Below are 56,810 nucleotides of genomic sequence, written 5' to 3' on the forward strand. Positions count from 1 at the left end.
GCCCGGAATGGATGCCGCGCCACCCAGGTTTTAGCCTGGGTGGCGCGGCATCTTTCGTATGCCTGGCTGAAAGACACCTAGGAACGAGGCACTACATGACCGACCCCGTGACGCTGGACGGCGAGGGCCAGATCGGCGAGTTCGACGAGAAGCGCGCCGAGAACGCCGTGCGGGAGCTGCTGATCGCGGTCGGCGAGGACCCGGACCGCGAGGGCCTCAAGGAGACACCCGGGCGGGTGGCCAGGGCGTACCGGGAGATATTCGCGGGGCTGTGGCAGAAGCCGGAGGACGTCCTGACGACGACGTTCGACCTGGGGCACGACGAGATGGTGCTCGTGAAGGACATCGAGGTGTACTCGACCTGTGAACACCATCTGGTGCCGTTCAGGGGTGTGGCGCACGTCGGATACATTCCGGCCACCACCGGGAAGATCACCGGACTGTCCAAGCTGGCCCGCCTCGTCGACGTCTATGCCCGCCGACCGCAGGTGCAGGAACGACTCACCACGCAGATCGCGGACTCCCTGATGGACATCCTGGAGCCGCGGGGCGTGATCGTCGTCGTGGAGTGCGAGCACATGTGCATGTCGATGCGCGGCATCCGCAAGCCCGGCGCGAAGACCCTCACCTCGGCGGTGCGCGGACAGCTGCGGGACGCGGCCACGCGCAACGAGGCGATGAGCCTGATCATGGCGCGCTGACGCGGGGCCCCTTCATGCCGAGGGGGCCGTGCCCGCTTTTGCCGCTGGAGCCGTGCCCGCTCATGCCGCCGGAGCCGTCCCTGCTTATGCCGCCGGAGCCGTCCCCGCTTATGCCGCCGGAGCCGTGCCCGCGCCGTTGTGTTCGTCGTCCTCCGGGAGTCTGCAGACGCGCTCCAGGAAGATGGCCGCCGCTATGACGGCGATGCCCGCGAGGACCGAGAAGCCGGCGTAGATGGCCTGGTCGCGGCGGGCGGGGACGTCGAGGACTTCCAGCAGGAAGATGCCCGTACCGCCGTACATGCCGCAGACGAGGGCGGCGACCAGGGCGCTGGCCTGGCCGAAGACGACCGCGCGGGCAGCCATCAGGGGGTCGACGCCCTTGGCGCCGGGCCGGCGCTCGCGCTGCGCCTTGAGGCGGGAGCGGATCGAGAGCGCCGTGGCCAGCAGGACTGTGGCGATCAGGGCGAGGACGATGGGGGCGGCCAGGGGGACGCTCGGCAGGGTCCCGATCGAGTTCCAGAGGCGGGCGCCCGCCCAGGACAGGACGCCGGCGACGGCGAAGACGCCGGCCAGCATCCTGATACGCAGCTCTCTCACGGTGTCCCTTCGGCTCCCCCGGACTGTGGTGTGTCGTCGACCTTAACGATTACTCCGGCAGTCGGAGTTCCAGGTCCTCGCGCGGCGACACGCCCTCGCGGGGAACCGCGCCGAGCAGGTCGGCGACCGCGCCGCGGCCGGGCAGCTGCGCCGCGGGCTCCAGATCGTGCCAGGGGGCGAGGACGAAGGCCCGCTCGTGGGCGCGCGGGTGGGGGAGGGTGAGGACGGGGTCGTCGGAGACGACGTCGGCGTAGGCCACGATGTCGACGTCGAGGGTGCGCGGGCCCCAGCGCTCGTCCCGGACGCGGTGGAAGGCCTCCTCGACCGCGTGCGCCCGCTCCAGCAGGGAGGACGGGGGGAGCGTCGTCTTCAGCACGACGACCGCGTTGAAGTAGGAGGGCTGGCTGCCCGGCTCCACGCCCCAGGGCTCCGTCTCGTACACCGGGGAGACCGCCTTGATACGGACGCCGGGGGTGTCCTCCAGGGCGTCGATGGCGCCCTGGAGCGTCTCCAGGCGGTTGCCGAGGTTGGAGCCGAGGGAGATCACGGCCCGCTGCGGGTTGTGCAGGGTGGTGTCGGCGGCGTCGACCTTCTCGACGACGGAGGCGGGTACCGGCTGTACGGTCGGGTCGCTGTGACCCTCGGTGAAGGACGCGGTCATACTCGGCTCCGGGTGATGGTGACGGTCACGTCGTCGAAGGGGACCGTGATCGGCGCGTCCGGTTTGTGGACGCGGACCTCGACCTCCTGGACCCCTTCGTGCTTCAGACAGGCCTGGGCGATGCGCTCGGCGAGGGTCTCGATGAGGTTGACGGGCTCGCCCTCCACGACGGCCACGACCTCCTCGGCCACGATGCCGTAGTGCACGGTCTTGGTCAGGTCGTCGTCGGCGGCGGCCGGCCGGGTGTCCAGGCCGAGGACGAGGTCGACGACGAAGGTCTGGCCCTCCTCGCGCTCCTTGGGGAACACCCCGTGGTACCCGCGGGCCTTCAGGCCGCTCAGCGCGACACGATCCACGCGAATCACTCCTGCAATCGTCGGTAGCGGCCGGTCCGTGCCGCGTGCGGGCGGCACACCGGCCTCGGACGAATCTACCTGCGGGCACTGACAGGGCCGGGCCACGGGGGCGCGGGCCCGCGCCGGCCCATGAGGTTTCACCGAGCGTTTCCCCTGGGGAACCCGGCGGCTCACGGGCTGGTAGCCGCCCCTACCCACGGGTGCGTGAGTCCAACCACTTCCTGGTCCCTATGGGCGGTTCCCTCGGGCGCCCAGGCGTCTCATGGCGCGCCTACCCATTCAGGAGGGTGTCTCGCCGCCTTCCTCCTCATCGGTTTCGGCCAGAACGGGCGAGGCGTGGTGGGACCAGAGCTTCCAGCCGGCCGGAGTGCGGCGGAAGAGGTTCGTGGCCACGACCAGCTGCCCGACGAGCGGGCCCAGCTCGTCGCCGCCCTCGGGGGCCGGGCCGCCGCTGAGGATGTTCTCGGTGCAGCTCACCAGCGCGGTGTCGCCGGTGACGGAAACGTGCACGTCGGTGAGGAAGAACTGGATGTAGTCGGTGTTCGCCATGATCAGCGCGTACGACCGCAGGACCTCGCCGCGGCCGGTCAGCACCGGCCAGCCGGGGTGTACGCAGGAGATCACGCCCGCGTCGGCGGGGTCGTGGTAGCTCTCGTCGACGCCCAGGTCGGAGGGGGTGAGCCACAGGGAGGAGAGCTCCTCGAAGTCGCCGCGCTCCAGTGCCTCGTAGAAGGCGGTGTTGGCGGCTTCCACCTGCTCGACGTCGGTGTGGGGGGCGCTCACCGGGCTCCCTCGGGGGAGTGCGAGCCCGGCGCGGGGGCTTGCGCGCCCGGCGCTCGGTCGACTTCGCGCGCTCCCTCTACCGCGCGCGCGACCCGTACGGCGTCCGCGGTCGCGCGCACCTCGTGCACGCGCACCGCCCACGCGCCGGCGTGCGCCGCGAGCGCGGACACGGCGGCGGTCGCTGCGTCGCGCTCGCGCGCGGGCGGCGGCGCGCCCTGCGGGCCGGCCAGCACGCGGCCGAGGAACCGCTTGCGGGAGGCGGCGACGAGCAGCGGGTGACCGAGGCCGAGGAGACGGTCGAGGTGGGCGAGGAGCACGAGGTCGTGCTCGGCGTCCTTGGAGAAGCCGAGACCGGGGTCCACGACGATCCGGTCGGGGGCGATGCCACCCGCGAGGACGGCCTCCACGCGCGCGTGCAGTTCGTCGACGACTTCGGCGACGACGTCGTCGTAGACGCCCTTGACGTTGCCGCCCTCCAGGAAGCCGCGCCAGTGCATGACGACGAAGGGGGCGCCGGCGGCCGCGACGACGGGGATCATCGCGGGGTCGGCCAGGCCGCCGCTGACGTCGTTGACGAGGGCGGCGCCGGCCGCCAGGGACTGTTCGGCGACACTGGCGCGCATGGTGTCGACGGAGACCGTCACGCCCTCGGAGGCGAGGCCGCGGACGACCGGGATGACGCGCTTGAGTTCCTCGTCCTCGTCGACGCGGGTCGCGCCGGGGCGGGTGGACTCGCCGCCCACGTCCACCAGGTCCGCGCCCTCGGCGACCAGGGTGAGGCCGTGCTTGACGGCGGCCGTCGTGTCGAACCAGCGGCCGCCGTCGGAGAAGGAGTCCGGGGTCACGTTCACGACTCCCATGACCGCGCAGCGGTCCCACTCCGGAAGTCCTGCCACGCGCGCGCGTCCGCTCTGCTTGCTCATACGTTCAGCGTAGGCCCCGGGAGGGGCGGTCAGGTCGTGCGGCCCGGGCGGAAGCCCTCGGGGGCGTGGGGAGAGGGGAGGAGCTCCCGCCCGGGCCTGTCCGTGGTGTCCGTGCGCTCATGCCGCGCGGACGCTGTGCTCCGTCCTGGTGTGGACGCAGGGGCGCGCGGGGGCGGTACGACGGCGCAGGAAGCGGGGCATCGCCACGTCGACGAAACCCTCCGCCCGCATGGCGGCGAGGCCGATGCGCGGCAGGTCCGCGGAGGCCCGGTAGACGACGAAGCGCGGCTCCCAGCGCGGCTGGAACTTCGCGTTGAACTTGTACAGCGACTCGATCTGGAACCAGCGGGAGAGGAAGACCAGCAGTCCGCGCCAGGCGCGCAGCACCGGGCCCGCGCCGATCTTCTCGCCGCGTGCGAGCGCCGAGCGGAACATCGCGAAGTTGAGCGACACGCGCGTGATGCCGAACTTCGGGGCCGCCTGGAGCGCGGCCACGATGAGCAGTTCGTTCATGCCGGGGTCGGCCGAGCGGTCGCGGCGCATGAGGTCGAGGGAGGCGCCGTCCGTCCCCCAGGGCACGAAGTGGAGGATCGCCTTCAGGTCGCCGTAGGGGCCGGGGGTTTCGTCGGCGCGGTGGGCGGTGGCGATCAGGCAGTCGCCGTCGGCGGGGTCGCCGATGCGGCCCAGTGCCATGGAGAAGCCGCGTTCGGTGTCGGTGCCGCGCCAGGCGTCGGCGGCGCGGCGGATGCGGTCCAGTTCGGCCTCGCCGAGGTCACGGACGCGTCGTACCCGGGTTTCGTAACCGGCTCGTTCGATGCGCTTGACCATCTGGCGCACGTTGCGCATCGAGCGGCCGGCGAGCGAGAAATCCGCGACGTCCACCACCGCCTCGTCGCCGAGTTCGAGGGCGTCGAGACCGGTCTCGCGGGTCCACACCTCGCCGCCCGTCTCCGAGCAGCCCATGACGGCCGGGGTCCAGGAGTGGGCGCGGGCCTCGTCCATGAAGCGCTCGATGGCGCCCGGCCAGGCCTCCACGTCGCCGATGGGGTCGCCGCTGGCCAGCATCACGCCGGAGACGACCCGGTAGGTGACGGCCGCCTTGCCGCTGGGGGAGAAGACGACGGCCTTGTCCCGGCGCAGCGCGAAGTGGCCGAGGGAGTCGCGTCCGCCGTGCTTTTCCAGCAGGGCCCGCAGGCGGGACTCGTCCTCGCGCGTGAGGCGTGCGGCCGGGTGCTCCGGGCGGAAGGCGAGGTAGATCGTGGTGACGGCGGTGAGCAGGCCGAGGGCGCCCAGGGAGAAGGCGACGGTCCATGACGTCGTGCCCTGGTAGTCGACCGGGCCCTCGAAGCCGAACAGGCCGTACAGCACGTGCGTGATGCGCTCGGCCAGGCTCGGGTCGCCGATCAGGGTTCCCGGGTGGGCACTCACGATGACCAGGCCCAGGGCGAGGGAACCGGCGCCCATGAGGACGAAGTTGGCCAGCGCCCGCCACCTGCTGCGCGGGTCGGGCAGGGCCGCGAACTGGTCGCGGTGGCGCAGCAGGGCCGTCAGCAGGACGAGCGAGATGACCGTGCCCAGCACGGAGTGGCGGTAGCCGAACTGGGCGACGGCGCCGGCCGGCAGCAGCGCCACCGCGGCCCGCCATGCCCGGCGCTTGCCCCGCTTGAGGCCGTGGGCGAGCAGGAGCAGCAGCACGCCGGTGCTGAGCGAGAGCGCGGCCGCGAACGGGCCGAGCGCGCCCGGCAGTACCTCGGCGAGGGCGTGCATACGGCTGTGCCGGAAGCGCGGGAAGACGCCCGCCGCGATGTCCAGAAGGCCTACGAGGGCACAGGCCCTGCCGACGAGAAGGGGGACGGCCTCGGGGCGCGGGCCGCGCAGCAGCCGGCGTGCCCGGTCCGTCAGCTGCACAGCCGCGCCCGACATTTGCTCATCTGTCCTGACAGACATCGCATCCTGTAGTTCTGCGAGAGACCTTGGATCCGGTGCCGATTCGGGCATCCGGCGACATTGCGCCCTCTAGGACGGTGTCTCGGGGGGCGAGGTTCACTCACCTCGCCAAAGCCCGGTCAAAGCGCGGTCAAAGGCCGCGGAAAGTCCCGGGCAGGCGTCGGGGGGAGGTGTCAACAGCCGAAAATGATCTTGATCTTCTGCGAGTGCGGTCGCATTCGTGAGCCCTTCTGATTGCTGATGACTCGCGAAGGCTGCGGGATGGCTGTGTTTTTACGGGGCTGGCCTCCAAGATTCGCCTACGCGCGGTAAGTTTCTGGCCATGCCACGTGGACGTCACCGCCATTCACCGCCCCTGCACAGGCTGCTGCCCCCCTCGGCGATCGCCGGCGTCTCGCTCGTCTGCGCTCTCGGACCCTGGGTGTTCTCGGAGGCGATGGTGCTCCGCGGGCTGGCCGCGGCCGCCGCGGCCACGGCGGTCGTGGGCGCGGTCGTGATGCGCCGCTGGGACATCCAGGCGGGCAAGCAGGTCGCCGACCTCACGCGCGCGCGTGCGAGCGACGAATGGCGTCACGAGGAGCGGGTCGCCGAACTGGAGACCGACCTGGAGGAGTCGCGCGCCCTGCGCGGCAAGCTGGAGCAGCGGCTGCGGGCCAAGCGCTCGGAGCTCGCGGGGCTGCGCAACGAACACGCGGCGCTGCTGCGGCGGTACGCCACGGCGGAGACCGAGCGCGCGAGCGCCCTGGAGGGCCGCCGGCTGCTGGAGATAGAAACCACGGTGCCCTCGCGCGCGCTGCCGCCCGCGTCGGCACCGGTGCTGGAAGCCGAGCCGGAGAATGCCGGGGCCGTGGCAGCCCGGGCCGAGGCGCAGGCGGAGGCCGGGGACGACGTCGAGACCGGCCTCGCGGCCGACGACGCGTCCGGGACCGCCGGTGACAGCTCGGGCGACAGCGCGGGTGGTGAGGCCGGCGACGAGACGAACGCTCCGGCGATCTTCTCGCCGGAGGGCTCCCGGCTCTTCCTGCGCGCGCGGGCGGCACTTTCCCGGTTCGACGGCGAGCGTGCGGCCGAGGGGAAGGACGTTTCCGAGGCGGAGGACGAGCCGAAGGCTGAGGACGCACCGAAGGCGGAGGACGCTCCCAAGGCGGAGGGCACGCCCAGGGGGGAGGACGCTCCCAAGGGGGACGGCGAGGAGCGGGACGGCGACGCGGGGATGACCTCCGCGGCCGCACAGCACGACGCCTCCGCGCGGACGGGGACCTCCGAGCGGGCCGACGGCCCCGTGCAGACCGGGGAATCCGCGCAGACCGAGGGCTCCGCGCAGGCCGGGAGCTCCGTGCAGGCCGGGAGCTCCGCCCAGGCTGACGCTCCTGCGCGGACGGGAACCTCCGCGCAGGCCGACGGCCCCGCGCAGAGCAGTATCCCGGCGCAGGGCGGCCGCTCCCCGTACGACGAGGGGACGGCGGTCGGTTCAGCCGCGCAGGAGGACGAGGAGCAGGGGAAGCCCGAGGCGGTCGACGGGCAGGAGCACGTGCGCGCGGCCGCCGCCACCACGAGCAGGCCGGCTCTGCCCGCCCAGCAGCCCACCGGTCACTTCGTCGCCCCGACGGCGGTGGCCGTCGCCCCGTCGGCGCCCGTGCGGCGCCCGGCGGTCGAGGGCGGCTTCGACTTCTTCGGTACGAAGCAGGAGGCGACGCCCTCCGCCCTGGAGGCCGTGCAGAACGAGGACCTCGCCGACGTCGTCGGCCAGGAGGCGCTCGCGCTGCACAAGGCCGAGGCGGAGGCCGAGTTCAAGCCGGCGGACGAGGAGTCCCGCGGCATCGGCCAGGTGATCGACCTGACGGCTCACGACGAGACGGAGCAGATCGACATGCAGGGCCTGCGGAGCGCGGTTTCCTGAGAGGCGTGCCGAGGCCGGAGGGCCGGGGCCCGCGGCTCTATGCCATCCATCGGTCGGGCCGCGCGTCCCGCCGCCCCGTGCGGGACCGCTCCGCCTGACTCCGCAACAGCTCCGCGGCCTCCTCAGCGGCCCTGAGCCGGGCTGTCACCGTCTTGTTGGCCCCCGTGTCCACATGCACGTCGGCGAGGCCCAGGCGCCGCTGCCAGGGGCCTTGGGCCAGCCGTACGCTCTGCACCTTCGCGTGCGGCACCAACGCCAGGCTGCGCCGCAGCAGCCCCTCGTGCGCGGCGAACACCCCGTCGGTGACGGCAAGGCCGTAGCCGCGCCACCACACGGGCACACGCCACCGCGCGCGCCGCGGCGACCGGGACAGCGCCTCGGGCGGCGGCACCGTCACCCCCGGCAGCACGCGCGCGACGAGCGCCTCGGCGACCTCGCGCGGCGCGACCGGCACCAGTACGGAGTTCGACGACCCGGCGACATCCAGCTCGACCCGCACCCACCCGCGCCGCCGCCACAGCAGCGGCCGCACGAGCCGCACGGTCTGCACCCGCCCCGGCGGCACGGTCTCGTGGACGCGGTCCAGCAGTCCGCGGTCGATGCGCAGCCCGTCGGGGGAGTCGGCCACCGTCCAGTCGTACTCGGCGACGAACCGGCCCACGCTGCTCGCGCCCGCCGCGCCGAGCAGCGGCACGGCGGCGGCCAGGACCGTCCACACGCTGTGGGTGGCCAGCCACAGCACCGGCGGTACGACGAGTGCGGCGACCAGGGTCCCCCAGGTGGCGCCCGTCAGTACGAGTGAGACGGCGAGCACGCCCGGGGGCACGCGCAGCAGCTCGCGCGCCGGCGCCTCGCCCACTTCGTGCGCCGTCTCGGGCGCGAACCCGGCGGCGCGCGCGAGCAGCTCCGCGCGGAGCGCACGCGCCTCGTCCGCGCCCAGGAAGGCGAGCTCGTCCTTCTTGTCGGTGCCTATGACGTCGAGTTTGAGCTTGGCGACGCCCGCCACGCGCGCGAGGAGCGGCTGGGTGACGTCGATGGCCTGGATCCGTTCGAGCCGGATGTGCGCGGTGCGGCGGAACAGCAGCCCGGTGCGGATGCGCAGCTCGGTGGCGGTCACCGCGAAGTGCGTGAACCACCAGGTGAGGAAGCCGTAGAGGGCGGCTGCCGGGAGGACGACGGCCAGCACGATCAGCAGGGTGGTCGTCGTCAGCCGGGTCAGCTGGCGCTGCGCCTGGTCCGGGTCGTGCACCGCCCACCCGATGACCACGGCGACCGGCGCCCACGCCCGCCGGAGCGGTGTCACGGGGTGCAGCCGCCGCTCGGTGACGGACGGCTTCTCGCGTACGACGTCGTCGACGCCCGGCGCGGTCACAGCCCCGCCGATCGGGCCTCGCCCAGCTCGGTGAGCCGGTCGCGCAGCCGTTCCGCCTCGGCCGGGTCGAGGCCGGGGATCGTGGCGTCGGTCGCGGCGGCGGCCGTGTGCAGCTGCACGCTGGCCAGCCCGAAGTGCCGCTCGACGGGCCCGGAGGTGACCTCGACGAGCTGCATGCGCCCGTACGGCACGACGGTCTCCTCGCGCCACAGCACGCCGCGGCTGATCAGCAGGTCGTCGGCGCGCTCGGCGTAGCGCCAGGAGCGCCAGTTGCGGCCGAGCATCACCCAGCCCCAGACCGCCGTCGCGAGCGGCACCAGCGCGAAGGCGGCCCAGCCGGCGCCGGCGACGAGCCCGAGCAGCACCGCCAGGCCGACGGTCAGCAGCCCCAGCCACACCACCAGCAGCATCCGTCGCATACGCAGCAGCCCCGGAGGAAGTCCGGTCCATACCGGTTCGTCCGCCTTCATCTCATTGCTTCCCGTGTGCGCCGTGTTCTCCGGGCTCCCCGTCTCCATACGGCCAGCGTACGTAGGACAGACTGTGTTCATGACTCCTACGACGGAGACCATGGTCGGTATCGGCGGTGCCGCGGAGAGCACCGACATGGTGCTCAACATCGGGCCCCAGCACCCGTCGACGCACGGCGTGCTGCGGCTCCGGCTCGTCCTGGACGGTGAGCGCATCACCAACGCGGAGCCGGTGATCGGCTATATGCACCGCGGCGCGGAGAAGCTCTTCGAGGCCCGTGACTACCGCCAGATCATCATGCTCGCCAACCGCCACGACTGGCTGTCGGCGTTCTCCAACGAGCTGGGCGTCGTCCTCGCGGTGGAGCGCATGCTCGGCATGGAGGTCCCCCCGCGCGCGGTGTGGACGCGCACGCTGCTGGCGGAGCTGAACCGGGTGCTCAACCACCTGATGTTCCTCGGGTCCTACCCGTTGGAGCTGGGCGGGATCACCCCGGTCTTCCACGCCTTCCGGGAGCGCGAGACCCTCCAGAACGTCATGGAGGAGGTCTCCGGCGGCCGTATGCACTACATGTTCAACCGTGTCGGCGGCCTCAAGGAGGACCTGCCGGCCGGCTGGGCGGCACGCGCGCGTGCCGCCGTCGCCGCCGTGCGCTCGCGCATGGACGTCTACGACGACCTGGTCCTCGGCAACGAGATCTTCCGGGGGCGCACGCGGGGCGTGGGCGTTCTCACCCCCGAGGCTGTGCATGCGTACGGCGTGAGCGGGCCCGTCGGGCGCGCCTCGGGCGTCGACTTCGACCTGCGCCGCGACGAGCCCTACCTGGCGTACGGGGAGCTGCAGGACACCCTGAAGGTGGTGACCCGGCAGGACGGTGACTGCCTGGCCCGCTTCGAGGTGCTCCTGGAGCAGACGCACAACGCCCTCGACCTCGCCGACGCCTGCCTGGACCGGCTCGCCGCCCTGCCGCCGGGGCCGATCAACCAGCGGCTGCCCAAGGTCCTGAAGGCGCCCGAGGGGCACACGTACGCGTGGACCGAGAACCCGCTCGGCATCAACGGCTACTACCTGGTCAGCAAGGGCGAGAAGACCCCGTACCGGCTCAAGCTCCGCTCGGCCTCGTACAACAACATCCAGGCGCTGGTCGAGCTGCTGCCGGGGACGCTGGTGGCGGACATGGTGGCGATCCTGGGGTCACTGTTCTTCGTGGTCGGGGACATCGACAAGTAGCCCTCCGGGCAGCTCGCCCAGGGGTGCGTCCGGAAGGCCGACCGGCTGGAGCAGCCAGCCGAAGTCGCCGAGTCCGCCGGCCGCGGTGAGCTCGGCGGCCTCACCGGCGCGCGCGAGGGCGCGGACATATTCGGCGGGTTGTGCGGCGGCGAGCGCGAGCGGGGGGCGCGCGCCTGTGATGCCCAGGGCGCGCAGGGCATCGCGCTGGCGGAGTACGCGCGGGCTCGAAAGCGTGCGCGCCGTCGCGAACACTTCCGCACGCGCCCGCGCAAACCCCGCACCACCCGCCCGCGCGGCCCCCTCCGCGCCCGCCTGCGCAGACCCTTCCGCGCCTGCCTGCGCAGACCCTTCCGCGCCCGCCCGAGCGGACCCTTCCGCGCCCGCCCGCGCAGACCCCTCCCCGCACGCCGCCGCTCCCGCCTCCGCGCACGCGTCCAGCGCGACATGCGCCGTGATGTCGCACGAACCGTCCGGCACGGGTGCCGTCTCGCGCCCCTCCCGGAAGCCGGTCAGCGTCCCGAAGAGGGGGCGCGCGTCCGCCGTGTGCGCGTAGTCCACCGCGACCGCGAGCCCCCGGTCGACCGCCGCGACCGCCGAGGCCCAGGCCTCGTCCCGGGGCAGCCCGATCTCCGCCCGCAGCCCTTCCTCGGCGGGCAGCGGCCACCACCGCGCGAGCCACTGCGCGTCCGCACCGGCGACCGGCTCCCCGAGCCGCTCGGCCCCGTCCCGCCGCACGAGGACCTGCCGCGGCACGCCGGCGGCGTCCGTCTGCGCCACCTCCACCGGGACGTTGTCGAGCCACTCGTTGGCGAACAGCAGCCCGGTGATCGCGCGCGGCGGCTCGGGCAGCCACTCGATCCGGTGATCAAGGTCCGCGGGGCGGTCGGCGATCTCGACGGCACACCCGCGCGCGCGGGCGGCCACGTCGGCGGGCAGCGCGGCGAGGACGGCGGTGACCAGTTCGCCCCGGCCCGCGGCCATGTCGACGAAGTCGAGCGAAGAGGGCCTGCCCAGTGCCTCGTCGACCCGGCACAGCAGCCGGGCCACGGCCCGGGCGAAGAGCGGCGAGGCATGCACGGACGTACGGAAGTGCCCGGCCGGGCCCTCGGGCCTGCGGTAGAAGCCGTCCGGCCCGTACAGCGCCTCCCGAGCCGCCGTCCGCCACCCCAGCCATTCGCCCGTCGCCTCTCGCGTCACGCGCCCAGGCTAAGCGCACAGAGGAACGGGGCCTCCACCTTGCGGAGTACGCGCGCCCGCTGCGGATCGACCCATCGGTTGACCCCTGCACACGTCACGCTTCCCTACGCTGGGTTACGTGCAGCGCCTCTATGACTTCCTCCGCAGGCACCCGACATGGGTCGACAGCTTCTGGGCCGTCTTCCTGTTCGGGCTCTCGGTGGTGTCCGGAGCGGCGGGGCCGGAGGGGAGCGGCGTCGACCACCCGGTGGCCGTCGTCCCGATCGCCCTGCTGCTGGGCCTGGTCGTCGCGCTGCGCCGGCGCATGCCGGAGCGGATGCTGCTGCTGGCCATCGCGCTCGGCCTGGCGCAGCTCGTGCTGGACGTCGAGACCATGCCCGCCGACTTCGCCATGCTGGTGATCACCTACACCGTGGCCGCGACCGGCGCCCGCTGGGCGTCCCGGCTGGCGCTGGGCGTCGGTCTGTGCGCGGCGCCGCTGGCGCAGTTGCGCTGGCCGGAGAACCAGTCGAGCCCGCTCGGCACCCTCGCGATCATGGTCTTCACCACGGTGCCCTTCGCCCTGGCCTGGGTGCTCGGCGACTCGATACGCACCCGCCGCGCCTACTTCGCGCAGTTGGAGGAGCGCGCGACCCGGCTCGAAAAGGAGCGCGAGGCGCAGGCGAAGGTCGCGGTCGCCGCCGAACGCGCCCGCATCGCGCGCGAGCTGCACGACGTGGTCGCGCACAACGTGTCGGTGATGGTGGTGCAGGCCGACGGCGCCGCCTACGTCCTGGACGCAGCGCCCGACCAGGCGAAGAAAGCCCTGGAGACGATCTCCTCCACCGGCCGCCAGGCCCTCGCCGAGATGCGCCGCCTGCTCGGCGTCCTGCGCACCGGCGAGCACCAGGAGAGCGGCGAGTACGTTCCGCAGCCCGACGTCGAGCAGATCGACGAACTCGTCGAGCAGTGCCGCACCTCCGGCCTGCCGGTCGACTTCAAGGTCGAGGGCACCCCGCGCCCGCTGCCCAGCGGCGTCGAGCTCACCGCGTACCGCATCGTGCAGGAGGCGCTCACCAACACCCGCAAGCACGGCGGGCCGAACGCGGGCGCGAGCGTGCGCCTGGTCTACTTCGACGACGGCCTCGGCCTGCTCGTGGAGGACGACGGCAAGGGCGCCCCGCACGAGCTGTACGAGGACGGCGGCATCGACGGCCAGGGACACGGCCTGATCGGAATGCGCGAGCGGGTCGGCATGGTCGGCGGCACCCTGGACGCGGGCCCCCGTCCGGGCGGAGGATTCCGCATCAGCGCCCTGCTCCCGCTCAAACCCGCGCACTGACGCCTGCCCACGCCCTTTGTTGATACCGAAACAGCCTTGTAGACGGAGACGGAAGAGGACCCGATGACGATCCGCGTAATGCTCGTCGACGACCAGGTGCTGCTGCGCACCGGGTTCCGGATGGTGCTCGCCGCCCAGCCGGACATGGAGGTCGTCGCGGAGGCGGGCGACGGCGTGGAGGCACTTCAGGTGCTGCGGGAGACCGCCGTCGACGTGGTCCTGATGGACGTACGCATGCCGAAGCTCGACGGCGTGGAGACCACCCGTCGCATCTGCCAGGACGCCAATCCGCCGAAGGTGCTGATCCTGACCACCTTCGACCTCGACGAGTACGCCTTCTCCGGGCTGAAGGCGGGCGCCTCGGGCTTCATGCTCAAGGACGTGCCGCCCGGCGAGCTGCTCGCCGCCATCCGTGCCGTGCACAGCGGGGACGCGGTGGTGGCCCCGTCGACCACCCGGCGGCTCCTGGACCGGTTCGCGCCCATGCTGCCCTCCACCGGCAAGGAACCGCAGCACAAGGAGCTGGAGCGGCTCACCGACCGCGAGCGCGAGGTCATGGTGCTGGTCGCGCAGGGCCTGTCCAACGGCGAGATCGCGGCCCGGCTGGTCCTGTCCGAGGCGACCGTCAAGACGCACGTGGGCCGCATTCTGACCAAGCTCGGCCTGCGGGACCGGGTGCAGGTGGTGGTGCTGGCCTACGAGACGGGGCTGGTGCGGGCCGGCGGGCAGGCCTGAGCGCGGATCACCGCAGCAGCGCCTCCAGGAAGTCGCTGCCGAGCCGGGCCACGGCCGCCACGTCCAGCTGGTGCAGGACGTACCGCCCGCGGCGGCGGGTGGTGATCAGGCCCGCCTTCTTCAGCACGCCCAGGTGCCGGGATATCTCGGGCGCGGTCAGGTTGTGGATCCGCACCAGCTCGCTCGTCGTGTACGTGCTGCGGGCGAGGTTCCGGCACAGCTGCATGCGCACCGGGTGGGAGAGCGCGGTCATCCGCAGGATCAGCTGGTCGACCGAGGGCGGCGCGCCGAGCTCGGGGGAGCTGATCGGGTAGTGCAGGACCGGCTGCCAGCCGTGCCGGTGCAGCACCATCAGATGCGGCCGGCCCAGGCTGGTCGGCACGAGCAGCAGGCTGCTGTCGCGGAGGACGGTGCGGCCCTGGCGCAGCTTGTCGATGGTGATCCGGCCGCCGTCCTCGTCGAGCCTCACGGCGGCCGAAACGGCGGTGAGCGCCTCGCCCAGCCCTCGGTGGCGGATCAGGTCGGTCTTGTGGCGCGCATCGGCGGCCAGTTGGTGCCGCAGGCGCGACCAGACGTCCGCGAAGAACGCCTCGTCACAGTCCGCCAGGAACTGCCGCAGCCAGGCCCGTATCCGCGGCGGATCGTCGAGCAGCCGCTTGCTGAAACGCAGTTGCTGCGGTCCCCGCGCGGCGGCCAGTTCCAGGGCGCTGCGGCGCAGTTCGGCGTCGGCGAGCACCGAGGACCCCGGGGCGCTGTACGGCAGGGCGCAGGTGAACTCCAGGGCGGCGTCCGCGAACTGCTCGTCCGTCAGCTTGTCGAGCAGATCCAGTTCCTCGGCGAGGGTGGCGCCCGGGAGGGTGGGCCCGCCGGGGATGCCGGCGCAGGGCAGGAACAGGTCCGAGAAGGTCGTACGCCACAGGAAGTCGGCCTCGCACATACGGTCGGCCAAGTGCGGGTCGAGGCCCGCGGTCACGCCCGTCACCCAGCCCTGGAGGGCTGGATGGTGCGTCGGCTCGGACAGCGCGTGCAGCGCCATGCCGAGCTCGGCGAGAGGAGAGGGGACGGCGGCGACCCTCTCCGGCCGCAGCCCCGCGATGTCGATGCTCACGCTCATGCCCTCATGGTGCACCCCGCCACTGACAACGCCGTCCTCGTTTGACGCACGCCGTCAATCGACGCGACGTCGGCGCGTGAGCGGCGCAGGCTGGGATCGGCGGGCGGCCGCGAGCCCGACCACCGACCACGTCCCCCACGCCCGAGAAGGCGATCAGCCATGAGCAGCACACAGCAGTACCTCCTCGACGCCCTCCGCGCCCGGCAGCACGGCGAGGCACCCCCTGCGGCGCCCGGCACCCACGACGGGCGGCTGGTGCACGCGTTCCGCGACGACCGACGCTTCAGAGCCGTCGTCGCGGGACGCCCGGCCCGTGGGCGGACACGGCAGGCCCTCGCCCGGTGGCTGCAGGCGCGCCCACGCCCTACCCGCTGACCCCTTCGGGCAGCCGGGCCACGAACTCCGCGACGGCCGCCTTCACGTCCTCGGCCGTCCACTCCAGGGCCGCCGCCCGGACGTACACCTCCGTGAAGGCGAGGCCGGGCCCCTTGGGGTCCCAGGCGTTGCCGAACAGGAGCGTCCCCGTCTCCTCGGCCGTCCGGACGGCCGCTTCCGCGAGGACGTCGACGTCGTAGGGCAGCCAGACCTGGAAGTCGTAGGTGTGCGGCACCTCGGGGTGGACCCGGGCCCACGGCACCCCGGCCGCCGCGAAGCCCTCGCGCAGCGCGGCGGCCACCACGCGCGCGTGCCGCACGTACTCGGGCAGGCGGGGCAGCTCCCGCTCCAGGCCGGCGAGTGCGGACAGCGCGGTCGGGAACTGCTGGAAGACCTGACCGCCGTACCGGTGCCGCCAGGTCTTCGCCTCCTCCACCAGCGTGCCCGGGCCGGCGAGTGCGGCGCCGCCGAGGCCGTCGAAGGACTTGTAGAACGACACGTACACGCTGTCCGCCAGGCCCGCGATCTCCTCCAGGGGGCGGCCGAAGTGGACCGTGGACTCCCACAGGCGCGCGCCGTCGAAGTGCACCACCGCGTCACGCTCCCGCGCGGCCTCCACCACCTCGGTCAGCTCCTCCCAGGACGGCAGCAGGAAACCGGCGTCTCGGAGGGGCAGTTCGAGCAGCAGCGCCCCGAAGGGCTCCGGGAGGCCGCGCACGTCCTGCGCGGTGGTGCAGCGCGGCTCGCTCGTGACGTGCACCGGGCGCAGCCCGCCGAGCCGGCTGAGGGCGTCCCGTTCGTGCACCTCGGGATGGGCGAGGGCGTGCAGGGCGACCGTCGGGTTGCCGGTGCGGCCCGCCCAGCAGCGCAGGGCCACCTGCTGGGCCATCGTGCCGGTCGGGAAGAAGGCGGCGGCCTCGGTGCCCAGCAGGGCGGCGACCTTCTCCTCCAGGGCCTCGACGACGCCGCCCCCGTAGAGGTCCACCGTCTCGTCGAGGTCGTACAGCCGCGCCGCCTGCTCCAGCGACGCGAGCCGCTGCCGCAGCGTCTCGCGCAGGCCGAGGCGGGCGAGCACGCGGTCGCCCCTGCGGTACACGCTCAGGCGCCGCTCGTAGCGCCGTCTGCGCTGCTCCTCCACCGGGATCAGGTCCGCCGCGTCGCTCGTGTTCTCGCTCATGGCACCGGATCATCCCCCGCGCGGGCCCCTGCGGGCACCGGAATCAGCGGGCCGTACGAGCACCGGGACGACCCGCACGGCAAGCGTCCGGACGGAATGTCGCGCAACCCACAGCCTGTGGACAACCGGACGCCCCTCGAACCAATCGCGTTAACATGACGAGAAATCGTCCGGTACCCAGAGCGGACTGGAACGGGAAGGCCGCCGTCGCGTGAGTACAGTCCAACAGCCAGATCCGAAGGACCGCCCCGCGCGGCTCACCGTCGGCGTCGTCGGCGCCGGTCGGGTGGGCCCCGCGCTCGCCGCGTCCCTCCAGCTCGCCGGGCACCGCCCGGTGGCCGTCTCCGGGGTCTCCGACGCCTCCCGCAGGAGGGCCGCGCAACTGCTGCCCGACGTGCCCCTCGTGCCGCCCGCCGAGGTCCTGCGGCGCGCCGACCTGGTCCTGCTGACCGTCCCCGACGACGCCCTGCCCGGCCTGGTCACCGGCCTCGTCGACACCGGGGCCGTGCGCCCGGGCCAACTGCTCGTGCACACCTCCGGTCGGTACGGCGCCAAGGTCCTGGACCCCGCCCTGCGCGCGGGCGCGCTGCCGCTGGCCCTGCACCCGGCGATGACCTTCACCGGCACCCCGGTGGACGTCCAGCGCCTGGCGGGCTGCTCCTTCGGCGTCACCGCGCCCGAGGAGCTGCGGATGGCCGCCGAGGCCCTGGTCATCGAGATGGGCGGCGAACCGGAGTGGATCGCCGAGGAGATGCGCCCGCTCTACCACGCGGCCCTCGCGCTCGGCGCCAACCATCTGGTGACCCTGGTCGCCCAGTCCATGGAGCTGCTGAGCGCGGCCGGCGTCGAGGCACCCGACCGGATGCTCGGCCCGCTGCTCGGCGCCGCCCTCGACAACGCGCTGCGCTCCGGCGACGCCGCGCTGACCGGCCCCGTCGCGCGCGGGGACGCCGGCACCGTCTCCGCGCACGTCAAGGAACTGCGCGAGCACGCCCCGCAGACCGTCGCCGGCTACCTGGCGATGGCCCGCGCGACCGCCGACCGGGCGCTCGCCCACGGGCTGCTCAAGCCGGAACTCGCCGAAGACCTGCTGGGCGTGCTCGCCGACAGCACCGAGGGAGACGCGGGATGACCACCACCCTGCTGCGCACCGCCGACGAACTGCACGCACGCGCGCGTGGCGGCCGCCGTGCCGTCGTGATGACCATGGGCGCCCTGCACGAGGGCCACGCCACGCTGATCCGCACGGCCCGCGAGATCGCGGGCCGGGACGGCGAAGTCGTGGTGACGGTCTTCGTCAACCCGCTGCAGTTCGGCGCGGGCGAGGACCTCGACCGCTACCCGCGCACCCTCGACGCCGACCTCAAGATCGCCGAGGAGGCCGGCGCGGACGTCGTGTTCGCGCCCTCCGTGGACGAGGTCTACCCGGGCGGCGAACCCCAGGTGCGCGTCAGCGCGGGCCCCATGGGGGAGCGTCTGGAGGGCGCCGCGCGCCCCGGCCACTTCGACGGCATGCTCACCGTCGTCGCCAAGCTGCTCCACCTCACCCGTCCCGACGTGGCGCTCTTCGGCCAGAAGGACGCCCAGCAGCTCGCCCTGATCCGCCGTATGGTCCGCGACCTGAACTTCGGCACGGAGATCGTCGGTGTGCCGACCGTGCGCGAGGCGGACGGCCTGGCCCTGTCCAGCCGCAACCGCTACCTCTCGCCCGCCGAGCGGCGCACCGCGCTCGCGCTGTCCCGCGCGCTGTTCGCGGGCCAGGACCGGCACGCCGCACAGGAGGCCCTGCGCGCGCGGGCCCGCGAAGTACCCGCCACGCACGCGCGTGCCGAGGCGCTCAGCGCCCTCGGCGAGTCCCGCGCGGCCGCCGACACACACGCCGTCGCCAAGGCCTCCCCCGGCGGCCCCACGGCCGTCCGCGCCGCCGCCCGCCTGGTCCTGGACGAGGCCGCCCGCCTCGACCCGCCGCTCGCCCTGGACTACCTGGCCCTCGTCGACCCCGCCGACTTCACCGAGATCGACGACGACTTCACCGGCGAGGCCGTCCTCGCCGTCGCCGCCCGGGTCGGGACGACCCGGCTGATCGACAACATCCCCCTCAGATTCGGAAACCTCGGAGCCGCCTCGTGACCAGCACAGGCATACGACTGCACGCACCCGCGCCAGGGTGGTCCATCGACGCGGACGTGGTCGTCGTCGGCTCCGGCGTCGCCGGCCTGACCGCGGCCCTGCGCTGCGAGGCCGCCGGACTGACGACGGTCGTCGTCACCAAGGCCCGCCTCGACGACGGCTCCACCCGCTGGGCCCAGGGCGGCATCGCCGCCGCCCTCGGCGACGGCGACACCCCCGAGCAGCACCTCGACGACACGCTGGTGGCGGGCGCGGGCCTGTGCGACGAGAAGGCCGTACGGATCCTCGTCACCGAGGGCCCCGACGCCGTGCGCCGGCTCATCGAGACCGGCGCCCACTTCGACGAGTCGGAGGAGGGCGGCCTGGAGCTCACCCGCGAGGGCGGCCACCACCGCCGCCGCATCGCGCACGCCGGCGGCGACGCGACCGGCGCGGAGATCTCCCGGGCGCTCGTCGAGGCGGTACGCGCGCGGGGCATGCGCGCCATCGAGAACGCGCTGGTCCTGGACCTGCTCACGGACGCCGACGGCCGCACGGCCGGTGTCACCCTGCACGTCATGGGCGAGGGCCAGCACGACGGCGTGGGCGCCGTGCACGCCCCCGCGGTGGTCCTCGCCACCGGCGGCATGGGCCAGGTCTTCTCCGCGACCACCAACCCGTCGGTGTCGACCGGCGACGGCGTGGGGCTCGCCCTGCGCGCGGGCGCGGAGGTCTCCGACCTGGAGTTCGTGCAGTTCCATCCCACGGTGCTGTTCCTCGGCCCGGACGCCGAAGGCCAGCAGCCGCTCGTCTCGGAGGCGGTGCGCGGCGAGGGCGCCCACCTGGTGGACGCCGACGGCGTGCGCTTCATGGTCGGCCAACACGAACTGGCCGAACTCGCGCCCCGGGACATCGTCGCCAAGGGCATCATGCGCCGCATGCAGGAGCAGGACGCCGAGCACATGTACCTCGACGCCCGGCACTTCGGCGCCGAGATGTGGGAGCACCGCTTCCCGACGATCCTGGCCGCCTGCCGCGCCCACGGCATCGACCCCGTGCACGAGCCGATCCCGATCGCCCCGGCCGCGCACTACGCCTCCGGGGGCGTGCGCACCGACTCCCACGGCCGCACCACCGTCCCCGGCCTGTACGCGTGCGGCGAGGTCGCGTGCACCGGCGTGCACGGCGCGAACCGGCTCGCGTCCAACTCCCTCCTGGAGGGCCTGGTCTACGCCGAGCGCATCGCCGCCGACATCGCCGCGCGGCACGCCGCGAACGGCCTCCACGCGCGCGTGCCGGAACCCGTCCCGTACCCGGAGACGCCGGCGCACCCCCTCCAGGCCGCCGAGGCCCGCTTCACGATCCAGCGGATCATGACGGAGGGCGCGGGCGTGCTGCGCTCCGCCGACTCCCTCGCCCGCGCCGCCGACCGGCTCCAGCAACTGCACTCCGAGGCGCGCGACGCCCTCGACGAGAACGGCAAGACTGCCGAGCCCGGCGTCGACACCTGGGAGGCCACCAACCTCCTGTGCGTGGCCCGTGTCCTGGTCGCCGCCGCCCGGCTGCGCGAGGAGACCCGCGGCTGCCACTGGCGCGAGGACCACGCCGACCGCGACGACACCGCATGGCGCCGCCACATCGTCGTACGGCTGAATCCCGACCGCACTCTCGCCGTGCACCCCACCGATACCGCAGACTTCCCCCCGACCCGGCAGCCCCAGGAGCAGTGACAGAAGTGAGCACCCCCGACCTCCCCCTCGTCCAGGACGGCGGCTGCGGCGACGGCTGCGCCTGCGGTGCGGACAGCGAGGACACCTTCGAAGACAGCTACATGGAGTGCGGGCTCGACCCCGCGCTCGCCCAGCTCCTGGCCGACGCCGGGCTCGACCCGGTCGAGGTCGAGGACATCGCCAACGTCGCCATCCAGGAGGACCTCGACCACGGTGCGGACGTGACGACGGTCGCGACCATCCCCGAGGACGCGGTCGCCACCGCCGACTTCACCGCGCGCGAGGCGGGCGTCGTCGCGGGCCTCCGGGTCGCCGAAGCGGTGATCTCCGTGGTGTGCACCGACGAGTTCGAGGTCGAACGGCACGTGGAGGACGGCGACCGGGTGGAGGCCGGGCAGAAGCTGCTGTCGGTCACCACGCGCACGCGTGACCTGCTGACGGCCGAGCGCAGCGCGCTGAACCTGCTGTGCCGCCTGTCGGGCATCGCGACCGCCACGCGCGCGTGGGCCGACGCCCTGGACGGCACCAAGGCACGCGTGCGGGACACGCGGAAGACGACGCCGGGGCTGCGGTCCCTGGAGAAGTTCGCGGTCCGCTGCGGCGGTGGCGTCAACCACCGGATGTCGCTGTCGGACGCGGCCCTGGTCAAGGACAACCACGTGGTCGCCGCGGGCGGGGTCGCGCAGGCCTTCAAGGCCGTACGGGAGGCATTCCCCGAGGTGCCGATCGAGGTCGAGGTCGACACGCTGCACCAGCTGCGCGAGGTCGTGGACGCGGGCGCCGACCTGATCCTGCTGGACAACTTCACCCCGGGGGAGTGCGAGGAGGCGGTCGCGCTGGTCCACGGGCGGGCGGCGCTGGAGGCCTCCGGGCGGCTCACCCTGGAGAACGCCAAGGCGTACGCGGACACGGGCGTCGACTACCTGGCCGTAGGAGCGCTGACGCACTCCTCGCCGATCCTGGACATCGGACTGGACCTGCGAGCGGCGGAGTAGGGAGCGGGAACCGGCCATGCTGCTGACGATCGACGTAGGCAACACGCACACGGTCCTCGGACTGTTCGACGGCGAGGACATCGTCGAGCACTGGCGCATCTCCACGGACGCGCGCCGAACGGCCGACGAGCTTGCGGTGCTCCTCCAGGGGCTGATGGGCATGCACCCGCTCCTCGGCGAGGAGCTCGGCGACGGGATCGACGGGATCGCGATCTGCGCGACGGTGCCGTCCGTGCTGCACGAGCTGCGCGAGGTGACGCGCCGGTACTACGGCGACGTCCCCGCGGTACTGGTCGAGCCGGGGGTGAAGACCGGGGTGCCGATCCTCACCGACAACCCCAAGGAGGTCGGCGCGGACCGGATCATCAACGCGGTGGCGGCGGTCGAGCTGTACGGCGGGCCGGCGATCGTCGTGGACTTCGGCACGGCGACGACGTTCGACGCGGTGTCCGCGCGCGGGGAGTACGTCGGTGGCGTCATCGCGCCCGGTATCGAGATCTCCGTGGAGGCGCTGGGGGTGAAGGGGGCGCAGCTTCGGAAGATCGAGGTGGCGCGTCCGCGGAGCGTGATCGGGAAGAACACGGTCGAGGCGATGCAGTCCGGGATCGTGTACGGGTTCGCCGGGCAGGTGGACGGGGTCGTGGGCCGGATGGCCAGGGAGCTGGCGGACGATCCGGACGAGGTGACGGTGATCGCCACCGGTGGGCTCGCACCGATGGTGCTGGGTGAGTCGTCCGTGATCGACGAGCACGAGCCGTGGCTGACGCTGATCGGACTGCGGCTGGTGTACGAGCGGAACGTGTCGCGGATGTGAGCCGGGTGGGGGCGGGTGCCGGACTCTTCTCGCCCCCGTCGCCCTTACCCGTCCCGTCCCTGGGGGCTGCGCCCCCGGACCCCCTTTCGGCCTGAACGGCCTCGTCCTCAAACGCCGGACGGGCTGAGATTGTCTGAACCGGCGCTGCCGGGTTCGGGCGGAGCAACTGGGTGGTGGCCCCGCGCCACACCCTCTCCCTGTGTCGCGTTTGTCTGATTAGCGCGTACTGTCGGCGCATGCCCACGCCATACGGATCCCGCGGCGGCATGGCGTTCGGTGCGGAGGAGCTGCGTGTGCTCCGCCGTGCGCTCGCCCTCGCCCTGAACCCCGACCCCGCCTCGGCCGAGGACGTCCAGGACTGTCTCCGCCTCGCCGACTCCCTGGACGAAGCAATGCGCGAGGGCGCCCGGCTGCGCGCCTTCCTGGTGGCCGACCTCGCCCGGTACCGCGCCGCCCTCCCCGGCACCGCCGCCGGCTATCTCGCGCTCCTTGAGGAGGCGCTGAGTGCCGGATACCGCCCGGAGGCGGATGATCTCGCCGGTCTGCGCGCCCTGCGCGGCAATCCCGTCGCGGCGGCCCTGCTCGGCCGCTGTCAGGTGATGGCCGAGCACGACGTACGCGCCCGTCTGGCGCGCCGTGGAGGCAGTCGGGAGGTCCCGGCCGCCCCGGCCGTTCCGGCGTCCCGTACCCGCCTTCTCGCCCTTCCTGGGGGCCTTGCGGCGGCACCCGTGGCCGACGCGGAGAGGGATCCGGCCGGGAAGCCGCCCCAGAAGCCCGCCGAGAAGCCCGCCTCCCCCGAACCGGCCCGCCGGCCCGTCCCCACCCCGGGCGAGGTCTTTCCCCGCCGCAAGCCCACCCCGCCTTCGCCGCCCGCGACCCCGCCCCAACAACTCGCGGTCGGCTGAGACCGCGACCCCACCCCGCCCCGTCCCCGCCTCCCTGGCTAATCTGGACGCATGGACTACGTCTCCGCGCTGCTGCCCCCGGCCGTCATGGCCGTGTTCTTCGCCGGTGTGATCCGGGTGATCGTGAAGACCCAGGGCGGGGCCAACAAGACCAAGGAGGACGCGGCCGTGGATGCCGCGATCTCGCGCGCGGAGGGAGCCCGCCAGGGCTCCGCCGCCGCAGACTCCTGACGAGGGCGGCCCTTCCCGGGCGTACGACTCCCCGCGCACCCCGCGCTTTTCCGAGTCGTACGCCCTTTTTGTTCCCCTTTGCCATTGAAGGTGCACGTCCGGCACGCCAATCCCGGCATCTCCCACTATTGTGCTGAGCTGTGCCTCGCCCATTGGGAGAACTCGAAGACGCGGTCATGACGCGGGTGTGGAAGTGGAACCGCCCGGTCACCGTTCGGGAAGTCCTTGAAGATCTTCAGCAGGAACGGTCCATCGCCTACACCACGGTGATGACCGTTTTGGACAATCTCCATCAGAAGGGCTGGGTGCGCCGGGAGGCGGAAGGCCGGGCCTATCGCTATGAGGCGGTGTCCACGCGAGCCGCCTACGCCGCCGCCCTGATGAACGACGCATGGTCGCAGAGCGACAACCCCGCGGCCGCCCTCGTCGCGTTCTTCGGCATGATGAGCGACGAACAGCGGCAAGCACTGTCGGACGCCGTGCGTATCGTCCAAGGGCCGGAAACAGCGGAAGCGCCGCAGGGCACTCCCGATACCGGCCCGGATACGGAGCGGCAGAACCCCGGCTCGGCGCCGGAGGCCGACGGGCGATAGCGTCCGCTCATGTCTGCACAGAGCTCCTCCGCAGAGAGCCCCGAAGTCACCGCAAAAGCCATCACCGTCCGCCGGGCCCGCACCAGTGACGTCCCGGCCGTCCGCCGTCTCCTTGACGCCTACGTCCGCGGCGGCATCCTGCTCGACAAAGCCACGGTGACGCTTTACGAGGACATCCAGGAGTTCTGGGTCGCGGAACGTGACGACAACGCCGAGGTCGTCGGCTGCGGCGCACTGCACGTGATGTGGGAAGACCTCGCGGAAGTCCGTACTCTCGCGGTGAAGCCGGGCTTGAAGGGCGCCGGTGTCGGGCATCAGTTGCTGGAGAAGTTGCTGCAGACTGCACGTTGGCTCGGCGTTCGCCGTGTTTTCTGTCTGACCTTCGAAGTCGACTTCTTCGGCAAGCACGGCTTCGTGGAGATCGGCGAGACACCCGTCGACACAGATGTGTACGCGGAGCTGATGCGTTCCTATGACGAGGGCGTTGCGGAGTTCCTCGGTCTCGAACGAGTGAAGCCGAACACCTTGGGCAACAGCCGGATGCTTCTGCATCTGTGATCGCCGGGTAAGCCGAACCGCGGGCACGGTGCCCTATGTCCGAAACGCGCATGTTTCCGGACCGGGTACGGGCTGCGGGTCTCTCCCAGGGGTTTGTGTTTTTCCGGCAAAAGCGGTTTGCTTTCCAACGTACTGCAGTAGTGCATATAACAAGGGACGGCGAAACGGCGGACGCCGCAGACCTCACGTCCTCAAGTTATCGATGAAAGGAAATCCGGTGGCACAGAAGGTTCAGGTCCTTCTTGTCGACGACCTCGACGGCGGCGAGGCGGACGAGACCGTGACGTTCGCGCTGGACGGCAAGACGTACGAGATCGATCTCACGACTGCCAATGCGGACAAGCTCCGTGGCCTTCTAGAGCCTTACGTGAAGGGCGGTCGTCGCACCGGGGGCCGTGCTTCGGGCGGACGCGGGAAGGCGCGTGCCGCTTCCGGCGGCAGCCAGGACACCGCGCAGATCCGCGCGTGGGCGAAGGAGAACGGTTTCGAGGTCAACGACCGTGGCCGCGTTCCCGCCTCCATCCGCGAGGCCTACGAGAAGGCCAACGGCTGAGCGCACGCGCGCCGCAGCCGCAGCCGGTGGCAGTGCGTGGCCACCGTGTCGAGAAGTCGTACGAGATCGGGGGCGCCCCCACCGCCCCCCACGGCCGACAGCGTCGGCAGCGCGGCCTCGGCCTCGCTTCCCGGCTCGGGGGGCCGCAACCAGACGGCGGTCCCCTGCGAGGCGCCGGGGCGGCCCTGGGGAAACGGCCGCCCATCGGCCGCCCGGAGCGGCGCGTCCATGAGGCCGCCCTCGCCGACCACCGTCAGGTCGAGCGGCAGCGAGCCCCACTCCAGCCAGTCCAGCACACCCGGCAGCTCCTCGGCGCTGCCCGCGGCCAGCAGCAGCCGCATCCTCTCGCCCCGCACCGCCACCGGAGAGCCCGGCGCCAGATGCCGCAGCGCGGCCCGGCCCGCCTCGGCCGGTACATCCAGGACGTCGAAGCGCAGACCCACGACAAGTCGCAGGGGTCTCCCGGGCACCGTTTTCCACCCGAGTTCGTTCTCGTACCAACAGCGGGCCCGGTCGTCCGGATCGAGCGGCCGACGGGGGAGCGGGACCGTGGTGACCGAGGGGAGGCTGCCAACCATGCCAAGTGCAACCGTCGGAAGCCCCTGCGGGTTACGCTGGGTGTTCATGCATGCGCACAGGGTGTCGACGGAGGGGGCGTGCGGGAGTGCCGGGAGGCGCAAGGTTGTTCGCCCGTAGCGGAGGGAACCGGTGGGTGCGGCATGGACTGTCAGTCCGAGCGGGTAAGACATCCCTAGTGGGAGGGGGCGACACGCAGGGAAGGCCGTCTCACGTTCGCCATCGGCGTACTGATGATGAGGGTAACTGCCTGGCCTGCGGGAACATCGTCTCGCACCATCGGGTTGGAGCAGATGTCGGCGTTAGCGGGGTCAGGAGGCCATCGACGGTGTCGGCAGTTGGAATGAGCGGTCCCCGCTTGCGGGACTAAGCTGCGGAAGGACAGGGAGGGGAAGTTCCCCCCACTGCCTGACCGCTCTGAGGAGCGATTAACGATGTTCGAGAGGTTCACCGACCGCGCGCGGCGGGTTGTCGTCCTGGCTCAGGAAGAAGCCCGGATGCTCAACCACAACTACATCGGCACCGAGCACATCCTCCTGGGCCTGATCCACGAGGGTGAGGGTGTCGCCGCAAAGGCCCTGGAGAGCCTCGGCATTTCGCTTGAGGCGGTCCGCCAGCAGGTGGAGGAGATCATCGGCCAGGGCCAGCAGGCCCCGTCCGGGCACATCCCCTTCACTCCCCGTGCCAAGAAGGTCCTGGAGCTGTCGCTCCGCGAGGCCCTTCAGCTGGGCCACAACTACATCGGCACGGAGCACATCCTGCTCGGCCTGATCCGTGAGGGCGAGGGCGTCGCCGCCCAGGTCCTGGTCAAGCTGGGCGCCGATCTCAACCGGGTGCGGCAGCAGGTCATCCAGCTGCTCTCCGGCTACCAGGGCAAGGAGACCGCCACCGCCGGCGGTCCCGCCGAGGGCACGCCCTCGACCTCCCTGGTCCTCGACCAGTTCGGCCGGAACCTCACCCAGGCCGCTCGTGAGTCCAAGCTCGACCCGGTCATCGGGCGCGAGAAGGAGATCGAGCGGGTCATGCAGGTGCTGTCCCGCCGTACCAAGAACAACCCGGTCCTGATCGGTGAGCCCGGCGTCGGCAAGACCGCCGTCGTCGAGGGCCTCGCCCAGGCCATCGTCAAGGGCGAGGTGCCCGAGACCCTCAAGGACAAGCACCTCTACACCCTGGACCTCGGCGCGCTGGTCGCCGGCTCCCGCTACCGCGGTGACTTCGAGGAGCGCCTGAAGAAGGTCCTCAAGGAGATCCGCACCCGCGGCGACATCATCCTGTTCATCGACGAGCTGCACACGCTGGTCGGTGCGGGCGCCGCCGAGGGCGCGATCGACGCCGCGAGCATCCTCAAGCCGATGCTGGCCCGTGGCGAGCTCCAGACCATCGGTGCGACCACGCTGGACGAGTACCGCAAGCACCTGGAGAAGGACGCGGCCCTTGAGCGCCGCTTCCAGCCCATCCAGGTCGCCGAGCCGTCCCTGCCGCACACCATCGAGATCCTCAAGGGTCTGCGCGACCGGTACGAGGCCCACCACCGGGTCTCCATCACGGACGAGGCGCTGGTCCAGGCGGCCACCCTGGCCGACCGCTACATCTCGGACCGCTTCCTCCCCGACAAGGCGATCGACCTGATCGACGAGGCCGGTTCCCGGATGCGCATCCGCCGGATGACCGCGCCGCCGGACCTGCGCGAGTTCGACGAGAAGATCGCGGGCGTGCGCCGCGACAAGGAGTCCGCGATCGACTCGCAGGACTTCGAGAAGGCCGCCTCCCTGCGCGACAAGGAGAAGCAGCTCCTGGCCGCCAAGGCCAAGCGGGAGAAGGAGTGGAAGGCCGGCGACATGGATGTCGTCGCCGAGGTCGACGGCGAGCTGATCGCCGAGGTCCTCGCGACCGCCACCGGCATCCCGGTCTTCAAGCTGACCGAGGAGGAGTCCTCGCGTCTGCTGCGCATGGAGGACGAGCTCCACAAGCGGGTCATCGGCCAGGTCGACGCCGTCAAGGCGCTGTCGAAGGCGATCCGTCGTACGCGCGCCGGTCTGAAGGACCCGAAGCGCCCCGGTGGTTCGTTCATCTTCGCCGGCCCGTCCGGTGTCGGTAAGACCGAGCTGTCCAAGGCGCTCGCCGAGTTCCTCTTCGGTGACGAGGACGCGCTGATCTCCCTCGACATGTCGGAGTTCAGCGAGAAGCACACGGTGTCGCGTCTCTTCGGTTCGCCCCCCGGCTACGTGGGCTACGAGGAGGGCGGCCAGCTGACCGAGAAGGTCCGCCGCAAGCCGTTCTCCGTCGTCCTCTTCGACGAGGTCGAGAAGGCCCACCCGGACATCTTCAACTCGCTGCTGCAGATCCTGGAGGACGGTCGCCTGACCGACTCCCAGGGCCGGGTCGTGGACTTCAAGAACACGGTCATCATCATGACGACCAACCTCGGCACCCGGGACATCTCCAAGGGCTTCAACCTGGGCTTCGCGGCCTCGGGCGACAAGAAGACCAACTACGAGCGCATGAAGAACAAGGTCTCGGACGAGCTCAAGCAGCACTTCCGGCCCGAGTTCCTCAACCGCGTCGACGACGTGGTCGTCTTCCCGCAGCTGACCCAGGACGACATCCTCGCGATCGTCGACCTGATGATCGGCAAGGTGGACGAGCGCCTGAAGGACCGGGACATGGGCATCGAGCTCTCCCAGTCCGCCAAGGAGCTGCTGTCCAAGAAGGGCTACGACCCGGTGCTGGGCGCGCGTCCGCTGCGTCGCACGATCCAGCGCGAGGTCGAGGACACGCTCTCGGAGAAGATCCTCTTCGGCGAACTGCGCCCCGGCCACATCGTGGTCGTGGACACCGAGGGCGAGGGCGAGTCCCAGACCTTCACCTTCCGCGGCGAGGAGAAGTCGGCACTGCCCGACGTCCCGCCGATCGAGCAGGCGGCCGGCGGGGCCGGGCCGAACCTGAGCAAGGACGCGTAAGCCTTACGGCGACGCCGTAGAGGGGCCGGTGCCTTTGGGCGCCGGCCCCTCGTGCGTGGTCAGAAGAGGTAGGGCGTGGGCTCTTCAACAGTGACTTCGGCATCCGGGAAGACCCTGGCCCAGGCGACCGCGTTCAAGGGTGCGGCCACACGATCCGGGTACAGCTCGACGGTGCGGACGTGCGGGCAGGCGTGGGCCAGTGCCGTGAGGTCCGAGCTTTCCCGGACGTTCGTCACGTACAGGCAAGTGATTGTGGGCAGCTGAGGTCCGTCGGCGAAGGCGGGGATCAAGGCCGTGCCGACGCCCAGGCGGGCGAGGTGCGGGAGGAGTGTGACCTCCGCCCAGTCAGCTGAGCCGAGGGTAGCTACATCGTTCCTGAGGTCGAGGGCGTTCAGCCCCGGCCATTGGCTCAGGCGGCGCAGTCCCGAGTCCGCGATCGCGTCTCCGGTCAGGCTGATGGATTTGAGTGGCGCATCTTGAGGCAGGGCAGCCAGTCCGCCTGGTAGATGGGTGCCGATGTTGATGCCCTCCAGTGTGGCGATGCGGTCCAGCCCGTGCAGTTCGCCGAGCTTGAGGAGGGAGACCGTGAGCAGCCCCAGATCGGCCAGCGGTGAGAAGTCGATGGGCCCTGGGCATTGCAGCAGGGTCAGGCGACGGAGTGAACGCAGCGAGGCCAGCGGGCTCAGATCGTGCAGCAAGGCGTTGTCGGCGAGGCCCAGGTCCTCCACGTTGTCCGGCAGCAGCTCCAGCACATGCGCGAGGGGGTAGCTGCCGGACATGCCCAGCCGTGCCCGTCGGCCCAGCAAGGGCAGGGCCCGTACCTGCTCAGGCGACTCGGCGAAGAGGTACAGGTCGTCGGTGCCGACGTGGGCCAGCACCTCGGTGGCGTACGCCTCCGGGTCGAATCGCTCCCAGGCCCGGATGAGGTTGACTCGGACGCGGTCCGCCGTACACGCCCTGAACCGCCCCAGCACCGCCATCGCCGCATCCGTCCCCACCATCGCCGCCGTAGCCGTGACCGCCTCGGCCTCGTCGTCGGCCAATCCCTCCGGCCCCGGCAGCAGCTCCAGCACCAGCGGTCCCGCCTCCGCCAGGGTTCTGGCCTCCTCCGGTGTACGCGGCGGAATCAGCGCGGCCGCCCGTGCCTCCACCTCGGCCCGGACCGCCGGGTCCAGGGCCGGGGCGTGCTCCAGGCAGGCCAGGGCCAGCAGGCTCAGCCGCGGAGTCTCCAGGGCGAGCAACTGCTCCAGGAGGTAGGCGCGTTCGCGCGGACGGGCGTGGGCCACCGCCAGCCGGACCACGTCCTCCCACTGCGTGTCGTCCGCATGGCCGGCCAGTACGTCGAGGTGACCCTCCTCCACCGCGTACCGCGCGCCCAGATAGTCCTGGAAGGTGCGGTGGACGAAGTCGACGACACCTTCGGCAGGTTGGCGGAGCAGCCCGCTGCGCAGCAGCAGCGTCCGCAGTACCGCCGTGGCGGAACCCTGCACCGAGAGGGACGGCAGGCAGCGTTCGACGATGCCCTCGGCCGTCTCGACGTCCATCTCCGTGCGGCCGCTCAGCACCAGCGCGTACGCCAGCCGCTGGAGCACCTCCAGTTGGGCCTCCTCGCCGAGGTCCACGTCGTCCACCGTGCCCATGCCCCGTTCCCGGTCGCGGCGGGTGAGCAGCATCGTGAGGGCGGCGTCGTACAACTCCTTGCGGCCGGTGGGCAGATAGCCGCGTCGCTCGCGGTGCAGGGCGCAGATCAGGCCGCACATCAGGGGGTTGGTGGCCAGGCGGGCCAGGTCGCGCTTCGTGCGTAGCGAGTCCAGGAGAGGGGCCAGGTACTCGGGGGCCTGTGCCGCCTCGTGCCAGCGGCGGACGAAGGTGGTGACCTCGCCGTGCCGCATCGGGGCGAGGAGCAGTTCGCGGAAGTCCTCGGCGGTGAGCCAGTCGGGGCGCACGGCGGTGGGGCGTGAGGTCAGCAGCCACTGGTTGCCGGGGAAGGCGTGGATCAGGGAGAGGAGCCAGGCGCGGGTCCGGTGGCGGTCCGCGGCGGGGATCTCGTCCAGGCCGTCGACCAGGACCAGCGCCCGCCCGGCCGTCAGGACCCGCTCGGCCCAGCCCTCCGGCGGGGACAGCGGGCAGCTCACCGCGGACAGGAAGTCGGCCGGCGGCGGGAGGGCCCCCGCGCGGATCAGGGTGCGCAGGGGGAGGACGTACGGGATGCGGTCGCCGTTGCGCGCGGCCGTCACGGCGAGCCACTGCACGAGGGTCGTCTTGCCCGAGCCCGCGTCTCCGCGCAGCAGCACGCAGTCGTGGGCCAACAGGGCTTCCTCGGCGGGCAGATGGACGCTGAAGGTGGTCTCGGTGTCGAGGCCCGGGCCGGGGCCGCCCGTGAGCTCCTCGTCCCCCGTCGCCTCCAGGCTCAGGTAGGCGACTTCGAGGGGCCAGCGGTCGGGGGAGTCCCGTAGGTCGATGCCGTAGATGGTGATGTGGTTGTGCTGCTGGGCGACGTACGGCAGGTAGCGGCGCTCGAAGGCGGTGTCGCGGGCGTCTGGGCGGGGCGTCCGGGCGATCAACTCGTCTACGCGTGCGATGAGTTCGGACTGCATCCGGGTCTGTTCGACCAGGGTGCGGGCGACAAAGGTGGACCGGCGGGTGAAGAACTCCAGGATGTGCAGGCAGGCCCACTGGGTCATGGAGTCGAGGAAGAGGCAGGCGTCCCAGGACAGGCCGTCGGGGGGTGCGGCCCTGAGGTGCAACTCCTGGGCGAGTTCGTGGCTGCCCAGCCGTACGGCCTGGACGTCGTCCATGTCCAGGTCGCCCAGGGCGAGCAGCCGACGGGCGAGTGTGTCGGTGACGGCCGCTTCCTCGTCGGGTGGGAACGGTCGCTCGCCGGGTGAGGCCATCGCCTCCGACACCAGCTTGGCGGCCAGTTTGCGGACGTCCGCCTCGCCGAGCGTGCGCTTCTCGCCCCGGAACGAGACCAAATCGGCGAGGCGTACGGGCTTGTCGACCAGCCCGGCTCCGGCGGTGCCCGGCACGAACAGCCTCCGCACCAGCGGGCCGACCAGGCTCGACACCAGCCGACCGCCCAGCGTCAGTACCGCGGGCTCCATCCGCCTCACCCCCGTGATCGCGCGAACGGGGGTGAGACTACCGGGACTTGGTGGGAGTGGTCAGGAGAGCTGGCCGTCGTAGTCGGGGAGCTTGTACGTCTTCTCGGCGTGGCCGCCCGACAGGTCGGTGGCGCTGTTGCCGATGTTCGCGATGATCGTGTAGCCCTTGGACTCGATGGCGACGCGCTGGGCCGTCTTGTAGTCCGCGACGTTCTTGAAGAGGTCGAGGAAGTTGCGGACGTGGAGGCCGGATACCTGGTAGCCGACCTTCTTGAGGTTGTAGTCGGTGACGGAGTGGATGATGCCGGGGCGGGCGGTGACGAAGAACAGGGCGACGCCGCGCTCCTGGGCGTACTTGGCGACCTCCAGGACCGGCTTGTTGGCGGGCTGGGGGTAGCTGAAGCCGAAGTCGGTCTCCAGGGTGGTGTTGTCGATGTCGAAGACGATCGCCTGCTTCTCGCCCGGCTTCGTGTTCGCTATCCGCTGCTTCAGATAGGGCAGCGCCTGGTCCATCACCGCCTGGCAGTCCTTCTGCCAGGTCGCGTAGTCGACCTTCGCGGCGGAGGCCGCGGTGGCGGCATTCGCCATGGTGCCCGTGCTCGTCGCGGCCTGGGCGGGGCCGGTGAGGGCCACGAGGGCTGCTGCGGTGGCTGCGGTCGTGGCGGTGCGGAGCACCCAGGGGCGTCGGGTGGTCATGTGTGTGGGGGTCCCTTCGCGTACGGCCAGTGTGTCGTGTGCATGTTCGTGGAGCCGGGTGGCGCGAAGGGAACCGTAGGGTTACTGAACGGTAGGTGGCTAGGGGTGTGCGTCACACGACGCGGCGGACTTTCTCGAAGGTGCGGGCTGCAGGGAGGGGCGCGAGCACGTCCTCGGGGATCTCGTCGACGTCCGGGGCGTGGACGAGAGTGACCGAACGCAGGTGGGGGAACTGGGTGGGGACGGCCGAGAAGTCCTCGATTCCCTGGACGTTGTTCAGGCGGAGGTAGGTGATCCGGGGCAGCGGCGGGCCCGGCCAGCCGCCGGTGCGCTGCCAGTTGAGGTGCAGATGCCGGAGTTCCGGGAGCCGGGTGACCTCCTCGCCGTCGGCGGCGGAGAGCGGGCTCTCCAGCTTCGCGAGACTCAGCCGACGCAGTGAGGGAAAGTGGCGCAGGCCGCGCAACCCGGTCTGCTGCAGCGCGGACTTGGTGAAGCGGAGATAGGTCAGGTTCAGGTCCCGCGGCAGGGCTTCGTCGAGGGAATCGGCTTCCAGGAGGAACCCGAGGTCGAGCTGATCCAGGGTGGGTGAGCCGGAGAGGACGGACAGGTCCAGCTCGCGCGGCAGCAGGTCCAGGGACAGCCAATTCAGCGGGAGGCGGGCCAGCGCGGTCAGGTCCTCCAGGTGGAAACACCGGCTCAGGTCCAGGTAGTTCAGCCGGTGCAGGCCCGACAGGCAGCTCAGGTCGCGCAGTTCGTCGTTGTCGCGCAGGACGAGTTCGGCCGTCGTCGCGGGGTTCAGACCGGCGCTGATCTCCTCGGCCGCGATACCGCCGACGAGCTGGACGGACCGCCGTCCTCCGAGCTCCCGCAGGAATCGCAGCTGGTCAGTGGAGCGGGCGCTGAAGAAGAGCTCGTCCTGCGGCAGCCGGGCGATGATCTCCTCGCCGTACCGGCGTGTGGCGAACCGGGACCAGCTCCAGGACAGCTGCGCCCGCACATTCAGCGCCGCATGCTCCCGGAACCGCGCCAGCACCGGCAGCGCCGCCTCCGTCCCGATCAGCGACGCCGTGACGACGACCGCCCGCGCCTCCTCGTCGTCCAGCCCCTCCGGGCCGGGCAGCAGCTCCAGGGCGAGCGGCCCGACCGAGGCGAGCGCCCGGGCCTCCTCGGTGGTCCGGGGCGGGATCAGCGGGGCCGCGCTCCGCTCCACCTCCGCCCGCACCCGCGGATCCAGCTCCGTGGCGTGCTCCAGCGAGGCCAGCGCGAGGAGCCGTAGACGCGCGCTGACGGCGCCCTCCGCGCGCTCGGCCGCTGCGCTCAAGTCCCTTAGCAGCTCGGCCCGTTCGCGCGGGCGGGCGTGCGCCACCGCCATCCGGACCACGTCCGCCCACTGCTCGTCCGCCGCGCCGCGCACCAGCAGGCCGAAGTCGCCGTCCTCCACGGCGGCCTTGGCGCCCAGGTAGTCCTGGAAGGTGCGGTGGACGAACTCCACCGTCCCGGAGGTCGGTTCGCGCAGCAGACCGCTGCGGACCAGCAGATGGCGCAGGATCTGCCCGGCGTCGCCCTGGTCGGCGGCCGCCGGGAGGGACGGCAGGGCGTCGGCGACGATCCGCTCGGCGCGGTCGTGGTCCAGCTCCGACTGGTTGTTTCGGATCAGCCAGTACGCGAGGCGCTGCAGGAGCTGGATCTGCGGCAGTTCGGTGAGGAAGACGCCGCCGGATTCCCCTTGCGGGAACATGTCCCGCTCCTCGTCCCGCCGCACGAGCAGCATCGACAGGGCCGCGTCGTACAACTCCTTTCTGCCGTGCGGGAGATAGCCCCGCCGGTCGCGGTGCAGCGCGCAGATCAGGCCGCACATCAGGGGGTTGGTGGCGAGGCGTCCGAGGTCGGGCTTGCCGCGTACGGCGTCGAGGAGGGAGCGCCGGTAGCCGTCCAGACGCTCGGGGTCGGGGGCGTCGGCGCGGGCGGCCGTGTGCCAGCGGTCGATGAACGCGGCCACGTCGTCCTGGCTCATCGGGGTGAGCGCCAGCTCCCGGAAGCCGTCGGCGGCGAGCCAGTCCTCGCGTACGGCGGAGGGGCGGGAGGTGACCAGCCACTGGTTGCCGGGGTAGACGTCGAGCAGTTCGCGCAGCCAGCGGCGGGTGCGCTCCCGCTCGCGCTCGGGGATCTCGTCGATGCCGTCCACCAGGAGCAGCGCGCGTCCGGCCGCGAGGACGCGGTCCGCCCAGCCGTCGGGCCGGCTCGCGTGGAAGGGGAGGTGCACGGCGGACAGGAAGGCGTCGGGCGCGGGGAGACCGTCGGGGCGGCGGACCAGGGTGCGCAGGGGCAGCACGTACGGGATCCGGTCGCCGCGCTCGCCCCTGGCCGCGGTCACCGCGAGCCACTGCACGAGCGTGGTCTTGCCGGACCCGGCCACTCCGCGCAGCAGGACCCGGTCGTGCTCGGCCAGGGCCTCCTCGGCGGGCAGGGCGCCGGCGGCGGAGGCGTAGTGCAGCCCGCCCGGGCCGGTGCCGCGGTCGTCCTCGGCGGGGCCGAGGGCCTGGAGGCTGAGGTAGGCGGTGTCCAGGGGCCAGCGGTCGGGGGAATTGGCCAGGTCGATGCCGTAGATCGTGAGCCGGCCGTGCTTGGTGGCGACGTAGGACAGATAGCGGCGCTCGAAGGCGGTGTCGGTGCCGCCGGGGCGCGGGGTGCGGGCGAGCAGTTCGTCGACCTTGGCGACGAGCTCGCGCTGTCGCCGGGTCTGCTCCACGAGGGTGCGGGGGACGAAGGTGGACCGCTGGGTGAAGAAGTGGACGATGTGCAGACAGGCCGTGGTGAGCAGTCGGCCGTGGAACTGGGCGGCGTCGTAGGACAGGTCCCGGTCCGGGTGGCCGCTCGCGGCGCGCAGGTGGGCGGCGAGGACCTCGTGGCCGAGCTCCACCGCCTGTACGTCGGTCATGGTGAGGTCGCCCAGGGCGGCCAGGGTGTCGGCGAGCGCCTCGACGACGGCCTGCTCCTCGTCGGCGCGGATGGGCCGCTCGCCGCCCTTGAGGGCCTGGGTGACCAGCTCTGCGGAGAGTTTGCCCAGGTCGGAGCGGTCCAGGGTGCGTTTCTCGCCCTTGAACGAGACAAAGCCGGAGATCCGGACGGGGCGGTCGACCAGGGCGGCCCCGGGCCCCTCCCTCACGAACAGCTTCCGCACCAGTGGGCCGACCAGGCCGGAGGCGAGCCTGGTGCCGAGTACCGCCGGGTCCAACCGTCCACCCCCGTCGTCGCGTGACCGCTGGTCAGGGTAGTGCCGGTCACATTCGGCTGTCCGGCGATCTTGGAGGCCGGTGACATGCCGCACAGGCGATTTGTCCGTTACTAGGGCGCTTAGTGGAAAGGTCCGTTCCGGCAAAAAGGACTTTTGCCACGGAACCCCTAGGGGGGATATGCCGTCATGGGGCTCTTCATCCCTGATGGGCGCTCTGTCAAGAAGCCGTCAGTTTTGGGATGAAGTACTAGGTTCGGTCGTAGATCGGTGTTTTGGGAGTCGGTGAGGGGCGGGGTTACCAAGGGATGGCCCATCCGGCGGCCGTCTGTGTGCCGGGTGGTTTTTCTGTCCCCGAAGCTCCGAGGTTCCGATGTCCCAGCGCGTCTCCGCCCGCTCTGCCCGTACGTCCCTGTTCCGCACCCGTGCCGCCGTCGTGGCCGGCGCCCTGAGTGCATCGGTCGTGCTGGGGGCGTCGGTCGTGCTGGGGGCCGGAGTCGCTACGGCGGCGGAGGCCACCTCGGCCAAGACCGCCACCTCGGCCAAGACCGCCGGCTCCGGCAAGGCCGCGGTCTCCGGCAAGACCGCCGGCTCCGCCAAGGCTGCCGCCAAGGCCGCCGGTTGGGTCAAGCCGGTGAAGAAGTACACCAAGTCCGCGAGCTTCGCCCAGGCCGGCGGCATGTGGCAGTCCACCCACAGCGGCCAGGACTTCGCCGTCTCCACCGGCACCGACGTCGTCGCCGCGCACGGCGGCACCGTCGTCAAGGCCGGCTCCAACGGCGCCGGCGACGGCCCCGCCTACGGCAACGCGGTCGTGATCAAGCACGGCGGCGGCACGTACTCCCAGTACGCCCACCTCTCGAAGATCGACGTGAAGGTCGGCCAGGTCGTCAAGACCGGCCAGCGCATCGCCCGGTCCGGCAACACGGGCAACTCCAGTGGCCCGCACCTGCACTTCGAGATCCGTACGACGGCGAACTACGGTTCCGCCATCGACCCGGTGTCCTTCCTGCGGGCCAGGGGGCTGGCGCTCTAAAGGGGCCGGCGCTCTAAACCTCCCGCGCGCCGCCGTGCGCCTGCGTCACCAGATCGACCGCGACCTCCAGGACGGCCTTGCGCTTGTCCTCGGGGTCGCCTTCGACATCCCGCAGGTAGAACATCCCGGCGTTCATCGTGAACAGGGCGCTGATGCAGCGGACCTTGTCGACCAGGCCCGCGTCCGGGTCGATGATGATCTCGCTCATGCCCAGCATGCGTTCCTTGAACATCTCGCCGATGCTCAGTTCCCGGACGGTGGCCTGGTTCTCCTGCATGAACCGGAACAGCGGTGCCGCTTCGCTCAGGGCGTCGCTGTAGCGCCGTACGATCTCCTGCTTGGTCTCCAGGGTGTGCGGCTGCCGCCTGCCCCAGTCGATCAGTTCCTCGATCGGCTTCGTCATGTCCTCGAAGAGGCTGACGACGATCTCTTCCTTGGTCTTGAAGTGGTAGTACAGCGCCGCCTTCGTGACCTCCAGGCGCTCGGCGATCTCCCGCAGTGAGGTCTTCTCGTAGCCCTGTTCGGCGAAGAGTTCGAGCGCCACGTCCTGGATGCGCTGACGGGTGTCCCCGCGGCGCCGCTGCCTGGTGCCGTCCATGCCGCCCATCCTCGTACTCCTCGCGCTTGCCAGAAACTTACTTGACGCCCGGCTAGTTACGCCTCTACCTTCCCTCAGTGTAGACAACTAGCCGGGCGGCAAGTAAGTAGCTGGGGGAGTGGGAGCCATGGCGGACGTACAGACCGCGGACGCGGTACCGGAGAAGCAGCCGAGGAGCGTACGGGTCGTCCTGCTCGCCCTCATGATCACGATGATGCTCGCGATGCTCGACAACATGATCATCGGCACCGCGATGCCGACGATCGTGGGCGAGCTCGGCGGACTCGCCCACCTGTCGTGGGTCGTGACCGCGTACACCCTCGCCACCGCCGCCTCCACCCCGCTGTGGGGCAAGCTCGGCGACATGTACGGGCGCAAGGGCGTCTTCATGTCCTCGATCGTGCTCTTCCTGATCGGCTCCGCGCTCAGCGGCATGGCCCAGGACATGGGGCAGCTCATCGGCTTCCGCGCCGTGCAGGGCCTCGGCGCCGGCGGTCTCATGGTCGGCGTCATGGCGATCATCGGCGACCTGATCCCGCCCCGCGAGCGCGGCAGGTACCAGGGCATGATGGCCGGCGTCATGGCGCTCGCGATGATCGGCGGACCGCTGGTCGGCGGCACCATCACCGACCACTGGGGCTGGCGCTGGGCCTTCTACATCAACCTGCCGCTCGGCGTGGTGGCGCTGGCCGCCATCAGCGCCGTACTGCACCTGCCGAAGAAGCGGGCGCAGGCGCGCATCGACTACCTGGGCGCCGGGCTGCTGACCGTCGGCATCACCGCGATCGTGCTGGTCACCACCTGGGGCGGCACCGAGTACGCCTGGACGTCCGCGCGGATCATGGAACTCATCGGGATCGGCGTCGCCTCCCTCGTCGGGTTCGCGTTCTGGCAGACCAAGGCCGCCGAACCGGTGCTGCCGCTGCACATCTTCCGCAGCCGCAACTTCACGCTGATGTCCGTCATCGGCTTCGTCGCCGGCTTCGTGATGTTCGGCGCGACCCTCTTCCTGCCGCTGTACCAGCAGTCCGTGCAGGGCGCGTCCGCGACCAACTCCGGGCTGCTGCTCCTGCCCATGCTCGGCGCGATGCTCGTGACGTCGATGGTGGCCGGACGGGTGACCACCAGCAGCGGGCGCTACTACGTCTTCCCCGTCGTCGGCAGCGCCCTGATGGCCGTCGGGCTGTACCTGCTGTCGACCATGGACACCGGGACCTCCCGGCTCACCTCCGGGGTGTTCATGGCCGTCGTCGGTCTCGGCATGGGCTGTCTGATGCAGGTCACCATGCTCGTCGCGCAGAACAGCGTCGAGATGAAGGACATGGGCGTCGCCTCCTCCTCCACCACCCTCTTCCGTACGCTCGGCTCGTCGTTCGGCGTGGCGATCATGGGGGCTCTCTTCAACCACCGCGTCCAGGACGTCATGGCCGAGCGGGCCGGGGCGCTGGGCTCCAAGGTGACCGAGCAGTCCGCCCAGCTCGATGCGGCAAGCCTCGCGAAGCTGCCCCCGGCGGCACGGGAGGCGTACCAGCACGCCGTGTCGGCGGGCACCCACTCGGCGTTCCTGCTGGGCGCGGCCGTGACGCTGGTCGCGCTGGTCGCGGCGGTGTTCGTGAAGGAGGTGCCGCTGAAGGGGGCGGGGCCGAAGACGGAGCCGGTACCGGAGGCCGAGACGGAGACCGTGGTGGCGGAGAAGGTCTGAGGCAGCGGCGGAGCCACTGGGACGGCGCTGGGGACAGCGCCCCGAAGGGGCGCGGGGAACTGCGCCATCAGCCCCCACCGGGCCGCAGGATCGGCACGGCCGTTGTCCCCCGGTGGCACCGGAAGATCGTCGACGAAGCGCAACGAGGAGCCGGACTTCTCGAAGGAGTCCCGCTGATCACCCGCCGCGCTCACGGCAGCATCGGATAGCTTCCGGTGTTCGTCGGCGCGTGCTCCGGCAGCCACAGCACCGCCACCGCACCCTCCGCCGGCACGTCCTCCGGTGCCCCCGCCGGACGGACGTTGCGGAACGTCAGCCGCGCGCCCAGTACCCGCGCCTGACCGGCCGCGATGGTCAGTCCGAGCCCGTGACCGCGGCCCGCGCGATCACTGCTGCCGGTGCGGAAGCGGCTCGGGCCCTCGGCCAGGAGCGCCTCGGGGAAGCCGGGCCCGTGGTCACGGACCCGGATGACCCGGCCCTCGACGGTGACCTCGACGGGCGGTCTGCCGTGCCGGGCGGCGTTGGCCAACAGGTTGAACAGCACGCGTTCCAGCCGCCGGGGGTCGGTGGTGACCTCCGACTCGTGCACCACGCGCACCTCGATGTCCGGGTCCTTCGCCGCGACCCGCCGGGTGATGAACTCGCCCAGCATGATGTCCTGCAGTTCCGCCCGCTCGGAGGCACCGTCGAGCCGGGCCACCTCCAGGACGTCCTCCACCAGTGTGCGCATGGCCTTCGCCCGGTCCAGCACCAGCTCGGTCGGACGCCCCGGCGGCAGCAGCTCGGCCGCCGTCAGCAGACCGGTCACCGGGGTGCGCAGCTCGTGCGCGATGTCGGCGGTCACCCGGCGCTCCGCTTCGAGCCGCTGCCGCAACGCGTCCGCCATCGCGTCCACCGCCCGCGCCAGATCGTCGGTCTCGTCCCGTACGACCCCGCCGACGGCGTCCCGCACCCGGACGTCGGTCTCGCCCTTGGCGACCTGGCCCGCCGCGGTCGCCACCCGGCGCAGCCGGCGTGACATCTGCCCGCCGATGAGCACCCCGAGCGCACTGCCCCCGAGAACGACCGCGATGGAGCCGATCACCAGGGCCTGGTCGAGGTCCTTCAGGATGTCGGCGCTGCGGTCGGTGAACCCGGTGCGCAGGGACAGCACCCGTCCGTCCTTGGCCGGTACGGCCGCCCAGATGTCGGGCCCGCCCGGCGTGTCGCTCACATAGGTCGCCCGGCGCCCCTGCTCGACCTTCGCCCGCAGCGGCTCCGGCAGATCCGGGGCGTCGATCTTGATGTTCGGAATGCTGCGCCGCCCGGACAGCTCGTAGTTGCGCTGCGCGGTCTGGATGTTCTCGTTGGCGAGATCGCGCGCGTTGTCCAGCATCGACACCCGGGCCGCGTTGTGCACGACCAGGCTGAGCGCGATCGCCACCAGCGCGCCCACCAGCGCGATGGCCGCGCTGAGCTTCCATGTCAGTCCGGTACGGATACCGGCCGCGCGCAGATCGGCGCGGCGCCAGGAGATCCCCCGCATGTCCCCGCCCCGCTAGGCCTTCAACTTGTAGCCGAAGCCGCGGACCGTCTCGATGCGGTCCTGGCCGATCTTCGTGCGCAGCCGCTGCACATGGACGTCGACGACCCGGGTGTCCCCGCCCCAGCCGTAGTCCCACACGCGCTCCAGCAGCTTGTCGCGGGAGAGCACGGTGCCGGGCGCCGAGGAGAACTCCAGCAGCAGGCGCATCTCGGTCGGGGTGAGCGCCACCGGCTGCCCGGCCCGGCGCACCTCCATGCCCTCGGTGTCGATCTCCAGCTCGCCGAAGGTCAGCACACCGCCGTCCGCCGCGGAACCGGTCTCCTCCGCACGGTCGCCGCCGCCGGCGTGCCCGAAGCGTCTCAGCACCGCCCGGATGCGCGCGACCAGCACGGCACCGTCGAACGGCTTGGTCACGTAGTCGTCCGCGCCCGCCTCCAGACCCAGCACCACGTCGATGGAGTCCGCGCGCGCCGACAGCATGATCACCGGCACGGTCGACTCGTCCCGGATACGACGGCACAGGCTGACCCCGTCGAGCCCCGGGACCATGACGTCGAGCAGCGCGATGTCGGGGCGCTTCTCCCGGAACGCCTCCAGGCCCGACAGCCCGTCGGGCATGGCGGTGACCGCGAAACCGACCCGCTCCAGGGCGAGCTGGGTGGCCTCGCGGATGACGTCGTCGTCCTCGACGAACAGAACGTGGGTCTGGTCTGCCATCCCGCTGCTCTCAGTCCTCGTGGTCGTGGCTTGGTGGTGGGCGTTCTACAGAAGATCGGGTGGGAGGGGCCGATCGGTTCACGCGGCCACCGGATCGCTTCTCCGCCGGATCGATTCTCCGTCTCTCCGCCGGACCTGTTCCCTGTCTCTCCGGGGGGCGGCTCCGTCGCTCGGTTCTCCGTCGGTCGGTTCTCCGTCGGTCGGTTCTGATCCGGTCGGTTCTCTGCCGGTCGGTTCTGAGCCGGTCGGTTCTCCGCCCGGCTCAGCCGGCCGGAACCGGCGACGGCTCGTCCCCGACGGACGCGCCGTAGTCGTTGTGCCAGAAGTACGTCTGGGTGAAGCGGTTCGCGGTCCACCGGTACGTGATCACGTTCTCGCCGGACGGACGCGACACCGGGTCGCCCTTCTCGTACACCTGCTTGCTCACCAACAAGTCACCGCGGTCGATCTGCGCATAGACGGGAGACTCCTCGGTCGCGAACACATTCTCGTACGAGCCGTTCGCCTCGCGATACACATACGAGCCGACCCCGATCTGGTCACCGCAGGTCACCACGTTGACGACGACATCGCTCGACGCTCCGCCGGTCAGGTCGCCGTAGCTCACGTCGATGGGGTAGTCGTCGGCGACACACGGCTTCAGCGCGAGCTTGACCTTCTCGGAGACCTGCGGGTCCTGCTTGATGATCCGTACGACGTCGGCCTGGTCGGGGCGCCCGCCGTAGGCCGACGGGGGCGACGACGACGGGGTGGCCACGACAGCGCCGGCCGCCGACTCGCCGTACGCCGGGCCCTCGTCGCGGGTACCGGTGCCACCGGTGGCGCAGGCGGCGACGGAAAGGGCGAGGGCGGCGAGCACGGCCAGCGCCGTGATCACCGCCTGCAGGGTCTTGCGGGCCCCTGTCGTCCCTGTGGCCTCGTCGGCTAGGCCGCGCAACGCTCCCGCTCCTCACGCTCCAGCGCGCGTGCGTCCAGATCGCGGCTCTCCAGCTCCTCGCGGAGCCGGGCGAGCGCCCGGTGCAGCGTGCTCTTGACCGTTCCGGCCGACATGCCGAGGGCGGCGGCCGTCTCCTCCGTGGACATCTGCTCCCAGTGTCGCAGCACGACCACGCTGCGCTGCTTCGGGGCGAGCACCTTCATGACGTCCATCAGCAGGGCGCGGTCCGCGTGCTGCTCGGTGGCGTCGTCCACCGAGGCGTCCGGGAGCTGCTCGGTCGGCACCTCCTCCAGCTTGCGGGCCCGCCACCACTCGGTCCGCGTGTTGATCATGACGCGGCGCAGGTAGGCGTCGGCGAGCCGCTTGTCCTCGATGGTCTCCCAGCGGCCGTACGTCCGGACCAGCGCCGTCTGGAGGAGGTCCTGGGCGTCCACGGGGTCCGGCACCAGTCGGCGGGCACTGCGCAGCAGCGCATCCTGCCGGGTGCGGACGTACTCCTCGAATTCGAGCACCTCGCCCTGCGCCATGTCGACCGCCTCCACATCCCCGTTTGACTTACCCAGCGCTCCTGTCGAGCACGGAAATGAAGCTACGGAGGCGTTGTCACGGGGCTGTGCGCAGCAGCCTGCGGCTGTCCGTCGGCTGTCCGTCGGTTGTGTAACGGAAGTAGGAAAGGGGTAAAGCGGTGCGCCGAATGATCGGCTTATGGGGTGGTTTGGCGGGTGGAACGGGTGCGGCCGAGCTGTGACTCAGGTCAACGGCAGCCGATACAAACCACCCGGCAGAGGCTCCACCAGTCCGTCCGCCACCAGTCCGTCCAGCGCCCGGGCGCGCTGCACCGGCTCGTGCCACACCCGGTCCAGCGCCGCCTGCGGCACCGGCGCGTGGGCCTCGCGCAGTACGGCGAGCAGCTTGCCGCGCACCTGGCGGTCGGTACCCGCGTAGGTCTGGCCGCGGCGCGGCGGCCCGTCGTGCTCCGGCTTGCCCGCGAGCCGCCACGCGCACTGCGCGGCGATCGGGCAGCGCGGGCAGGCCTCGTTCTTGGCCGTGCACACCAGCGCGCCCAGCTCCATGGAGGCGGCGGCCCAGCGTGCGGCGGTCGGCTCGTCCTCGGGCAGCAGCGCGCGGGCGAGCTTGCGTTCGGCGGCGGTGGTGGCGTTCGGCGGGTACTGCACGCCGGTGACGGCCCGGGCGAAGACCCGGCGGACGTTCGTATCGAGCACGGCGTGCCGCTGCCCGTACGCGAAGGAGGCGACCGCCGCGGCCGTGTACTCGCCGATGCCGGGCAGGGCGAGGAGCTGCGCGTGGTCGGTCGGTACGTCGCCGCCGTGCCGTTCCGTTATGGCGACGGCCGCACCGTGCAGCCGCAGGGCGCGGCGCGGGTAGCCGAGCCGGCCCCAGGCGCGGACGGCCTCGCCGGGGGCCTCGGCGGCCAGGTCGGCGGGGCGCGGCCAGCGGGCCAGCCACTGCTCGTACACCGGCAGGACCCGGTTGACCGGCGTCTGCTGGAGCATGAACTCGCTGACCATCACCCCCCACGGTCCGGCCTCGGGCCGCCGCCAGGGCAGGTCGCGGGCGTGTTCCTCGAACCAGTCGATGACGGGGGCGTGCAGGGGCTCTCCGGCGGGGGATCCAGTGGGGCTGCCGGAGGGGGCGTCGGGCTTCGTGGGCGCAGTCATGGCCTTCCGATCCTGCCATGACGGGGCGGCCGCGCGGTGGGACCGCCACCCCTGCGGGGGACGGCGGACGGTCTTCGGCGGCCGGGTGCGCTGAACGGCGGCTTGCGGAGGTGCGGGTTCCGGCCCGGGACCGGGATGATGATCCGGAAAAGTTGTGGCTCTTGGCGGCGGGTGGGGCAAGCGAACCCGCCGATCTCTCGTACAGTTTGCGCCGTGGGATCTCTGCGCAATCCGGTCGGGCCGCTTCCCTCCTCCATCTACTGGCGACGGAGGGCCGTACTGCTGTCCGTGGTCGCCCTGTTGGCATTGCTGATGGCCTGGGTGCTCACGACGGGCGGCGGCGGCAAGAACGGCGCCGACGGCACCAACGGCAAGAATCCCGCCCCTTCGGCGTCGACCATCACGCCGGGGCCCTCCGGCTCCGGACCGGCGATCAGTCAAGCGCCGGGCGGACGCGAGGAGTCGGGGGACGAGGACTCAGGTGGGGCGGGCGACGGGTCTGGCTCCGGGGACTCGTCCGGGAGCGGTGCGGGATCCGGTGACGGGTCTGACTCCGACTCCGGTTCCGGCTCCGGGGCCGACGGGAGTGCGGGCGGCGGTTCGGAGGGCGGTACGGGAGTGGGGGCGGGCGACGCCCTGCCCGCGGGCTCCTCGCTGCCCAACTGCACCGCGGGCGCCGTCAAGTTGGCCCTGCGCAGCGTCCGCAACACCTACGAGCCCGGCCAGACGCCCGCCTTCGAGCTCACCGCCGCCAATTCCTCCGACCGCGACTGCAAGGTCGATCTCGGCCCGAAGAACGCGGTGTTGACCATCACCCAGGCCGGCGCCGACGAGGACTACTGGTCCTCCGCCGACTGCCCCAGGACCGCCGCGCACCTCGTCTTCCGCGTCGCCGCCGACAGTGCCGTCACCTACACCGTGAAGTGGGACCGCAAGCCCAGCGCCCCCAACTGCGCCACCCCGCGGCCGGGTTCGGCCCCCGCAGGCACCTACCTCGTCGAAGCCACCGCCCCGGGCTTCACGAAGACCCAGACGTCATTCGTCCTGGAGAAGGACTGATCCAACGGCCGAGCGGCGAACTTGCCCCACAGTCATACGCCCCACTTGGTCCGCCGCCCACCCGCGCTGGCGGTACTACAGGGCCCGCTGAGCCTGCGGGCATGCGTGCCGACCTGCGCTGGCGCCCCCAGCCCACGCGGTTGAGCCCGGGGGCATGCGTGCCGCCTGGGTCGGGCGCCCACCCGTGCAAGCGGTACCGACCCAAGCCGCTGAGCCTGCGGGCATGCGTGCCGGCCTGCGCTGGCGCCCACCTATGCCAGCCCACGCGGTTGAGCCCGGGGGCATGCGTGCCGCCTGGGTCGGCGCCCATCCGTGCAGGCGGTGCCGACCCAAGCCGCTGAGCCTGCGGGCATGCGTGCCGCCTGGGGCGGCACGGGTGGGCGCAGGCGGCACCCCGTTGGCGCCGGGCCGCGCGACGCCCCGGCCTCAGCGGCAGCGCCGGGCACCCGCCGCCACGTCAGACGTACCGCTCCAGAATCGACGACTCCGCCAACCGGGACAGCCCTTCGCGCACACTCCGCGCCCGGGCCTCACCCACCCCGTCCACGGTCTGGAGGTCGTCCACACTCGCGGCCAGCAGCTTCTGCAGCCCTCCGAAATGCTCCACCAGCCGGTCGATGATGGCCCCCGGCAGCCGCGGCACCTTCGCCAGCAGCCTGAACCCCCGCGGCGACACCGCGGAGTCCAGCGCTTCGGGCGACCCGGTGTACCCCAACGCCCGCGCCACCGTAGGCAGTTCGAGCAGTTCCGCATGGGTCAGCGCATCCAGCTCGTACAGCGCCTCGTCGACCGTACGGGACCGCTTGGCGGTGGGCTCGGGAACGTAGTCCCGTACGACCAGCTCCCGCTCCGGCTCCACCCCGGCGATCAACTCGTCCAGCTGAAGCGCCAGCAGACGCCCGTCGGTGCCCAGCTCCACCACATACTCGGCGATTTCGGTCGCAATACGACGGACCATCTCCAGTCGCTGCGCCACCGCCGAGACGTCCCGGACCGTCACCAGGTCCTCGATCTCCAGCGCCGACAGCGTGCCCGCGACCTCGTCCAGGCGGAGCTTGTACCGCTCCAGGGTCGCCAGCGCCTGGTTCGCGCGGGACAGGATCGCCGCGGAGTCCTCCAGGACGCGCCGCTGCCCGTCGACGTAGAGGGCGATCAGCCGCATGGACTGGGACACGGAGACGACGGGGTAGCCGACCTGCTTGCTGACCCGGTCCGCCGTGCGGTGCCGGGTGCCCGTCTCCTCGGTGGGGATCGTCGGGTCGGGGACCAGCTGCACGCCCGCCCGCAGGATCTTCGACAGATCCGAGGACACCACGATGCCGCCGTCCAGCTTGCACAGCTCCCGCAGCCGAGTCGCCGTGAACTCCACATCCAGGACGAATCCACCCGTGCACATGGCCTCGACGGTCTTGTCGGAGCCGAGCACGATGAGGCCCCCGGTGTTGCCGCGGAGAATCCGCTCAAGGCCGTCGCGCAGGGCCGTGCCGGGTGCCACGGCGCTCAGTGAGGCGCGCATCAGGCCATCGGCACCGGAGCTCCCACCGGACTTTCCGGGAGCTGCTGCCCGGTCGTTGGCTGCCACTGCACTCCTCCGGTCGCAGGTTCTGGGGCGCTCCCGTTTCGCACACTTGGTTCGTACGGACGGGCGAGACCAGGGCAAAGTCTACCGGCGGTCCTCCTCGTCCCGTGGGGCCTCTCGGCGACGCGAGCGCGGAAGGACCCGCAGAGCGTCCCCTATGTCGGCGACTTCCAGCACCTTCATCCCGGGAGGGATCTTGCCGGGGTCGCCCGGCACGAGCGCGTGCGTGAAGCCCAGCCGGTGCGCCTCGGCGAGTCGGCGCTGGACGCCCGTGACCCGTCTGACCTCCCCCGCGAGGCCCACCTCGCCGATCGCGACGAGGTTCTTGGGCAGCGGGGTGTCGCTGGCGGCGCTGGCCAGCGCCAGGGCGATCGCGAGGTCCGCGGCGGGCTCCGAGAGCTTCACGCCGCCGACCGTCGCGGAGTAGATGTCCTGCTTGCCCAGGGCGCTGATCCGGCCCCGCTGCTCCAGGACGGCGAGCATCATCGAGACGCGGGAGGTCTCCAGGCCGGAGGTGGTACGGCGCGGGGAGGGGATCTGCGAGTCGACGGTGAGCGCCTGCACTTCGGCGACGAGCGGGCGGCGGCCCTCCAGGGTGACGGTCAGGCAGGTGCCCGGGACCGGCTCCGCACGACGGGTCAGGAAGAGTCCGCTCGGGTCGGTCAGGCCCGTGATGCCCTCGTCGTGCAGTTCGAAGCAGCCGACCTCGTCCGTCGCGCCGTAGCGGTTCTTGACGCCGCGCACCAGGCGCAGGCGCGCGTGCCGGTCGCCCTCGAAGTGCAGCACGACGTCCACGAGGTGCTCCAGGAGGCGGGGGCCCGCGATGGCGCCGTCCTTGGTGACGTGGCCCACGAGCAGCGTGGACATCCCGCGCTCCTTGGAGGCCCGGATCAGCGCCCCGGCCACCTCCCGCACCTGCGCCATGCCGCCGGGGGCGCCGTCGATCTCCGGGGAGGCCACCGTCTGCACCGAGTCGAGGATGAGCAGCGAGGGCTTGACCGCGTCCAAGTGGCCCAGCACGGCCGCCAGATCGGTCTCGGCGGCGAGATACAGGTGATCGTCGATGGCCTTGATGCGGTCGGCGCGCAACCGTACCTGGCTCGCCGACTCCTCGCCCGTGACGTACAGCGTGCGGTGCTCGTCACTGGCCGACTTGGCCGCGACGTCGAGCAGGAGGGTGGACTTGCCCACGCCCGGCTCGCCCGCGAGGAGAACGACGGCACCGGGTACCAGCCCGCCGCCGAGGACCCGGTCCAGCTCGGGCACGCCGGTGGAGCGTGCGGTCGCCTGACGGCCGTCGACCTCGCCGATGGGCACGGCGGAGGTGGTGACGCGCCCCGGCGCTGTCGTACGGACCGCGGGCGCGCCGTACTCCTCGATCGTCCCCCAGGCCTGGCACTCGGGGCAGCGACCGAGCCACTTGGCCGTCTGCCAGCCGCACTCGGTGCAGCGGTAGGACGGGCGCTCTTTGGCGGACTTCGTACGGGCAGCCATGCACGAACCGTAACCGCCGCCACTGACAACCGGGCCGCGCCCGCCGCCCGGGGCCCGGTGGCCACCGAGATCCAGCCAGCATCTGCTGCAAATCGGACACGGAACGAGAGGTTCCTGTCCCCTTATGAGGGATCGTTTCACCCGTACGGATTAAAAGTGCTCAAGCGGGGAGAAGGGGCATCTCCCCGCCGCCTACGGTCCACGGGTGATGAGCAGCCGTCCGGAGACCCCGACCCGCACCACCGGCGCACACCGAGCGCAACGAGAGGCGCGCGACCGAGCCGCCGCGCGCACGCTGGCGCAGCGCCCGCCCGCGCGCTACGAGCCGTACCTGGACGGCCTGTTCACCTACTGCCTGTCCGTCCTGTGCGACCACGACGCCGCGACGGCGGCCCTCGGCGACGTCCTGGCGCTCGCCGAGCGGCGCGGACAGCGCGTACCGGAGTCCGCCGACGACCGCAGGGCCTGGCTGTACGCACTGGCCCGCTGGTCCTGTCTGCGCAAGCTCGCCGAGGCCAAGCAGAAACGTCAGGCCACGCACGCCGCAGGCCGCCCCGGCGCCCAGCGACAGCCCGCCGCCGCACCGGTCTCCGACGAGGTCCGGGAGGAGCGCGCGCGTGAACTCGCCCAGCTCGCCTGGCCGGAGGCCGCCGGGACCACTCCGGAGCAGCGTGAGGCGCTCGAACTCGCCGTGCGCCACCGGCTCGCCGCCCACGAGGTCGCCGCCGTCCTCGGCATGGACCTCGCCGCCGCCCGCGACCTGCTCGCCTCCGCCGCCTGCGAGGTCGAACGCACCCGCGCAGCCCTCGCCGTGGTCGAGACCGGCACCTGCCCGAGCGTCGCCCGCCTCACCGGCGACAACCAGCTCGTGCTCAGCACGGCCCTGCGCCGCGAGCTGGTGCGGCACGTCGACGACTGCCCGCGCTGCCGCCGCACCGCCGAGCGCGCCGTTCCCGGCCGCTGGCCCGGCGCCACCGTCACCCCGGCCGAGCTGCCCGTCCTGGAGGCGCCCCGCGCGGCCCTGTCCGCCGCCATGGCCCACGCCCCCCGCGCGCGGGGGGCCGCTCCCCGCTTCGACCGGCGCGGCTTCCCGATGGACCCCAAGGACTGGGCCGCCCGCCGGGACCGCCTCCGCGCGCGTGCCGTCACCACGACCGTCGTCGCCACCGTCGTGGCCGCCCCCGTGCTCGCCCTGTGGGCCGCCTACCGCGGCACGCCCACCGGCGAGGGCACCGGGGACCGCTCGGCCAGCGCCAGCGAGGCACACGGCCCCGACGCCCTCGACGGCGAGATGGCGGGCGGCGGCTACGAGAACGCCGGCAACGCCAGCCGCCCCGGCGGCCGCTTCTCCAAGGACGGCCATGCCGATGTCTGCGTGGAGGTCATCAGCGTCTCCGGCGCCGGGAAGAAGGACAGCGGCCACCTCGACGTCGCCGCCGACAACCGCGGCGACACCACGCTCATCACCCTGACCGCGACCGGCGACGCCCCCGTCCGCTGGTCCGCGACCACCGCGGCCCCCTGGCTCTACCTGAGCCGGTCGTCGGGAACCCTCGAACCGGGCGAATCGTTGACGATCAAGGTGTACGTCGACCACCTGCGCGAGCCGTCCGGGTACTGGAGCGCACGGGTGGCGGTGGCACCGGCCGGCGCCATCGTCTGCATCGAGGGCTACGGCAGCGCGCCCGGCCCCGACCCCGACCCCGACCCCGACCCGGAGCCCTCCACCCCCGGCAGCCCGCCGCCCTCGTCGTCCGACCCGGACCCGGCCCCCACCACCCCGGCCCCCACGGACCCCGCCCCGAGCGACCCGCCGCCCAGCGACCCGCCCCCCACGTCGCCCGACCCCGACCCGACCCCCACCGACCCGGCACCCTCCGACCCGGAGGACCCGCCACCACCCGGCGACAGCGACGACCCGAGCCCGTCCACGTCGTAACGTGCCCAAGGTCCTGCGCGGCGGAGCATCGGTGGGTCACCGGCCGCCCTGCCGCGACCGACCCGCCGTGCAGTCCCTAGTCGACGGGATCGGCCGGATGCGGTGCCAGCAGGGGCAGCTGCGAGGCCAGCCGCTCCTCGCACAGCTCGGCCAGACGGTCGTAGCCCGCCTTGCCCATCAGCTCGGTCAGCTCTGCCCGGTAGGAGACGTACACCGGTTCGCCGGCGCCGTGCGCCGAGGTGGCCGACGTGCACCACCAGTGCAGGTCGTGGCCGCCCGGGCCCCAGCCGCGGCGGTCGTACTCGCCGATCGAGACCTGGAGGATCCGGGTGTCGTCGGGCCGGTCGATCCAGTCGTAGGTCCGCCGCACCGGAAGCTGCCAGCAGACGTCCGGCTTGGTCTCCAGCGGCTCGCGGCCCTCCCGCAGGGCGAGGATGTGCAGCGAGCAGCCCGCTCCGCCGGCGAAGCCCGGCCGGTTCTGGAAGATGCACGAACCCTGGTACGGGCGGGTCTGCCGGGATCCCTCGTCGTCCTCGGAGACCCAGCCGGTCTCCATGCCCACGTCATGGTGCTGCCAGATCTCCGGCGTGAGCCTCGCCACGTGCTCCGCCACCCGCTTCTCGTCGTCCTCGTCGGAGAAGTGGGCACCCAGGGTGCAGCACCCGTCATCCGCGCGACCTGCTTGGATGCCCTGGCAGCCGCTGCCGAAAATGCAGGTCCAACGAGAGGTCAGCCATGTCAGATCGCACCGGAAGACCTGCTCGTCGTCTGCCGGATCGGGGAACTCCACCCACGCGCGCGCGAAATCGAGCCCCTTCTCGTCGGCCTCCGAGGACTTCTTCGCCTTCTTCGGTGGCTTCACCTGCGAAGAACCGCTGGTTGATTTGGCCGCCTTCTGGTCCTTCGCCTTTTTCGTCTTTGGCACGCGTCCAGGGTAAGTCGCCCGGAGCCTCCGCCGGGACCGCTCCGGGGCAGGTGAACGGCTCCGCTGGCAGTAGCGTTCCGTACATGAGACTCGGTGTCCTCGACGTGGGATCGAACACGGTGCATCTGCTGGTGGTGGATGCGCACCCGGGCGCGCGCCCGCTGCCCGCGCACTCGCACAAGGCGGATCTGCGCCTTGCCCAACTCCTCGACGAGGGCGGGGCCATCGGCCCCGAGGGGGTCGACAAACTGATCTCGGTCGTCCAGGAGGCGCTCCAGGCCGCCGAGGACAAGGGCGTCGAGGATCTGCTGCCGTTCGCGACCTCCGCCGTGCGCGAGGCCAGCAACGCCGATGACGTCCTCGCGCGCGTGCAGGCCGAAACCGGCGTCGAGCTCCAGGTCCTCACCGGCGAGGAGGAGGCCCGGCTGACCTTCCTCGCCGTCCGCCGCTGGTTCGGCTGGTCGGCGGGCAAACTGCTCGTCCTCGACATCGGCGGGGGCTCCCTGGAGATCGCCTACGGCATCGACGAGGAGCCGGACACCGCGGTGTCGCTGCCGCTCGGCGCGGGCCGCCTCACCGCCGGCTGGCTGCCCGGCGATCCGCCCGACCCCGACGACATCCGGGCGCTGCGTCGTCATGTTCGCGCCCAGATCGCCCGCACCGTCGGCGAATTCAGCCGCTTCGGCGCCCCCGACCACGTGGTCGCCACCTCCAAGACCTTCAAGCAGCTGGCCCGCCTCGCCGGCGCCGCCCGCTCCGCCGAGGGCCTCTACGTCCAGCGCGAGCTGAAGCGCGAGTCCCTGGAGGGCTGGGTGCCCCAGCTGGCCGGGATGACGGCAGCCCAGCGCGCCGACCTCCCCGGCGTCTCCGAGGGCCGTGCCGGCCAGCTCCTCGCGGGCGCGCTCGTCGCCGAGGGCGCCATGGACCTCTTCGGCGTGGAGACCCTGGAGATCTGCCCGTGGGCCCTGCGGGAGGGCGTCATCCTGCGACGGCTGGACCACATGCCCGCCGGGTGACACCGACGGGCGCGGGCATCGCCCTGACGTGGGGCGGTCCGCCCTGACGTGGGCGGGGGCGCCCGGCCAGGGGCGGGGCGGAGGCCGCGTAGACGTCCAGGGCGCCGAGGCGGGCGGGGAGGGGGGCGTGCGCCGCCCGCGCCCGGCTCACTTTGCGCACGCCCGGCGCGCGACGCCAATGAGCGCCGCCCGGCGCATGGCGCACGCGGGGCACCGCAGGGCGCACAACACCCGCACCAGCCCCGGCGTGCACAACGCCCGCACAAGCCCCGGAGTGCACGGCGCGCACCCCCAGCGCAGACGCAAGCCGCACCCCACCCAACCCCTCGCGCGCAGCGCACACCGCCCGCCCAAGAGCGCAAGCCACACCCCACCCGGCGCACAAGCCCACCACGCACCACCCGCCGCAAGGCGCACAGCGCGCACCAGCGGCGCTCGTGCGTGAAGTGCGCCACCCTCCCCTCGCCACACACCCCACCGATGCGGGCCCGCCCACTCCCCGCCCAACTCCCCACGCACGGCACACGCGCGCACCCTTGCGCCCGTATATGCCCTGCACGCGCGTGATGCGCCGCCCCGGCTCCCCGTCTCGGGAACCTCGTACGCACCCCTGGCCGGTTGTCGTACCCCGTGGCCCGCGCGCAGCGATCGGCTCCCCGGCGTCTGGGGAGTCCCCGTACTCTGTCCCTCGTGGCAGAACCAGCGGTGCGCATCCCGGATGCGAAGGTTGCCTTGTCGACGGCCTCCGTCTATCCGGAGTCGACGGCGACGGCCTTCGAGATCGCCGCGCGCCTCGGGTACGACGGGGTCGAGGTCATGGTGTGGACCGACCCGGTGAGTCAGGACATCGAGGCGCTGCGCAGACTGAGCGACTATCACCAGATCCCGATCCTGGCCGTGCACGCCCCCTGTCTGCTGATCACTCAGCGCGTGTGGTCCACGGACCCCTGGGTCAAGCTTCAGCGAGCCCGGGCGGCGGCCGAGAAGCTGGGCGCGAGCACGGTGGTCGTGCACCCGCCGTTCCGTTGGCAGCGCCAGTACGCGCGCGACTTCGTCGCGGGGATCTGGCGTATGGCGAACGAGACAGATGTGCGGTTCGCCGTGGAGAACATGTACCCGTGGCGCTACCGGGACCGCGAGATGCTCGCCTACGCCCCCGACTGGGACGTCACGAAGGACGACTACCGCCACTTCACGATCGACCTCAGCCACACTGCGACCGCCCGCAGCGACGCGATCCACATGATCGACCGCATGGGCGACCGCCTGGGCCATGTGCACCTCGCGGACGGCCGGGGTTCGGCGAAGGACGAGCACCTCGTCCCCGGCCGCGGCACCCAGCCCTGCGCCGAGGTGCTGGAACGTCTTGCCCTGACCGGTTTCGACGGCCATGTCGTCATCGAGGTCAACACCCGCCGCGCGATGTCCAGCGCCGAACGGGAGGCCGACCTCGCCGAGGCGCTGGCCTTCACCCGCCTCCACCTGGCCTCGGCGGTGAAGGTGCCCCGGCCATGACCGAGTCCGCACCAGTCCCGGCCCCCGAAGCCGCCCCCCTCCGCAGGGGCCGCGGCCGCCGTACCCGTACCGAAGCCGCCGGGACCCGTGACCGCATCCTGGCCGTGGCGCGCGCGGAGTTCTCCGAGCGGGGCTACGAGAAGACCTCGGTGCGCGGCATCGCCAAGGCCGCCGGCGTCGACTCCGCACTCGTGCACCACTACTTCGGCACCAAGGAGCAGGTCTTCGAGGCGGCGGTCGAGGTCGCCTTCAGCCCCGCGCTGAACGCCCGCGACATGATCCTCGACGGCCCGCTCGACGACGTGGGCGAACGGCTGACCCGGATGGTCTTCGGCCTCTGGGAGAACCCGGTCACCCGGACCCCGCTGCTCGCGATCGTCCGCTCGGCCGTGAACAACGAGACCGCGGCCGCCGTCTTCCGCCGCCTCGTCGCCGCCCAGCTGATGCGCCGCATCGCCGACCAGCTCGACACCCCGGACGCCCAGCTCCGCGCCGAACTCGCGGCCGCCCAGCTCGTGGGCATCGCGATGCTCCGGTACGTCATCAAGATCGAGCCGGTGGCGTCGGCGGACCCGGAGCAGATCATCGCGAGGGTGGCCCCGGTGGTGCAGGGCCACTTGACCGGCCCCTGAGCCCACCCGGCCCCTGAGCCCACCCGGCCCCTGAGCCCACCCGGCCCCTGAGCCCACCCGGCCCCTCAACCCCGGCCGCCGCCCGAGACGTACATCCCGCATTCCGGACACTGTGTCCGGCCCCTGGATGACCGGCGTACGCTCAGTAGCAGCCCTATCCGTCTGAAGGAGCGAGCGACGATGCCCGAGCTGAGGTCCCGCACAGTCACTCACGGCCGCAACATGGCGGGCGCCCGCGCCCTGATGCGCGCCTCCGGTGTACCGGGCGCGGACATCGGCCGTAAGCCGATCATCGCCGTGGCCAACAGCTTCACGGAGTTCGTGCCGGGCCACACCCACCTCCAGCCGGTCGGCCGGATCGTCAGCGAGGCGATCGCCGAGGCCGGGGGCATCCCGCGCGAGTTCAACACGATCGCCGTCGACGACGGCATCGCGATGGGCCACGGCGGCATGCTGTACAGCCTGCCCTCCCGCGACCTGATCGCGGACAGCGTGGAGTACATGGTCGAGGCCCACTGCGCCGACGCCCTGATCTGCATCTCCAACTGCGACAAGATCACCCCGGGCATGCTGAACGCGGCCCTGCGCCTGAACATCCCCACGGTCTTCGTCTCCGGCGGCCCCATGGAGTCCGGCCGGGCCACCCTCGTGGACGGCACGGTCCGCACGCTCGACCTGGTCGACGCGATCTCCGACGCCGTGAACGACAAGATCTCGGACGAGGACATCCTCCGTATCGAGGAGAACGCCTGTCCGACCTGCGGCAGCTGCTCCGGCATGTTCACGGCCAACTCCATGAACTGTCTGACCGAGGCCATCGGCCTCTCCCTGCCCGGCAACGGCTCGGTCCTCGCCACCCACACCGCGCGCAGGCAGCTCTACGTCGACGCCGCCCGTACGGTCATGGACATCACCCGCCGCTACTACGAGCAGGACGACGAGACGGTCCTGCCCCGCAACGTCGCCACCTTCCGGGCCTTCGAGAACGCCATGGCCCTGGACATCGCGATGGGCGGCTCCACCAACACGATCCTGCACCTGCTGGCCGCCGCCCAGGAGGCGGGCGTGCCCTTCGGCCTGGAGCAGATCGACGCCGTCAGCCGCCGGGTCCCGTGCCTGGCGAAGGTCGCGCCGAACGTCGCCAAGGACCGTACGTACTACATGGAGGACGTGCACCGGGCCGGCGGCATCCCCGCCCTCCTCGGCGAACTGCACCGCGCGGGCCTGCTGAACGAGGACGTGCACGCCGTCCACAGCCCGTCCCTCGCGGACTGGATGAAGACGTGGGACGTCCGCGGCGGCTCCCCGTCCCCCGAGGCGCTCGAACTGTGGCACGCGGCCCCCGGCTGCGTCCGCTCCGCCGAGGCATTCTCCCAGTCCGAGCGCTGGGAGGCGCTGGACGAGGACGCCGAGGGCGGCTGCATCCGCTCCGTCGAGCACGCGTACTCCAAGGACGGTGGCCTGGCGGTCCTCAAGGGCAACCTCGCCGTGGACGGCTGCGTGGTCAAGACGGCCGGCGTCGACGAGTCGATCTGGACCTTCGAGGGCCCGGCGGTCGTCTGCGAGTCGCAGGAGGAGGCCGTCCAGAAGATCCTCACCCAGCAGGTCAAGGAGGGCGACGTCGTCGTCATCCGCTACGAGGGCCCCAAGGGCGGACCGGGCATGCAGGAGATGCTCTACCCGACCTCGTACCTCAAGGGCCGCGGTCTCGGAAAGGCCTGCGCCCTCATCACCGACGGCCGCTTCTCCGGCGGCACCTCGGGCCTGTCGATCGGCCACGCCTCCCCGGAGGCGGCCTCCGGCGGCACGATCGCCCTCGTCGAGGACGGCGACCGCATCCGCATCGACATCCCCCACCGCACCATCGAACTCCTCGTCGACGACGCGGAACTCACCCGCCGCGACCAGGCGTTGAACGGCGTGTACGCCCCCAAGAACCGCGACCGCAAGGTCTCCGCCGCCCTGCGCGCCTACGCCGCGATGGCCACGAGCGCCGACAAGGGCGCCGTACGCGACGTGACCATGCTCGGCTGAGCCCTCCGCCGCCGGGTCCTACGAGGGGCCGCTTCCCGTTCGCCGGGGGCGGCCCCTTCGTCATGCCGTCACCAGGAGGCGGGGTCGCGAGCGTCCACGGCGAAGACGGAGCCGTTGGGGGCGGCGGCGTAGACGTGGTGGTGGGCGAGGATGGGGGCGGGCAGCTCGCCGACGACGCGGTCCGCCTTCGCGGCCAGCCGCGGCGACGTCTGACCGACCAGAGTCCCACTCCGTGTATCGACCGCGAGCAGCCGCCCGTCAGCACCGCTGATGTACACATGCCGCCCGTCGACGACCGGCGCGGAACCTCGGCTCAGGGAGGTCTCAAGAGACCAGAGCCGTTTCCCGGCCGCCATGTCGACGGCCTCCAGGGCGCCGCCCGTGGACAGGACGTACACGACGCTCCCGCGCACGGCGGCCAGGGGATCCTGACGGGTGACGGGCAGTGCTACGCGCTGCGGCGTCCGGGATCCAGGGGTGTAGCGAACGACGGCTGTCGTGCCTTGG

50 protein-coding genes (1 of these 50 running past the window's edge) are annotated in these 56,810 nt (G+C 71.9%); 25 read left to right on the forward strand and 25 right to left on the reverse strand.

All coding sequences use genetic code 11. The annotated features are described in order from the left end of the window. Positions 1–95: 95 nt before the first annotated feature. Positions 96–701, forward strand: coding sequence for a GTP cyclohydrolase I FolE (folE, locus tag ICC28_RS09450; protein ID WP_188287976.1), 606 nt, complete (start codon positions 96–98; stop codon positions 699–701). A gap of 108 nt (positions 702–809) precedes the next feature. Here folE and ICC28_RS09455 read toward each other — a convergent pair whose 3' ends face one another. The 6 genes from ICC28_RS09455 to ICC28_RS09480 form a co-directional block, all read right to left on the reverse strand. Continuing rightward, the gene (locus ICC28_RS09455; RefSeq protein WP_188287977.1) at positions 810–1,298 is read right to left on the reverse strand and encodes a DUF3180 domain-containing protein; all 489 of its coding nucleotides are present in this window, start codon (positions 1,296–1,298) and stop codon (positions 810–812) included. Positions 1,299–1,347: 49 nt separating this feature from the next. Continuing rightward, positions 1,348–1,959 carry a 2-amino-4-hydroxy-6-hydroxymethyldihydropteridine diphosphokinase gene (folK, locus tag ICC28_RS09460; protein WP_188287978.1) on the reverse strand — a complete coding sequence of 204 codons (612 nt, stop codon included), beginning with the start codon at positions 1,957–1,959 and terminating at the stop codon, positions 1,348–1,350. Next, positions 1,956–2,315 (reverse strand): dihydroneopterin aldolase, encoded by a 360-nt coding sequence (gene folB, locus ICC28_RS09465; protein ID WP_188287979.1) that lies wholly within the window; start codon positions 2,313–2,315, stop codon positions 1,956–1,958. The genes folK and folB overlap by 4 nt, the downstream gene beginning before the upstream one ends. 279 nt (positions 2,316–2,594) lie before the next feature. Next, positions 2,595–3,098, reverse strand: a complete 504-nt coding sequence (locus tag ICC28_RS09470) for a nuclear transport factor 2 family protein (RefSeq protein ID WP_188287980.1) — start codon at positions 3,096–3,098, stop codon at positions 2,595–2,597. After that, positions 3,095–4,021 carry a dihydropteroate synthase gene (gene folP, locus ICC28_RS09475; RefSeq protein ID WP_188287981.1) on the reverse strand — a complete coding sequence of 309 codons (927 nt, stop codon included), beginning with the start codon at positions 4,019–4,021 and terminating at the stop codon, positions 3,095–3,097. The genes ICC28_RS09470 and folP overlap by 4 nt, the downstream gene beginning before the upstream one ends. Before the next feature lie 117 nt (positions 4,022–4,138). Beyond that, positions 4,139–5,944, reverse strand: coding sequence for a phosphatidylglycerol lysyltransferase domain-containing protein (locus tag ICC28_RS09480; protein WP_188287982.1), 1,806 nt, complete (start codon positions 5,942–5,944; stop codon positions 4,139–4,141). A 346-nt stretch (positions 5,945–6,290) separates the two neighbouring features. Here ICC28_RS09480 and ICC28_RS09485 point away from each other — a divergent pair, with 346 nt between their 5' ends. Next, positions 6,291–7,868: a hypothetical protein gene (locus ICC28_RS09485; RefSeq protein WP_188287983.1), complete on the forward strand. Its 1,578-nt coding sequence runs from the start codon at positions 6,291–6,293 to the stop codon at positions 7,866–7,868. 37 nt (positions 7,869–7,905) lie between these two features. Here ICC28_RS09485 and ICC28_RS09490 read toward each other — a convergent pair whose 3' ends face one another. Both ICC28_RS09490 and ICC28_RS09495 read right to left on the reverse strand, forming a co-directional pair. Continuing rightward, positions 7,906–9,240 carry a PH domain-containing protein gene (locus ICC28_RS09490; RefSeq protein WP_188287984.1) on the reverse strand — a complete coding sequence of 445 codons (1,335 nt, stop codon included), beginning with the start codon at positions 9,238–9,240 and terminating at the stop codon, positions 7,906–7,908. Beyond that, entirely contained in the window at positions 9,237–9,758 is a 522-nt protein-coding gene (locus tag ICC28_RS09495; RefSeq protein ID WP_188287985.1) for a PH domain-containing protein, read from the reverse strand. The genes ICC28_RS09490 and ICC28_RS09495 overlap by 4 nt, the downstream gene beginning before the upstream one ends. A gap of 31 nt (positions 9,759–9,789) precedes the next feature. On the opposite strand from ICC28_RS09495, the gene ICC28_RS09500 reads away from it, so the two are divergent. Then, complete coding sequence (locus ICC28_RS09500) at positions 9,790–10,941, forward strand: NADH-quinone oxidoreductase subunit D (protein WP_188287986.1); 1,152 nt, start codon at positions 9,790–9,792, stop codon at positions 10,939–10,941. Here ICC28_RS09500 and ICC28_RS09505 read toward each other — a convergent pair. Continuing rightward, entirely contained in the window at positions 10,906–12,138 is a 1,233-nt protein-coding gene (locus tag ICC28_RS09505) for an SAM-dependent methyltransferase (RefSeq protein WP_188287987.1), read from the reverse strand. The genes ICC28_RS09500 and ICC28_RS09505 overlap by 36 nt on opposite strands. A 118-nt stretch (positions 12,139–12,256) precedes the next feature. Here ICC28_RS09505 and ICC28_RS09510 point away from each other — a divergent pair, with 118 nt between their 5' ends. Next, positions 12,257–13,459: a sensor histidine kinase gene (locus tag ICC28_RS09510; RefSeq protein WP_188287988.1), complete on the forward strand. Its 1,203-nt coding sequence runs from the start codon at positions 12,257–12,259 to the stop codon at positions 13,457–13,459. Positions 13,460–13,522: 63 nt separating this feature from the next. Continuing rightward, positions 13,523–14,194 carry a response regulator transcription factor gene (locus tag ICC28_RS09515; RefSeq protein ID WP_188287989.1) on the forward strand — a complete coding sequence of 224 codons (672 nt, stop codon included), beginning with the start codon at positions 13,523–13,525 and terminating at the stop codon, positions 14,192–14,194. Positions 14,195–14,201: 7 nt separating this feature from the next. Here the strand turns inward: ICC28_RS09515 and ICC28_RS09520 are convergent, their stop codons facing one another. Further along, positions 14,202–15,308: a DUF5937 family protein gene (locus ICC28_RS09520; RefSeq protein ID WP_188287990.1), complete on the reverse strand. Its 1,107-nt coding sequence runs from the start codon at positions 15,306–15,308 to the stop codon at positions 14,202–14,204. Between the two features lie 159 nt (positions 15,309–15,467). On the opposite strand from ICC28_RS09520, the gene ICC28_RS09525 reads away from it, so the two are divergent. After that, a complete protein-coding gene (locus tag ICC28_RS09525; protein WP_188287991.1) occupies positions 15,468–15,683 on the forward strand; it encodes a hypothetical protein in 216 nt (71 codons plus the stop codon). Here the strand turns inward: ICC28_RS09525 and ICC28_RS09530 are convergent. Then, positions 15,673–16,860 (reverse strand): threonine aldolase family protein, encoded by a 1,188-nt coding sequence (locus ICC28_RS09530; RefSeq protein WP_188287992.1) that lies wholly within the window; start codon positions 16,858–16,860, stop codon positions 15,673–15,675. The two genes, ICC28_RS09525 and ICC28_RS09530, sit on opposite strands and share 11 nt — an antisense overlap. Positions 16,861–17,071: 211 nt before the next feature. On the opposite strand from ICC28_RS09530, the gene ICC28_RS09535 reads away from it, so the two are divergent. The 10 genes from ICC28_RS09535 (at position 17,072) to ICC28_RS09580 (ending at position 25,348) form a co-directional block, all read left to right on the forward strand. After that, positions 17,072–17,992 (forward strand): Rossmann-like and DUF2520 domain-containing protein, encoded by a 921-nt coding sequence (locus ICC28_RS09535; protein WP_188287993.1) that lies wholly within the window; start codon positions 17,072–17,074, stop codon positions 17,990–17,992. Further along, positions 17,989–18,990 (forward strand): pantoate--beta-alanine ligase, encoded by a 1,002-nt coding sequence (gene panC / locus ICC28_RS09540; protein WP_188287994.1) that lies wholly within the window; start codon positions 17,989–17,991, stop codon positions 18,988–18,990. Before ICC28_RS09535 ends, panC begins: the two co-directional genes overlap by 4 nt. Beyond that, on the forward strand, positions 18,987–20,699 hold the full coding sequence (locus ICC28_RS09545) for an L-aspartate oxidase (RefSeq protein ID WP_188287995.1): 1,713 nt from the start codon (positions 18,987–18,989) through the stop codon (positions 20,697–20,699). The genes panC and ICC28_RS09545 overlap by 4 nt, the downstream gene beginning before the upstream one ends. A gap of 5 nt (positions 20,700–20,704) precedes the next feature. Beyond that, a complete protein-coding gene (gene nadC / locus ICC28_RS09550) occupies positions 20,705–21,694 on the forward strand; it encodes a carboxylating nicotinate-nucleotide diphosphorylase (RefSeq protein WP_188287996.1) in 990 nt (329 codons plus the stop codon). 16 nt (positions 21,695–21,710) lie between these two features. Then, positions 21,711–22,508 carry a type III pantothenate kinase gene (locus tag ICC28_RS09555; protein WP_188287997.1) on the forward strand — a complete coding sequence of 266 codons (798 nt, stop codon included), beginning with the start codon at positions 21,711–21,713 and terminating at the stop codon, positions 22,506–22,508. 266 nt (positions 22,509–22,774) lie between these two features. Then, on the forward strand, positions 22,775–23,413 hold the full coding sequence (locus tag ICC28_RS09560; RefSeq protein ID WP_188288068.1) for a hypothetical protein: 639 nt from the start codon (positions 22,775–22,777) through the stop codon (positions 23,411–23,413). A gap of 51 nt (positions 23,414–23,464) precedes the next feature. Next, positions 23,465–23,644 (forward strand): hypothetical protein, encoded by a 180-nt coding sequence (locus ICC28_RS09565; protein WP_188287998.1) that lies wholly within the window; start codon positions 23,465–23,467, stop codon positions 23,642–23,644. Positions 23,645–23,820: 176 nt separating this feature from the next. Then, positions 23,821–24,237 carry a BlaI/MecI/CopY family transcriptional regulator gene (locus tag ICC28_RS09570; protein WP_411158582.1) on the forward strand — a complete coding sequence of 139 codons (417 nt, stop codon included), beginning with the start codon at positions 23,821–23,823 and terminating at the stop codon, positions 24,235–24,237. Positions 24,238–24,246: 9 nt separating this feature from the next. Beyond that, positions 24,247–24,795, forward strand: a complete 549-nt coding sequence (locus ICC28_RS09575; RefSeq protein WP_188288000.1) for an amino-acid N-acetyltransferase — start codon at positions 24,247–24,249, stop codon at positions 24,793–24,795. Positions 24,796–25,012: 217 nt separating this feature from the next. Next, positions 25,013–25,348, forward strand: a complete 336-nt coding sequence (locus ICC28_RS09580; RefSeq protein ID WP_188288001.1) for a histone-like nucleoid-structuring protein Lsr2 — start codon at positions 25,013–25,015, stop codon at positions 25,346–25,348. Here the strand turns inward: ICC28_RS09580 and ICC28_RS09585 are convergent. After that, positions 25,327–25,926, reverse strand: a complete 600-nt coding sequence (locus ICC28_RS09585) for an SCO3374 family protein (protein WP_188288002.1) — start codon at positions 25,924–25,926, stop codon at positions 25,327–25,329. The genes ICC28_RS09580 and ICC28_RS09585 overlap by 22 nt on opposite strands. Positions 25,927–26,358: 432 nt before the next feature. Here ICC28_RS09585 and ICC28_RS09590 point away from each other — a divergent pair, with 432 nt between their 5' ends. Continuing rightward, entirely contained in the window at positions 26,359–28,884 is a 2,526-nt protein-coding gene (locus ICC28_RS09590) for an ATP-dependent Clp protease ATP-binding subunit (protein WP_188288003.1), read from the forward strand. Between the two features lie 59 nt (positions 28,885–28,943). Here the strand turns inward: ICC28_RS09590 and ICC28_RS09595 are convergent, their stop codons facing one another. From ICC28_RS09595 to ICC28_RS41075, 3 genes are all read right to left on the reverse strand, one after another. Beyond that, on the reverse strand, positions 28,944–31,988 hold the full coding sequence (locus ICC28_RS09595; RefSeq protein ID WP_188288004.1) for an NACHT domain-containing protein: 3,045 nt from the start codon (positions 31,986–31,988) through the stop codon (positions 28,944–28,946). Positions 31,989–32,048: 60 nt separating this feature from the next. Further along, the gene (locus ICC28_RS09600) at positions 32,049–32,684 is read right to left on the reverse strand and encodes an HAD family acid phosphatase (RefSeq protein ID WP_188288005.1); all 636 of its coding nucleotides are present in this window, start codon (positions 32,682–32,684) and stop codon (positions 32,049–32,051) included. Between the two features lie 112 nt (positions 32,685–32,796). Then, the gene (locus ICC28_RS41075) at positions 32,797–35,919 is read right to left on the reverse strand and encodes an NACHT domain-containing protein (protein WP_188288006.1); all 3,123 of its coding nucleotides are present in this window, start codon (positions 35,917–35,919) and stop codon (positions 32,797–32,799) included. A gap of 370 nt (positions 35,920–36,289) precedes the next feature. On the opposite strand from ICC28_RS41075, the gene ICC28_RS09610 reads away from it, so the two are divergent. Beyond that, the gene (locus ICC28_RS09610) at positions 36,290–36,952 is read left to right on the forward strand and encodes a M23 family metallopeptidase (RefSeq protein WP_188288007.1); all 663 of its coding nucleotides are present in this window, start codon (positions 36,290–36,292) and stop codon (positions 36,950–36,952) included. Between the two features lie 13 nt (positions 36,953–36,965). On the opposite strand, the gene ICC28_RS09615 is transcribed toward ICC28_RS09610, so the two are convergent. Further along, positions 36,966–37,550, reverse strand: coding sequence for a TetR/AcrR family transcriptional regulator (locus tag ICC28_RS09615; protein WP_188288008.1), 585 nt, complete (start codon positions 37,548–37,550; stop codon positions 36,966–36,968). Between the two features lie 127 nt (positions 37,551–37,677). Between ICC28_RS09615 and ICC28_RS09620 the strand changes: the two genes are divergently transcribed. Then, positions 37,678–39,252, forward strand: a complete 1,575-nt coding sequence (locus ICC28_RS09620) for an MDR family MFS transporter (RefSeq protein ID WP_188288009.1) — start codon at positions 37,678–37,680, stop codon at positions 39,250–39,252. A gap of 190 nt (positions 39,253–39,442) precedes the next feature. On the opposite strand, the gene cseC is transcribed toward ICC28_RS09620, so the two are convergent. From cseC to ICC28_RS09645, 5 genes are all read right to left on the reverse strand, one after another. Then, entirely contained in the window at positions 39,443–40,777 is a 1,335-nt protein-coding gene (gene cseC / locus ICC28_RS09625) for a two-component system sensor histidine kinase CseC (RefSeq protein WP_188288010.1), read from the reverse strand. A gap of 12 nt (positions 40,778–40,789) precedes the next feature. Beyond that, entirely contained in the window at positions 40,790–41,494 is a 705-nt protein-coding gene (cseB, locus tag ICC28_RS09630) for a two-component system response regulator CseB (RefSeq protein ID WP_188288011.1), read from the reverse strand. Between the two features lie 262 nt (positions 41,495–41,756). Continuing rightward, complete coding sequence (locus tag ICC28_RS09635) at positions 41,757–42,431, reverse strand: hypothetical protein (protein WP_188288012.1); 675 nt, start codon at positions 42,429–42,431, stop codon at positions 41,757–41,759. After that, positions 42,419–42,958, reverse strand: a complete 540-nt coding sequence (locus ICC28_RS09640) for a SigE family RNA polymerase sigma factor (protein ID WP_188288013.1) — start codon at positions 42,956–42,958, stop codon at positions 42,419–42,421. The genes ICC28_RS09635 and ICC28_RS09640 overlap by 13 nt, the downstream gene beginning before the upstream one ends. A 222-nt stretch (positions 42,959–43,180) precedes the next feature. Further along, positions 43,181–44,110, reverse strand: a complete 930-nt coding sequence (locus ICC28_RS09645) for an A/G-specific adenine glycosylase (protein WP_188288014.1) — start codon at positions 44,108–44,110, stop codon at positions 43,181–43,183. Between the two features lie 213 nt (positions 44,111–44,323). On the opposite strand from ICC28_RS09645, the gene ICC28_RS09650 reads away from it, so the two are divergent. Then, a complete protein-coding gene (locus ICC28_RS09650) occupies positions 44,324–45,169 on the forward strand; it encodes a hypothetical protein (RefSeq protein ID WP_188288015.1) in 846 nt (281 codons plus the stop codon). A gap of 457 nt (positions 45,170–45,626) precedes the next feature. Here ICC28_RS09650 and disA read toward each other — a convergent pair whose 3' ends face one another. Both disA and radA read right to left on the reverse strand, forming a co-directional pair. Continuing rightward, complete coding sequence (gene disA / locus ICC28_RS09655; RefSeq protein ID WP_188288016.1) at positions 45,627–46,751, reverse strand: DNA integrity scanning diadenylate cyclase DisA; 1,125 nt, start codon at positions 46,749–46,751, stop codon at positions 45,627–45,629. Positions 46,752–46,832: 81 nt separating this feature from the next. Then, positions 46,833–48,242, reverse strand: coding sequence for a DNA repair protein RadA (gene radA / locus ICC28_RS09660; RefSeq protein ID WP_188288017.1), 1,410 nt, complete (start codon positions 48,240–48,242; stop codon positions 46,833–46,835). Positions 48,243–48,447: 205 nt separating this feature from the next. Between radA and ICC28_RS09665 the strand changes: the two genes are divergently transcribed. After that, positions 48,448–50,181 carry a BACON domain-containing protein gene (locus ICC28_RS09665; protein WP_188288018.1) on the forward strand — a complete coding sequence of 578 codons (1,734 nt, stop codon included), beginning with the start codon at positions 48,448–48,450 and terminating at the stop codon, positions 50,179–50,181. A 76-nt stretch (positions 50,182–50,257) separates the two neighbouring features. Here ICC28_RS09665 and ICC28_RS09670 read toward each other — a convergent pair whose 3' ends face one another. After that, entirely contained in the window at positions 50,258–51,106 is an 849-nt protein-coding gene (locus ICC28_RS09670; RefSeq protein ID WP_188288019.1) for a hypothetical protein, read from the reverse strand. 83 nt (positions 51,107–51,189) lie between these two features. Between ICC28_RS09670 and ICC28_RS09675 the strand changes: the two genes are divergently transcribed. The 4 genes from ICC28_RS09675 (at position 51,190) to ilvD (ending at position 56,303) form a co-directional block, all read left to right on the forward strand. After that, positions 51,190–52,122, forward strand: coding sequence for a Ppx/GppA phosphatase family protein (locus ICC28_RS09675; RefSeq protein ID WP_188288020.1), 933 nt, complete (start codon positions 51,190–51,192; stop codon positions 52,120–52,122). A gap of 690 nt (positions 52,123–52,812) precedes the next feature. Further along, entirely contained in the window at positions 52,813–53,637 is an 825-nt protein-coding gene (locus ICC28_RS09680) for a sugar phosphate isomerase/epimerase family protein (protein WP_188288021.1), read from the forward strand. Continuing rightward, complete coding sequence (locus tag ICC28_RS09685; protein WP_188288022.1) at positions 53,634–54,269, forward strand: TetR family transcriptional regulator; 636 nt, start codon at positions 53,634–53,636, stop codon at positions 54,267–54,269. The genes ICC28_RS09680 and ICC28_RS09685 overlap by 4 nt, the downstream gene beginning before the upstream one ends. A 180-nt stretch (positions 54,270–54,449) precedes the next feature. After that, positions 54,450–56,303: a dihydroxy-acid dehydratase gene (ilvD, locus tag ICC28_RS09690; RefSeq protein ID WP_188288023.1), complete on the forward strand. Its 1,854-nt coding sequence runs from the start codon at positions 54,450–54,452 to the stop codon at positions 56,301–56,303. Between the two features lie 68 nt (positions 56,304–56,371). Here ilvD and ICC28_RS09695 read toward each other — a convergent pair whose 3' ends face one another. Next, positions 56,372–56,810 carry the 3' end of a serine/threonine-protein kinase gene (locus ICC28_RS09695; protein ID WP_188288024.1) on the reverse strand. 1,658 nt of this gene lie beyond the right edge of the window, so 439 of the gene's 2,097 nt are visible here — the last part of the coding sequence; its start codon lies off the right edge, out of view — the gene reads right to left on this strand; its stop codon occupies positions 56,372–56,374.

The sequence above is a fragment of the Streptomyces sp. TRM68416 genome (assembly GCF_014596915.1).
GTDB lineage: Bacteria > Actinomycetota > Actinomycetes > Streptomycetales > Streptomycetaceae > Streptomyces.

What these genes read in the sequence shown, in the direction of transcription:
- folE (WP_188287976.1), top strand. Translation starts at nt 96, where the DNA reads ATGACCGACCCCGTGACGCTGGACGGCGAGGGCCAGATCGGCGAGTTC.
- ICC28_RS09495 (WP_188287985.1), bottom strand. Translation starts at nt 9,758, where the DNA reads ATGGAGACGGGGAGCCCGGAGAACACGGCGCACACGGGAAGCAATGAG.
- cseC (WP_188288010.1), bottom strand. Translation starts at nt 40,777, where the DNA reads ATGCGGGGGATCTCCTGGCGCCGCGCCGATCTGCGCGCGGCCGGTATC.
- ICC28_RS09575 (WP_188288000.1), top strand. Translation starts at nt 24,247, where the DNA reads ATGTCTGCACAGAGCTCCTCCGCAGAGAGCCCCGAAGTCACCGCAAAA.
- ICC28_RS09600 (WP_188288005.1), bottom strand. Translation starts at nt 32,684, where the DNA reads ATGACCACCCGACGCCCCTGGGTGCTCCGCACCGCCACGACCGCAGCC.
- ICC28_RS09480 (WP_188287982.1), bottom strand. Translation starts at nt 5,944, where the DNA reads ATGTCGGGCGCGGCTGTGCAGCTGACGGACCGGGCACGCCGGCTGCTG.
- folK (WP_188287978.1), bottom strand. Translation starts at nt 1,959, where the DNA reads ATGACCGCGTCCTTCACCGAGGGTCACAGCGACCCGACCGTACAGCCG.
- ICC28_RS09565 (WP_188287998.1), top strand. Translation starts at nt 23,465, where the DNA reads ATGGACTACGTCTCCGCGCTGCTGCCCCCGGCCGTCATGGCCGTGTTC.
- cseB (WP_188288011.1), bottom strand. Translation starts at nt 41,494, where the DNA reads ATGGCAGACCAGACCCACGTTCTGTTCGTCGAGGACGACGACGTCATC.
- ICC28_RS09570 (WP_411158582.1), top strand. Translation starts at nt 23,821, where the DNA reads ATGACGCGGGTGTGGAAGTGGAACCGCCCGGTCACCGTTCGGGAAGTC.
- ICC28_RS09615 (WP_188288008.1), bottom strand. Translation starts at nt 37,550, where the DNA reads ATGGACGGCACCAGGCAGCGGCGCCGCGGGGACACCCGTCAGCGCATC.
- folP (WP_188287981.1), bottom strand. Translation starts at nt 4,021, where the DNA reads ATGAGCAAGCAGAGCGGACGCGCGCGCGTGGCAGGACTTCCGGAGTGG.
- ICC28_RS09555 (WP_188287997.1), top strand. Translation starts at nt 21,711, where the DNA reads ATGCTGCTGACGATCGACGTAGGCAACACGCACACGGTCCTCGGACTG.
- ICC28_RS09485 (WP_188287983.1), top strand. Translation starts at nt 6,291, where the DNA reads ATGCCACGTGGACGTCACCGCCATTCACCGCCCCTGCACAGGCTGCTG.
- ilvD (WP_188288023.1), top strand. Translation starts at nt 54,450, where the DNA reads ATGCCCGAGCTGAGGTCCCGCACAGTCACTCACGGCCGCAACATGGCG.
- ICC28_RS09520 (WP_188287990.1), bottom strand. Translation starts at nt 15,308, where the DNA reads ATGAGCGTGAGCATCGACATCGCGGGGCTGCGGCCGGAGAGGGTCGCC.
- ICC28_RS09515 (WP_188287989.1), top strand. Translation starts at nt 13,523, where the DNA reads ATGACGATCCGCGTAATGCTCGTCGACGACCAGGTGCTGCTGCGCACC.
- ICC28_RS09590 (WP_188288003.1), top strand. Translation starts at nt 26,359, where the DNA reads ATGTTCGAGAGGTTCACCGACCGCGCGCGGCGGGTTGTCGTCCTGGCT.
- ICC28_RS09525 (WP_188287991.1), top strand. Translation starts at nt 15,468, where the DNA reads ATGAGCAGCACACAGCAGTACCTCCTCGACGCCCTCCGCGCCCGGCAG.
- ICC28_RS09560 (WP_188288068.1), top strand. Translation starts at nt 22,775, where the DNA reads ATGGCGTTCGGTGCGGAGGAGCTGCGTGTGCTCCGCCGTGCGCTCGCC.
- ICC28_RS09685 (WP_188288022.1), top strand. Translation starts at nt 53,634, where the DNA reads ATGACCGAGTCCGCACCAGTCCCGGCCCCCGAAGCCGCCCCCCTCCGC.
- ICC28_RS09675 (WP_188288020.1), top strand. Translation starts at nt 51,190, where the DNA reads ATGAGACTCGGTGTCCTCGACGTGGGATCGAACACGGTGCATCTGCTG.
- ICC28_RS09585 (WP_188288002.1), bottom strand. Translation starts at nt 25,926, where the DNA reads ATGGTTGGCAGCCTCCCCTCGGTCACCACGGTCCCGCTCCCCCGTCGG.
- panC (WP_188287994.1), top strand. Translation starts at nt 17,989, where the DNA reads ATGACCACCACCCTGCTGCGCACCGCCGACGAACTGCACGCACGCGCG.
- ICC28_RS09595 (WP_188288004.1), bottom strand. Translation starts at nt 31,988, where the DNA reads ATGGAGCCCGCGGTACTGACGCTGGGCGGTCGGCTGGTGTCGAGCCTG.
- radA (WP_188288017.1), bottom strand. Translation starts at nt 48,242, where the DNA reads ATGGCTGCCCGTACGAAGTCCGCCAAAGAGCGCCCGTCCTACCGCTGC.
- ICC28_RS09645 (WP_188288014.1), bottom strand. Translation starts at nt 44,110, where the DNA reads ATGACTGCGCCCACGAAGCCCGACGCCCCCTCCGGCAGCCCCACTGGA.
- ICC28_RS09530 (WP_188287992.1), bottom strand. Translation starts at nt 16,860, where the DNA reads ATGAGCGAGAACACGAGCGACGCGGCGGACCTGATCCCGGTGGAGGAG.
- ICC28_RS09620 (WP_188288009.1), top strand. Translation starts at nt 37,678, where the DNA reads ATGGCGGACGTACAGACCGCGGACGCGGTACCGGAGAAGCAGCCGAGG.
- ICC28_RS09500 (WP_188287986.1), top strand. Translation starts at nt 9,790, where the DNA reads ATGACTCCTACGACGGAGACCATGGTCGGTATCGGCGGTGCCGCGGAG.
- ICC28_RS09610 (WP_188288007.1), top strand. Translation starts at nt 36,290, where the DNA reads ATGTCCCAGCGCGTCTCCGCCCGCTCTGCCCGTACGTCCCTGTTCCGC.
- ICC28_RS09640 (WP_188288013.1), bottom strand. Translation starts at nt 42,958, where the DNA reads ATGGCGCAGGGCGAGGTGCTCGAATTCGAGGAGTACGTCCGCACCCGG.